Below are 57,671 nucleotides of genomic sequence, written 5' to 3'. Positions count from 1 at the left end.
CCGCGCTCGGCGTCGGGCCGCGCTTCCAATTTGACCGACCGGGTTTCAGTCTTGACGATGCGGCGTTTCGTGCCGACCGCATGTCGCTGACGCTGTCGGGGAATGATTCAGGTACTGTCCGCTTCGTGGCGGTCACGCGCTCCGGCGGCGAACTGGCCATCACGTACACGTTTCGCTCCAATCGCAGTGACTTTGACACCCGCCTCCAGATTGCCGCGCCGTGGCAGGACGGCATCGAGCGCGAGTTGCACTATGGCTGGCAGGGGGGCCTATGGCCGACCGAGCCCGATCCCGATGGCGACAATGGTGACTTTGCCGCCGTGGCCCTCATGGGCAAGGACTTGGAGAAGATCGGCAAGGTCGACCGCGACCAGCCGCTCACCAATCTGAGCGGGCTGACTCACTGGGCGGCGGTCCGCACCAAGTACTTCGTCTGCGCGACGATCCCGCGTACACCGGCCGAGGGGTTCCGCGTCGAAGCCCGCCAGCGGCCGTACACCCACGAGGCCGCCACGCTGGAGTTGAAGCAATTCTCGGCCTCGGTCCTCATGCCGCTGCGCACCGGGGAGCCGATCGACCTGGGCTTCACGGTCTATGCCGGTCCCATCGATTACGATGTCCTCAAGTCCTACCGCGTCGGCCTCGAAGAGATGGTCGATCTCGGCTGGCGCTGGATCGTCCGTCCCTTCGCCCTGGTGATCCTCTGGCTGTTCCAGAAGCTGTATGCGTTGATGCCCAACTACGGCGTCGTCATCATCGTTTTCTCGCTTCTGATCAAGGCCGCCTTCCATCCCCTCACCAAGAAGCAGGTGCGCTCGATGCGTCGGATGCAGTCCCTGCAGCCCAGGGTGGAGAAGCTGCGCGAGCGTCTCAAAGGCGATCCCCAGCGCCTCAATCAGGAAATGATGAAGCTCTACCGCGAGGCGGGGATCAATCCCGTGGCCGGATGTCTGCCGCTTCTGCCGCAGATGCCGATCTTCTATGCGCTGTTCCAGGTCTTCCGCACCACGATCGAGCTGCGCGGCGCCCACTTTGCCTTCTGGCTCACCGATTTGTCCCAGAAGGACCCCTACTACATCCTGCCGATCATCATGACCGTCAGCATGTTCCTGCAGCAGAAGCTCTCGACCAAAGATCCCAAGCAGAAGATGCTGACCTACCTGATGCCGCTGTTGTTCGGCTTCATGTTCCACAACTTTCCAGCCGGGCTGAACCTGTACTGGACGATGTACAACATCTTCTCGGTGATCGAGCAGGTCTGGCTGATCGGCCATCCCTCGGACGACGAGTCGCTCTCGACCGGCGAAGTCGGCTCGGGAAAGATTCTCAAGAGCCGGGCTGGTGCATGAAGAAGCCCGTTATCAGGACCGGGCAACGAATACACACGCACGCTTGTGCGACGACCCAGCGATCTATGCCGGTACGTGAGGTCTGGCAGAAGTTGATTGCCATCTGCGGCGTCTTGTTGTGCGCAGCGGTGGCCTCGGCATGTGCGGAATCTCCAACTGCACCCTCGAGCGAATCACCGGACCGCATCGTAGGCGGCGTGAACATGACACAGTTGTTCGCCCCGCCGCGCGACGACGAGATCCAGGCGGCATTATCGCTGTGGAACACCCGGGACACGCGGGCATCCGGCGTCGGCGAGATGGCCGCATCATTTCGCTCCATCGCGGCCAAGCCGTTCCTTGTCCACATTGTGTCGCACTCGGTCGCCGGGATCACGCACGTCGGCGCGATCTTGGTTCCATCGGGTGCGCTGCCCGGCACGCTACCTCTGCTTGTCCTCGCCCACGACGGTGACGACGGAATCGACATTGACCGGGATCTCTCGTCCCTGCTGCACGCGTTCGGGTCCAGCGTCGACCATTTCATCTACGTCATCCCCGCCTATCGCTCCGAAGCACTTGTTTCGGACGGTGTTGTTTATCAGTCTGGGGGTGCGCCGAGCCCCTGGGACTACGACGTCGACGATGCACTGGCGCTGTTGAATGCGGCGCTGACGACTACAGAGTCGGCGGATTCATCGTCCATTGGCGTCCTTGGCATTGGTCGTGGCGGGACCGTCGCCATGCTGATGGCAACACGCGATGCGCGCATCGATCGCGTGGTCGAGTTCTCGGGGCTCACCGATTTCTTCGGCCCATCCGTCCAGGGCATGGTCGAGGACTACCTCAACGGCCACCCCTCGGGCCGGCCGTGTTTCCAGTACATCGATTCCTCTCTCATCAGATCACTCCAAAAGGGCGTGATGTCGCTGGCAGATGTCCGTGCGGCTCTGGTGCAACGATCGCCCGTCTATTTCGCGAACCGACTCCGATCTCTCCAGATCCAACACGGCGTGGTCGATTCCATAACGTCGGTCGACGAAGCGGAACGGATGATCGAGGCGCTGGACAGACTGGGCAAGCGCGAACCGTTCTTCGAGCACTACTTCTACCCGAGTGTCGGACATGAGTTGCCCGAACTGCCTTTGGCTCAAGTCCGCGCGGTCGACTACCTGACGCCTCTCGTAAGACGCGACACCGACGTCGTCATTCAGAACGTCAACTTGACACGGTTGTTTGCCGCGCCGCGCCCGGCCGAAATCACGTCGGCCCTGATCCCATGGCGTGATCGCGATGTCACCCCGCAACAGATCCAGCACATCGCCAACGATGAGCAGACGGTCGGCGGCGTCTCGTTGACGGTCTCCATTGTGTCGTACTCGGTCGAAGGCGTGCGGCAGTACGGTGCCATCGTGTCACCGGCGGCAGCGCCGCCGCAGTCCTGTCCGGTCATTGTCTACTGCCATGAGTCCGACCGGGGAGTCGATGTCAAGGGGCTGCTGTCGTTGCTCCCTCCGGAGTTGACGTCGATCGTCGGCGATTTTGTATTCGTTGTCCCTTCGTTTCGTTCGGAGCGGCTGACGTATGGGGATACGACATACGTCTCAGAGGGAGCTCCCAGCCCATGGGATCGTGATGTCGACGATGCGCTGGCGCTCCTCAATGTCGCCTTGATCACGAACCCTTCGGTTGACTCGGGCAAGATCGGGGTGCTTGGCTTCAGCCGGGGTGCCACGGTCGGTATGCTGATGGCAGCCCGCGATCCCCGGATCGACTTGGTGGTTGAGTTCTTCGGCGTGACGGACTTCCTCGGGTCCTTTGTCAGGGGCGTAGCCACTGACGCGCTCAACGGTCACATGAGCTGGCTTCCGGGCTTCGACGATTTGTATGGGGCCTTGATACTGCCATTAGTGCTCGGTCAGCGTTCCTACGAAGACGTCCGCGCTGAGCTGATCCGGCGCTCGCCGGCCTACTTCGCGGACCGTCTCCCGGGGCTTCAGGGACACCATGGCCTGAGCGATCCCATCGTTCCCGTTAGTGAAGCGCAGCGCCTGATTCAGGTGATGTACGATCTCGGTCGCGGCGAGCCGGATGTTCAGTTCTTTCTGTATCCGCACGGCATTCACAGCCCGTACTCGCTCTCCGGGAGCTTCTCACGTGCCGTCGAGTTCTTGGAGCGCTTGCGTTCGCCGGTGTCCGGTACCGCCGGCTCACATGTGCTCTCGTTCAGATAGTGATTCCCCAGTTTGGCAGTGATTGTATAGCGTGTCTTCCGGACGCACCGTCCTCGGAGACGGTCGGGTGTGTAATCTCTGCACCTCGGATATCGCCTTTCGGGGACCAGGGGCTTTAGCCCCAAAGGGGCGCAAGATCAAAGTCCACGGCGTAAGGGCGTGTTGAGAAGGCCCTTGGTGGGGCAGACATTCCTGTCTGCCCATGATCATGCGCAGGCAGGAATGCCTGCGCCACCAACGCTGACAATGGTTGTTCTTAGCAGGATTCTCCACACTTCTGCCCCACGTACCGCGCAAGGGCTACTTTCTCAACTCCCCCGTGAGCCGTGGGACAATGTCAATGCGAAGCAAGACAGAACCCGCCCCGTCACTCGACGGGGCGGGTCGGGATTCGTGCGTGCATGCGGTGCCGCTACGGCCATGTCTGCTGTGAGACGATGTTCCCCTCTTCGTCATAGTAGGTCGATGAACCGCTGCAGTCGGAGTTCCAGATGATCTCCTGCTGTTTCCAGTAGGTCGATGTCGTCTCGTTGTACTCCCAGAACGTCATCGTCCCGGACCTGCCGTCGGCCGACTTGTGCAGCACCCACTTCGACTGCGGTGTCCCGGCGTCGAAATTCTCCCAGACCACGTCATAGGAGCCACCGGCGTTCTCCGTCCACGTCAGACGCACCTGCAGAGTCGTCGGCGATTCGATGCCGTCGTAGTACTCCCACCATCCCGACTTCCCGTCGGCCGCATCGCTCCACTTCCAGGTCGACTGCACAATCGTGGAGTTCAGCTCGTAAAAGATCATCGTGCCGGTGGCCCCGTCGCTGCTCGTCGTGCCTTGGAAGACCGTCCAATTGTTGTAGACCTGACCGAAGCAACTCCCGTCGACCGCATACGTCCAATGGTAGTCGTTCCCCTGCTCGCAGGCCTGGTACTGCCACGAACAACCGCCATAGGCGTAGGACCATGACCGGCACCCGCTCACCACATTGCCCCACTGCGCGGAATCCAACGCCGCGAAGTACGCCATGCCGAGAGCGGCATACCCCTTGGCGGCGGCGATGATTCCCTTGACCATCGTCTCCGCCTGCTGCGCATCAAGATCATCGCTGCAGAAGTCCACGGTGTCCGGGATTTGGAGTCCGCGCAGGTGCGGCGGTTGTGAGGTGCTCTTCTGCCATGTGTGTTGGTGTAGAATCTGGTTGTTGGCGTCATACTCGATCCAACTTCCAGAGGAATCGGCATCCCAGGTGATCCGGTTGCGCATGCGGTATTGTGCCGGCGATCCGGACCATGTGTAGGTCTTCATCCAACCCGAATCCGGATCGGGGGACAGGTGCAGTTCCCACTTGACCCGCTCCACGCCCGCGGCCAGGGAGCCGAACGCGTAATTCTCGCCGGTGTAGTCCCGCGACTGGTTGGCGTTGTAGGTGAACGTCCGCGTCGCCAGGAGGTTGGCCGGCACATCGTCGCCGGTATAGACCTGCAGGTTGCCGGACTGGTCGTTGGCCGCGACCGCGTATGTTAAGGTCCGGGAGATGGCGATCCCGCTGTCGACATAGAATGCAAAATTGCCGGTACGGCCGTCGGTACTCGTGACGCCGTGTGTCGCGACCCAGTTGCTGTATGGTTTCTGGCCGCCACAATTGCCGTCCAGCGTGGCTGTCCATTTGTACCCGGAGGTCGTGTCGCAGACGTCATAGTTCGAGGTGCATCCCGAGCCCGTGTTCGCCCCGTTCCAGCATCCGCCGGTCTTTGTGCCCCAGTCGGTGACGTCATTCGGCGAAAACCAGGACAAGTCGAGGTTCTCGAGCCCGGCGCCGAGATAGCTCTCGGCGAGATCTTTGGCCGCCTGCGCGTCGCTGTTGATCGGCGCAATGCCCACCTTGTCGGGGAAGTCGAACTCCGGCAACGCCGGCGGCTCGCCGTCGGAGGTCGTTCCGGTGCCTTTGTCGCTCCCTCCGCAGGACAGATTCAACAGCGCTCCCAGCAACACGATCGCCAGAAGCGGTCCCAACCAGTGCTTCCTCATGCCTGTTCCTTTCCAGGTTTGTGGATTCGTCGATTTGTCACACGTTGCTGAACAACTCAGGAAGAACGCGATTTGACCATCATTGTCATCCTGAGCGAACCCCGCCCGCCGCGGCGGGCGGGATGAAGCGAAGGATCTGCTTTCCATCCCCGATGAAGAAACAGCAGATTCTTCACCCCGCCGAAGAACGGCGCGGTTTAGAATGACAGTGTGGAACGATTCCTCAGCATCCTGCCAAGTCCGCTACAACTTCACCAACTCCACGCGCCGATTGTTCTGACGCCCCTCCGGCGTGTCGTTGGAACTGACCGGCTTGGTCTCGCCGTATCCCTTGGCCTGCAGCCGCGTTCCTTCAATCCCGTACTGACTGATGAGATTATCGCGCACCGCGTTGGCCCGTTTCTCACTCAAGGTCTGGTTTGCGGCGTCATCACCGACGTTGTCGGTGTGGCCTTCGATCAACAGCTTCAGATCGGGATGGTCCTTCAGCATCAGCCCTATCTCCTTCAAGGTCGGCGTCGACTCGGGACGGATCTTGTCCGAGCCGGAATCGAAGAAGATCCCCTGTGTCGCCACCCGGCCGTTGGCGGTCAGCGCGTCGTACATCTTCTTGTCGCTCGCCGCGATCCGGAAGTTGGCAAACATCGCCGGCCGTTCCTCCTCGGCGGAGACATAGAAGTACAGCCGGTCGGACCGCCCGAAATTCGTGTTCGGGAAATTCGCCACCCGGGTCTCATTGATGTAGACTTTCATGTATTTCCCGTCCGCCATCACCCGGCAGTGCATGATCTCATTGAGGACCGTGTCCGGAACCTTTCCCATTGCCAGCGCCTCTTTGCTCCTCCACACCTTCACACCTCCGCCTCTCTCCCATGGTGCAAAGCAGACCTCGGTGAGCTCCGCGTCCCCGGTGTCTTCGTCCTCCGACACGGTGGAGATGTCCACCGTGTTCCACTCCCAAGGGGCATAGAGGTCAAACTCGAAGGTGAAACGACTCGGCAGAACCTCCGGAAGGGGAATGACGAAATCGCAGTAGGTTGAGCCCCTCAGCCAGCGGATCCCCTTCCATTCCGCCACTTCCATGTTCCCTTTCAGCAATTCGAGCCGTTGCGGGAAGTTCCCCACTTCGTCGCGGGTGAAATCTTCGAAGAAGATGACCCGATCGCCGGGTACGAAGTCGTACTTTAGCCAGACTCCCCCGCCCGGCTTCTCCAAGGCGGCTTCGCCCGCCGTGCCTTCGGCCGCACCTTCCTCCCCTGGCTGTTCGGCGGCGTCGGTCTTCTCCTCATGCTCCTGATCGCTGGTGCCTTCGCCGGTCTGCTCGACTTTCTCCTTGGCCTTCTCTTCGACCTTCTTCTTGGCCGCCTTCTTCAGGCCGCCGAGCTGCGCCTGAGCGCTGAGGGGCAGACCGACCAGACCGAACGCGATGGCCAAAAGCAGCAGCGTGTGCTTGATGCGATGCATGGGGACTCCCTCCCCGGGCTCAGACCGGCCCGGACATCTGACGATTTCGACGATACCGGATCGCATCCCCAAGCCACCGGCAATCCCGGAGGATACCGCACCTGGAGCCGACCCGACAAGACAATTCCGGAGAAGATTTGCCCTGCTTGTCCCACCGCCCGCGCCAAGCATCGGGCTCCCATTCCCGCAGGCGGGAATCTATATTACGTAAGCAGGATTGTCATCTTGGACCTCCAAAGCAGGTGTTCCCTTGGCCGCTGATTACACGAAAGTCGATCTGACCCGCACGGTCTGCGCCATCGCCACCCCGCTCGGACGCGGCGCCTTGGGGATCGTCCGTCTCTCCGGTCCCGAGGCCATTGCCATCGTCGACCGGGTCTTTCGACCCAGCCATGTCGCGAATCTCGCCTCCCAGCCGGGGTATTCCATTCACCACGGATACATCGTCGAGACACCGTCCGACACGAGAATCGACGAGGTGATCGTATCGCTGTTCCGTGCGCCGAAGTCATTCACCGGTGAAGACTTGGTGGAGATCACCGGGCACGGCGGGCCCACCGTCATTCGACGCATCGCTGCCGTATTGGCATCTAATGGCGCCGAATTGGCGCTTCCGGGAGAATTCACCCTCAGAGCCTTCCTCAATGGCCGGATCGATCTCACTCAAGCCGAGGCAGTTGCGGAGATCACCAACGCCAAGACCGATGAAGCCGCCGGTGCCGCCCTGGCCCAATTGCAGGGGTCACTCAACAGCGCCATCGCCCGGCTCCGCGAGGAACTGATCGCAGCCATGGCCCGTCTCGAGATGGGGATCGACTTCACCGAGGAGGACTTAGACCCCCGCGAGCTCGCCGATGTCGGTCGACGCTTCCAAGCCGTTGCCACGCAGATCGATCAACTCCTGGCCGGCTACAACCGCGGCCGCATCCTGCGCGATGGCTTCGTTGTCGTCCTCGCCGGTCCGCCGAATGTCGGCAAGTCGACTCTGTTCAACCGGCTGGCGCAGGACGAACGCGCCATCGTCACCGAGATCCCCGGTACAACCCGCGACATCCTGCGCGAGTTCATTAATCTCGACGGCTACCCTGTCTGTCTGATCGACACCGCCGGGATACACGACGCCACCGACCTGGTGGAGAAGATCGGCGTCGAGCGTTCGCACGGCGCCGTTCGCTCCGCCGACGGAGCCATCTGGCTCATTGATGGAAGCATGGCGTGGCTCCCCCAGCGGCCGCCCGAGTCGTTCCGCGATCTTTCGATCCCGTGGCTGATTGCCGTGAACAAACTCGACCTGCTCGCCGACCCTGCCGCCGCTGTGCGCAACGTCGCCGCGCACAATCTCGCGACATTGTCATCGTCGTCTCCGGTCATCGGCATCTCCGCGCAAACCGGCGACGGCGTCGAAAACGTAATCGACAGGATCAGGCAATGGATTGCCGCCTGCGACACCGATCGTCAGTCGGCGCCGATTGTGATCAATGACCGCCATCGCGATGCCCTGCTGCGCGCGCAACAATCGATCGCTCAGGCCCGGGAATCGCTCAACGAAGGCCGCTCACCGGAGGTGGTCGCGTTCGATGCCAATTGCGCCGCCATTGCCGTGGGCGAAATCATCGGCACAACCACGACCGAGGACATTCTGTCTGACATCTTCTCAAGCTTTTGCATCGGCAAGTGATGTCTTGGTGCCCCACCGACAGGGCCTGTTGTTGGTGGGCGGAGCCCACCCTACGAAGACGAAGCTATTGAACAGCGTAGGGTGGGCTCCGCCCACCATTCTGTCGCCCTCCATCGCAGGGGCGTATGGCCATACGCCCCTGCGCCGCCCCGCTGCACCCGCTTGCCCCGAGTATCGTCGAGGGGCTTGCCCCGAGCATCGTCGAGGGGCTTGCCCTGAGCGAAGCCGAAGGGTAGGGGCGAACCCCCGTGTTCGCCCTCAAACCTCCCAACACGACACCACGCTGTCATCCCGAGCGAAGTTCTGTCCCACGGACAGAACGAAGCGAGGGATCTGCTGTCTCTTCACGCTACCGGGTGCCGGGTGCCACTCGTGGTGAACCATGCACGAGCATCCCTACGTGACAACGTCGGGATGCTTGTGCGTGCATCCCGTCCCCGATCAAGACACGCACAAACAAGTTTGTGCGTGGCACCAAGAGCATCTCCGGTGCCCCACCCGAAGGGTGGGATTCTTGGGTGCTATACCGGGTGCCCCACCGCTTGCGATGGGATGGCCCACCTTCGCCTATGGACATTCCCGCGGCAACGGCGGCGAAGTCAAGCACGGAGCGCAGAACTCCGTCGCCGGATCGGCCCCGCGGAACGCCACGTTCACCATCTTCACGACATCCTGGATTGTGCTGACACCATCGCAATTGACGTCGGTGCGCGATGCCGGGCAACCGACATCGCACATCGGTGGAGATCCACGGAAGGCGACGTTGATTGTCTCGACGACGTCCTGCACGTTGGTGACGCTGTCGCAGACGGGATCACCATGGCAGGGGCTGTTGCAGCAGAAGCAGTTGTCGACACGCGACGCTCCGTAGATTGCCCCGTTGTGGGCTCCAGTAGCATCGACAGCGACATCACCCGATGCCTCGTCGAAGTGCCACAAACCGATCGTGCTTCCATCCGGTGTGCACTCTCCCGTCATGCAGAACTCAGAGGGATCCCGCGCGATGTTGCTGATCCTCACCTCATCTATGCGCCCGGGGAAGTGGTCAGAAAGCAAAGGGTCTATCAATCCGTGGCTGTTTCGGCCGATAAGCAGCACGCGGTCGGAATTCATTGGGGCCGGGCCCGCGGCTACGGTGCCGTCCAAGACCCCGTCTATATACAGCCGGATGTTCGATCCGTCCGCGCTTGCAGCAACGTGATACGTCCGGCACGGACTCAATGTCTTGCCAGAAAAACAGTAGCCGCTTTCTGTGTGGAACACGAGTTTGAGGCTGTCCGGATGGGTCGAGCCCGCAACCCAGAAGTGGTAACTCCCGTTGGGGTTCCAAGAACTGCGCCACTTGGAGACTATGACGTATCCGTTTCTCTCGGGTAGAGAGTCCAGTACTATCCGTGCCTCGACAGTCAGTTGCGGCGACGGATTGAGAGCCGCAGAATGGGGGACCTCGACGTAATCATCGACACCGTCGAACTGCAGCGCCGGACCGAAGACTGTAGACGAGAGGCAGTCGTACTCAACGACAAACCCCATCACAGGGTGACAATCGACTCCGTCATTCCATCTCCCTTCCCAACCCGGTTGGGTCACGATCTGGAGACGGTTCTCGGGACCAGTGGCGTTATTGGGCTCTCCCGGTTGCCAGTTCGTATATGACCAGACTTCGCCCGTGTACCACAACCAGTCTCCGTCGTTGTTCGGTTCATATCCTCCAAGCCATGCGATGAAGTCACTGGGGAGTACTTCGGCAACTATGAAATCATTCTCCGCGCCGGACAGGACAGTAGACAGATAACCACCGCGCGCCGTGGCGGAATCGCGCGCCTGAGTCCAGCACGTGGTCGAGGGAATCAACTCATACCAGTGTCCCGTTCCCGGGAAATACGCCGGTGTCTGCGACTCCAATTGTCGGGTCTCGTAGCCAGTAGCCCCATGTCCACCCCCCCCCCCGCGGCTCCGGGGGCACACAGAAGTGTGATCACCGCCACCACGGTTCCGGTGAGAAGCAGTTCGCGGCTGCGCATGGCAGGCCTCCTTTAGATGATGAAGTTGTGTCGTTGTAGAGCCGTAGACCTTGCGGAGTCAATTTCCGCAGTCATGACTCAGAAATCCAGCGATTTCTTGGGCAGCGCTGCCCGCAGGATCTGCGCCACGCGAGGGCGCGTGGCGTGCACATGACATGAGGTCTCACATCAGCGGCTTGCTCAAACAGCTCACTCCGGCGTACGTTTCTGCGGTATGCGACCCTCCCCCCGCATCATTGTCATTGGTGGCGGACATGCCGGGATCGAGGCGGCGGCGGCGGTGGTTCGGCAAGATCGCTCACCACAAGCGGTTCGACATGGGCGCTCACCACAGGCCGAGGTCACTTTCATCACGCAGGACCCGAAGGCAATCGGGAGGATGTCGTGCAATCCGGCGATTGGGGGGATCGGCAAGGGGCAGATTGTGCGCGAGCTCGATGCCCTCGGCGGGCGGATGGGATACTCGGCCGATCGCGCCGGAATCCAGTTCAAGGTGCTGAATCGCCGCAAAGGCCCCGCCGTCCAATCGTCGCGCTGCCAGTGCGATCGGGCGCTATATCAATCTGTCGCACAAGAGGATATAAAGAATGAGCAGGGCGTCAAGATCGTTGCCGATGGCATCGAATCGATCTTGATTCGCAACGGGCGCGCGGTCGGAGTCGTTGGGACATCGGGTCGGCGGTATGACGCCGACGCCGTCGTTCTCTGCGCCGGGACATTCCTCGAAGCGGTTATCCACATCGGCGACGAGTCCCGTCCTGCGGGACGGATTGGCGAGCCGCCGGCGCTTGGTCTATCAGGTCAGTTGCGCGACCTCGGGTTCGAAGTCGGACGACTCAAGACCGGCACGCCGCCGCGTCTCGATGGCAGGACGATCGACTTATCCCTCTGCGACTTACAGCCCGGGGATGAACCTCCCAAGGGATTCTCGCGCCGTAAACCGATCCCGGTTGCGAACCGCGCGGTCTGCTGGTTGACCTACACAACAAGAGAGACCCACGAGCTCATCGCCGCGAACATCGGTCATTCGCCGCTCTACAATGGACGCATCAGCGGGATCGGCCCGCGCTATTGCCCCTCGGTCGAAGACAAAGTGATGAAGTTCGCTGAGAAGCCGCGTCATCAACTCTTCCTCGAACCGGAAGGACTCGACACCGACGAGATCTACATCAACGGTTTTTCGACTTCGCTCCCGGCCGAGATCCAACTGGCGGCGCTCCGGACGATTCCCGCTCTCAGGAACGTGGCGATGAATCGCCCTGGTTATGCGGTCGAATACGATTTCTTCCCGCCGACGCAACTGAAAGCGACGCTTGAGACTAAGCTCATCGATAGCCTCTTCTTTGCCGGGCAGATCAATGGGACCTCCGGGTATGAGGAAGCCGCCGGGCAAGGATTCGTCGCTGGCGTCAATGCGGTCCTGTCATGCCGTGGCGAGGAGCCATTCATCCTCGATCGCGCCGAGGCATACATCGGTGTCATGATCGATGACTTGGTGACGCTCGGTGTCGATGAGCCATACCGGATGTTCACGTCGCGGGCCGAGCACCGTTTGCACCTTCGTGAGGACAACGCCGAACGCCGTTTGGCGCAGCATGCGCTCCGTCTCGGCCTGATATCGCAGGAAGAGTATGACCGCCTGCAACAACAGTGGGATGAGGTCGACCGCCAAGTCGGTTCGTTTGAACGGACAACGGTTTCCGCTGAACGCATCCCCTTCAATGGGTTGAAACGGCAGGGTGGGGCGACAGTAGCCCAACTCTTACGTATTCCTGAGGTTACGGTTGACGAGCTCTATGGGCTCGATCCGGGATTGCCGCGCCTCGATCCAGCGGTGGCAGAAGCGGTGGAGATCGCGATCAAGTACGATGGATATATCGCCAGGCAGGACAAACAGATCGAGCAGTTTCGCCGTCTGGAGGACCTCCGTGTCCCGGAGTACATTGGCTATCGGGATCTGGGTGGTCTGCGCCGTGAGTCGATCGAGAAGCTCGAGCGAATCCGTCCGCGGACATTGGGCCAGGCCTCGCGCATCCCCGGGATCACGGCCTCCGATCTCAGTTTGCTTATGATCCATCTCAAGGCCGGGAATGGCTCATCTCGAGAAGCCACTCCACAGTAAGTCATCCTACAGCATCGTTCCGACCCTTGTCTCGACCGCTGTTTCACGTGAAACAGCGTCGCCGACCACGAAAGATGGTTGACAGGTGCTGGTCGACAGTCCTGATTCCGGCGTCGGGGGGGTGTTTCACGTGAAACTACCCGCAGATGCGATCGCGAAACTCGCTCATTTACAATCGATTGATGACAGCAAGATTGCCGCCTCCGAGCGGTATTGCGATCTGTTGATCGAAGCGAATCGTCGCATCAATCTGATCTCACGTGTCGGCTCGGTCGAGCGAGAGATCGAGCGGCAGTTCCTCCTTTCAATCGCCATCCTACCCTTCTTGCCCCTCAGTCGATTGCGCTGGATCGATGTCGGCTCCGGCGGTGGCTTCCCGGCCATTCCTTTGGCCATCCTTCGCCCGGGCGATCAGTTCGATCTGGTCGAATCCGTGGCCAAGAAGGCCTTTTTCCTCGAACGGACATGCGACGCGCTGGCCATCAGCAACGTGGCGGTCCGCAACTGCCGGATCGAAGATGCTATCAGTCGGGGCACTCTGGAGCTTCCCTATGATTGGATGACAGCCAAGGCGGTCACGGGATGGCAAGAGTGCTTGCGCTGGGCTGAGCACTTACTGGCGGCGGGTGGCCAACTGGCCACATACAAGCCCTCGTCGCCCAGCGAGAGCGAGTTGCTGATGGTGTGTAAGGCCGGCTTTGAACTTGTTGACGAACTGTCGATTAGGCATATTGTCCCCGATGTCGGCACGCGCATCATCATCATGAGAAAGGCATAGAGTGAGACTCGATTGCCCAACTTGGAGTTGCCATGACAGCGTCTGAGGGTACGACCGTGTTCCGGATTGAAGATGTCATTGCTCGATCGAGCGATCAGCCGCGACCCATACGACGAGTGATCGCGATTGCGAATCAGAAGGGCGGTGTCGGAAAGACCACGACCGCAGTCAATCTCTCAACCTGCATGGCGCTCGACGGCAAGCGGACACTATTGATCGACTTGGATCCGCAGGCGAACACGACATCGTTTCTCGGTATCAACAAATCCGAGGTCAAGGACTCCACCTATGAAGTTCTGGTGGCGGGGTTGCCGATCACGCAGGCGATCATCTCTCCTGGGATCGAACGCCTCGATCTGCTCCCTTCGGCGATCCGCCTGGTCGGCGCGGAGGTCGAACTGGTGGGGATGGAGAATCGCGAGAGCCGTTTGCGAGAGGCGCTCAACGACCCGCATCTCGATTACGACTATGTGGTCATCGATTGCCCGCCAGCCCTTAACATGTTGACCCTCAATGCGTTAGTTGCCGCCAATTCGGTCTTGATACCGGTGCAGACTGAGTACTTCGCGCTGGAGGGATTGGGGCTGCTTTTGGACACGATCAAGCGCGTCCAGAGCTCACTGAATCGGGAGTTGGTGCTGGAGGGGGTCGTTCTGACCATGTTTGATGGACGTTTGAATCTGTCGCGTCAGGTCGAGGCCGAGGCGCGTCGCGTCTTTGCGGGGAAGGTGTACCAGACGGTGATCCAGCGGAATGTGCGTCTGGCGGAGGCGCCGGGATTCGGCAAGCCGATCGTTGTGTATGATATGCTCTCCACGGGAGCAGATAACTATGTGTCGTTAGCCAAGGAGGTCATGGCGACATGAACCGTATCGCATTGGGGCGCGGGCTGGATGCATTGATTCCGACAGTGACGGCGGCGGGAGCATCCGCCGCGCAGATCGTGAATCTGCCTTTGGACAAGATCGTTCCGAATCCGAGTCAGCCGCGCACGCAAAGCAACCCGGCGGCGCTGCATCAGCTGGCGGCTTCGATTCGCTTGCATGGGGTTTTGCAGCCGATTTTGGTGACGATGTCCGGTGATCATTACCAGTTAATCGCGGGGGAGCGGCGTTGGCGTGCCGCGCGCGAGGCGGGACTAAACGAGATTCCGGCGATCGTCTCGAACAAGCACGGACGGGAGGCGGAGGTCGAGTGGGCCCTGATCGAGAATCTGCAGCGGGAGGATCTCAATCCGATCGACGAGGCCGAAGGGTACATGAAGTTGGCGCAGAAGTTCGGGTACACGCAGGAGGAAATGGCGACACGCGTCGGGAAGGACCGCTCGACCGTGTCGAACCTGCTGCGGCTGCTCGGGCTGCCCGAAAGCGTGCGGGAGAAGATCGCAGCGGGGAAACTCACCGCCGGGCATGCGCGGGCGCTATTGGCTCTCCCATCGGAACGGGAGCAGATCAGACTCGCGGGGCGCGTCGTTGCCGAGCAGTTGTCGGTCAGGCGATTGGAGGAGATCGTCTATGGTCGTCCCAAGCGGGTCTTGTCGCGCGCGAAGAAGCGCTCACCGGAGTTGGATGCGGTCGAGCGGCAGTTGCGTTTGAAGTTGGGCGCCACAGTGCACCTGACCGAGTCGGGGAAGCGCGGCCGGATCGTGATCGACTACTATGGTAACGATGATCTGAACCGGATTCTGGGGGTGTTGGGGGTGGGGTGAGGTCAGGGCCGTGGATCTCGCTATAATCAGAGAATTCATCCAAGCCCTCGACGAAGAGATCGCAGCGATCAAGAAGGGCCAGGGCGGTAGCTTCATCAGGATCTTCAACGGCCGATTCCTGCGTGAAGTGTCAGGGCTTTTCGTTTACGTCTTTCACTTGGAGAACTTCCTAGCGGTGCTCGACGAGGCACCTGCGGAGATCGAAATCCGCGGACATCGGTATCAAGCCCGTGTGCTGGTGGCACGTGGACTGGAAGTCGAGATCGGGATTGAGCAGAACTGCAGTCAGTTCATTCCCGAGGCAGTGCTGAATACGAATCTGTGGTATTTGCTCAAACTACTTCGAGACAAGTACGCCGAAGTGGTTAACGGAAATCTCAAATCCGATTTCCGTCTGGGAGAATTTCTGTTTTCCAGCAGGCGGGAATCGGAGCGGAGTGGAGAAGCGGGTGCTCGCGACCACGGCTCAAGGTCCCCTGCCATCGACCCGCAACAGAGAGCCGCCGAGTCGTCAGTTGGGTCAAAGTTGTGCATCATCTGGGGCCCCCCTGGCACAGGCAAGACGAGGACCATAGCCAAAGCCGTCGAGGCACACTTGCACCTCGGTCGACGGGTTCTCCTTGTTTCCCATGCAAACAACGCAGTTGATGAAGCCCTTTGCGATGTCGCTAAGCATCTTAACGGATCTGAGCTCTACGAAGAGGGGAAGCTCGTCCGATTGGGAACACCCGGAAGTAGCCTGTCAGAGAGATTCCCATTGGTTCGGCCAGAGAACATTGCGCGTCACCAAGGACAGCCGCTTATCGAAGAGCGAGCAGCGCTGCAGGAGGAGATGGTACGGATCGACGAGACCCTTCACGAGCTTGAACCTGTTATGGTAAGCTTCGGTGCGCGGCGGAACAGAGTCAAAGTCTTGAGCGTGCCCGATCTGAGCTGGCTTCGGCGATTGCGCAACAGGATATGATGAATGACAAGCTGAGGGAACTCGTTGCGCTTCGAGCGGGCATGGGCGCGCAGCTCGACAAAGCGGCGAGGGCGGGCGCTTTGCGCGCCTGGATCTTAGGACTCAACTTTAAACGGCTGTTGCGCGATGTCGAGCAGTTACGGGAGAGGATTGAGCATCAGGAAGATGAGCTGGAACGGCACAAGACCCACGTACATGAAGAAGGAAATCGCGTACAGTCAATGGAAGCTCAGACTGCGGAGGCGTGTGCTCAGGCGGGGAGACAACTCGCACACCTGGGCGTGTCAGCGCGTGAGGCAGAAGATCGGCATGCGTTTCTCAAGGAGAGAAAGAACTGGATTCCACTGAGAATCGAGGAGATCAACGCCAATCTCGAAGAGATAGAGAAACGTGTCCTCTTCGACGCAAGGCTTGTAGCCACGACGTTGACCAAGACATTTTCTGCCAGGCAGCTACCGGACGCTCCGTTTGACGTACTTGTCTTAGATGAAGCCAGCATGGCACCGCTCCCGCACTTGTTCTGGGCATCCGGGCGCTGTCGGGATTTCGTGACCGTCGTCGGGGATTTTCTGCAGCTACCCCCGATATGCATCTCACGTGAACCAATGGCACAGAAGTGGCTGGGAAGAAGCGTGTTCGAGGTACTGGGCGTCCATGACGTGAAGGGTGCCTCCAAGGACTCTCGTGTCCGACTCCTCGATACGCAATACCGGATGAATCCAGCCATTTCCGCCATTCCGAATCGTTTGTTTTACGGGGGCGTTCTCAAGGACGCGGAAGTCACCAGCGTGCCTTCGGTCAATGACGGCGTTTCAGGGTCGCCTCTCGTTCTGGTCGAGACAGGAGGTATCGGGGCGTGGTGCAGCAGGCTTACCGGTGGGAGTCGCTTCAACCTGTACCACGCGGTGCTTGCCGTGACTCTGGCCAGGAAGATGACAGCTGGATTGGCAAGGTTGAGGGAGAAGGAGGGAAACGGAGACGCCAGGATCGGCATTATCGCGCCGTACGGTGCACAGGCACGGCTCATAGACAAGATCGCTCAAGATTGGGACATGTCAGACCACGTCCGTGTCAGCACTGTTCACAGATTTCAGGGAGGGGAGGAGCCATTCATCGTTTTCGATTCCGTCGAGGGTCTTGGCACAAGAGTGGCTCCGATGTTGTCAGGTAGTCAGGCGGACTCTGACCCTACGAGGCTCTTGAACGTTGCAATCACGCGGAGCAGACAACGTTTCTACTTCATCGGGAATACGACCCATTTGATCTCGAGTCTGAAATCGGATGCCGTTTTGGCGAGAATCGTCGAGCATCTCCTGCAGGCTGCCCAAATCATCCCATCTGAGTCTCTCGTTGACCCCTACTTTTGTTCGGACTTTGAGAGGTGGGCTGACGCGCTGCTCGTTGATAGCGGCCCGATCCGGAAGCCAATCCCTGTCGACCAGTACACTGAAAGAGATTTCTGGCCCCAATTCATCGAGGATTTCCGTGCGGCTCAGAAGAGAGTCTTCATTTACAGTCCGTTCTTGACCGTGAAGAGAGTCGCGAAGTTCATGGATACTCTCCGATCAAAAGCCGCCAACGGGGTCGAGATACATGTGCACACATGGCCGAGCAATCGCCAACAGGGTGTCATGGCTGAACAGTCACGCATTGCTGTCGGGAGTCTGCGCGGCATAGGGGTCAGAGTCATCGAAGAGTACCACACGTCCAGGAGGCATTTCAAGACCGCCATCATTGACGACCGAATCCTCTGGGACGGGAGTCTCAACATACTCAGCCACAGCGGAACGGGCGAGCACATGTGGCGGGTCGAGGGCGAGTCTTCAGTGAAAGAAGTGTTGAAAAACTTGGAACTGGAAGATGAGTTGCCCAGCGGTTTCCAATCCCCCGAGATGTGTGTGAATCCAGATTGCGGTGGTTATCTGATCGTTCGCTCCAAGTTCGGCAGGAAGTTCTGGGGTTGCTCCAACTTCGCAACCAAGGGATGTCGTTTCACAAGACCGATCCAGGGCGGGTCGACGAGCAAACGGGGCGGAAAGAGGTAGCGACCTGCTGCGTTCTATCTCTAACAGCAGCTCCCTCGCTTCCCTCACCCCCTTCGACTACGCTCAGGACAAGTCGCTCGGGACAAGTCGTTCGGGATGAGAGCGCAATTGGGAGACGGTATGAACTGGATACTTCTCTTTGTGGGATTGGCAGCCGGGGCGGTGATTGCGTGGGCGGTCATGCGGGCGCAGAGTCGGGCGGCGTTGGAGGCGGTGCGCGCCGAGGTGACGGCGGCCAATCGGGATGCGCTGGGCATTGTCGGCAAGGAAATCGAGGACAAGAACACCGAGATCGGCAAGCTGCGCAGTCTGTATGATGGCGAGCGTGTCGCCCGCGCCGGGTTGGAAGCGACACTGCGCGAGACCGAACGAAGACTCGAGGAGCAGAGGCAGTTTGTCGAGAACAGCAAGAAACAATTGGAGGATACATTCAAGGCACTCTCGAAGGATGCGCTCGACAGCAATACGCGATCATTCTTGGAGCGCGCCGACGCGGCGGTCAAGCCGTTGGATGAGGCGCTCCATCGCTACGAGGAACAGACGCGACTACTTGAAGCCAGCCGACAACAGGCCTATGGCAGTCTCGAAGAACAACTGAAGACCGTTACCAAGGTTACACAGCAGGTACAGGTCGAGGCGGACAATCTCGTCAAGGCGCTCCGTAAACCCCAAGTACGGGGCCGATGGGGAGAGCTCACGCTCCGGAACGCCCTCGAACAGGCGGGGCTCTCCAAGTATTGCGATTTCCAGGAGCAGGTCTCGGTTGGCGATGGTAACACGATTCAACGACCCGACGTCGTGGTTCGCATGCCCGGGGGACGGGAAGTCGTGATCGACTCGAAGGTCCCGCTCGAAGCGTTCCTGGATGCCGTCGAAGCCTCCTCCGACGAAACGCGGGCCGAGGGATTCCGGCGACATGGAAAACAGGTACGGGAGCATCTCAGGAAGTTGAGCGGCAAGGAATACTGGAAGCAGTTTGCCCGAACCCCGGACTATGTCGTGATGTTCATTCCAGGTGAGTCCTTCTTTGTCGCCGCGGTCGAGGTTGAACCCGGATTGATCGACGAGGCCATCCGCAACAGAGTCGCGCTCACGTCGCCCGCGACCGTCGTCATGGCGCTGCGTACTCTGGCCATGGAATGGCGGGAGGCGCAGTTCGCCGAAAACGCCGAGCAAATCAGAAGACTCGGCCACGAGTTTCACGATCGTATTGCGACCTTTGTCAGCCACTTCGCGGGAGTCGGGCGGTCTCTGGATCAGGCGATGGCATCGTATGACAAGGCGGCCGGTTCGCTGGAGTCGCGGGTCTTGGTCACAGCACGGAAACTGAAGGAGCTCGGTGCCACGGCGCAGACGGACATTCCCGAAGTGCCCGCCATCGGACGTTTGAGCCGCGGTGTGCAGGCGGACCTTTTGACCGCTGATTCTGACGACGGGATCTGAGCCGTCTCGGAACCCCGACAGAATGAACGAACAAACAAACGAAGAACTCCCTCACCCCTTCGGCTTCGCTCAGGGCAAGCCGATCCGTCCTCCGGACGGATCGACCTCTCCCGGAGGGAGAGGTTATCACTCGCCCGCTTTCTCCGGTCGGGATGAGAGGTTTTGACACGCCAGACATCGTATCACCCGCCCCAGTCCTCCAATCGAATCGGCCACGTCTCTCTTTCTGATAGACGGACTTGGCTTCAGGCTCGCACGCAAAGGCCGATACAAGAGAATAACAAGCGCGGAGGAGCACTCTCCCTCCGTCCATGACGTTACACCCGGTTTCAGGGACCGAAACCATGTTCACCACACGTACCACTCGCATTCTGACCGTACTCGCGGCGGTCGTACTCGTTGCCATGGGCGCAATAGCACACGCGCAAGACGTCAATCCGCGGCGGATGACGCTCCCCGAAGAGAATCTGGCGAAGGAGGCGTATCTCACGGTGCCGTCGGGCGCGATGGTGGCGGCGCTGTCGTACGAGTATGAGATTCTCGAAGATGCCTACGCCAAACGGGAGATAGCCGCCAACACCGACAATTCGACCACGCTCAACAACACGGTGGCGCTCGATCTGACCTATGGGTTGTCGTCGGCGCTGACGGTCAACGCCATCGTGCCCTACAAGTATGTCTACAACACGCACCGGGTCGACTCGGGTCTGGCGACCGGGACGCCGGGGTTGTTCTTCGATTCGCGGCGCGGTACGCAGGGGCTGGGCGACGTGGTGGTGATGACCTATTGGAAGCTCCACTTTGGCTCCCTGTTGCGTTTCGGCAACGACTATGAACAGGACGGTCGGGACGGCTACGACGACTACATCGATGAAGGGAACAGCGTTTACGCCGGGCGTGAGCAGGGCGCGGTGGTGGCGCTGGCGCTGGGGGTGCGTCTTCCCACCGGGCGCACTGATGTGAAGGACAAGGACGGCGGCCGTCTGCCGGACGATCTGCAACTCGGCACCGGAACGATGGACCCGATTGTCGGGCTGCTTTATCATCATCGCTACTACCGACTGGGATGGGGTGCGTCGGCGTTAGGTCGTATTTCATCGCAGGAGAACATCAATCACTATCAATGGGGCAATGAGATCCTCGGCGCGGCGTATGTTTCCTACCGGCTCACGCGGGCATTGGAATGGGTCAATCAGGCCAACGGCAACTACATGGAACGCGACCGGCTCAATGGCGCTCCGGTGACCAGTCGCGGCGGGTCGATTGTGTACTACACGCCATCGTTGATCTATGTGGGCTCGCGCGCGGTGACATTCCAGGCCTCGGTTCAGATTCCGATCTATCGCAACTTCAACGAGTCGCAGTTGTCGTCCGACTATATCGCCAATGTGCGGACGACGTTTCTGATCGATTGAGGCACCTGCTGTCATCCGTGGCCGTATCGACGGAGCCCCGCTTCCTGCCCTGTCATCGAGTCCAGATGTTTCATCAGGGGGCTGAAAGCCCCCTGTCCTCTTCTGCAACTGGTTGCACAACCTCGTTCCTGTGCGGTCGGGTGCCCTTCAGGGTGAATCCTTCAGGATGAACCCACACCCGGCGCCACAACGTGTTTTGACCATGTATCTCGGTTGTGAAACCGATTCTGGCGTTGGGGTGTCAGTATGGATCACTGGAAAGTGATTGACCTGAACGAGGTGGGGTTTGAGGTTCCACGCGAGGTCTGACTGAATGGAGACGCTGCAACATGTATGATGGCGGTACCCAGAAGATCACTGTTCATCCGCTGACCATCGATCGCTGGGCGGATCTGGAGGCGCTGTTCGGGCCACGCGGTGCCTGTGGAGGATGCTGGTGCATGAGCTGGCGGCTGCCGCGGTCCCAGTTCGACAAGCAGAAGGGGTCGGGGAACAAGCGCGCGTTCAAGGCGATTGTGAAGTCCGGCACGCCGCCCGGTCTGCTCGCCTATGTCGGTGGGGAGCCGGTGGGATGGTGCGCTCTGGCCCCGAGGGAATGCTATCCGGCGCTTGGACGTTCACGGATATTGGCGCCGATCGATGATCAGCCGGTCTGGTCGATCACCTGCTTCTTCGTCGCCCGGCCGTATCGACGTCAGGGGATCAGCGTTCACCTGCTCGAAGCCGCCGTCAAGTTCGCCAAACGCCGGGGTGCGCGGATCGTCGAGGGATATCCGCAAGAGCCGGCCAGCGGTCCCTGGCCGGATGCGTTCGTCTGGACCGGAACGGCGGCTGCGTTTCGTCGCGCAGGATTTGTCGAGGTGGCCCGACGCTCTGCCGCCAGGCCGATCATGCGATATCGGCTGAAGTAGTCGCGAACTCAGTTCGACCCGCCGCGGCGGGCTCACCACAGGCAGGATTTCTGACCTACGCGCTCTATCACTATTCTGCCAGAAGGTCTTTCGCACCACAGTGTGAATGGGCAGACAAGGGGCTTAAGTCCCTTGTTTACCATCGTGTGTCACGTGACCGGCAATTCGCGGGGGCTTGCCCTCGATTCTATGGGGCACAGGGCGCGGGGCCATTGCGGAAGAGGTACTCGGCCAGATAGATGATGTCGGCGATTTCGGTCGTGCCATTGCCGTCGATGTCGGAGGGTTCATACGGCGGCAGCGGCGTGCCCCGGCGAAGCGTCATATTGATGAGACGGACGAGATAGACGACGTCGTAGCGGGGCGTGATCGCGACACCGGAATTCCACAGATCGCCAAGGAATCTGGGCCAAGGGCGGCCCCGGGTTCCTGCGGGAGTGCCCAACTCCCAAGCCGCGACGTTTTCGGAGGTCGATTGCACGGTGACCATGTCGGTGCGGCCATCACGGTCGATGTCGCCGACCAGTGGGGCCGGGATGATCGGGGAGGAGCCGTAGCCGAAGTTGATCGGATATCCCGGCACCAGGCGGCCGTCGGGTTTGAGCGCGACGATCTGATCGGGTCCGAAGAGGAGATCGCCGACGCGCAGGACGATTTCCGGGGCGTCGTCACCATCGATGTCGACCAACGCGACGGACGATAGTGAGCCGGAGAGATCGGCCAGTAGTCCATTGGTCGAGTCCGATCCGAGGGGCGCGCCATTCGCATGGAAGGCATAGAGGAGTCCGTCCCCCACGGAGTACGGGGCCGCGAACAGCTCCAATGTCCCATCACCATCGACGTCGCCCGCCGCCAGTGAATACAAGACGTACTTGTCCCAAGTCTGGGGGATCTGGCGCGGCCACCCCGGCAGACTGCGTCCGTGCACATCGACGATATTGATCAGATAACGGCCGCGCTCTGAACCGGTGGCGACGTAGGCGATGTCGCGCACGTTGTCGTCGTCGAAATCGCCGATGACCACGGCGTGGATGGAGTAGTGGCTGACGAGCAGCGAGGAATCGAGGCCGATCATCGGCAGCGCGGTTTGGCCATCAAAGATGTGGATTTCATCCCCGACGGCGATGAGCTCAGGTCGGCCATCGCGATTCAGATCGCAGATGGACGCCTGCGGGGGTGAGCTACTGGTCGGGCGGACGTACGGGATCATGCCGAACGAGCGGCCCCCGGCGGGGACGTAGCGCGTCCCATCCTCATTCCAGACGTGAATGGCACCGTTGCGGTCAATCGCCGCGACCTCCAGCGCGCCGCGACCGTCCATGTCGCCGACGCTCGGCAGACTGTTCCCGAAGATACCGTTCAGCCGGCCGTCAAACGGGCGCGGCCAGGAATAGTACTGCTCGCCGATGAAGGCGTAGGCGTACATGGCGTCGCGCCCGGCGACGATCACCTCGAAGCGGCCATCGAGGTCGAGATCGGCGATGGCGCAAGCCGTAGACAGATCGGCCTGGATGTCGCGCGGCCAACCGGGATAGGGTGTGCCATCGGCACGGAGAATGTGCAGTCCATGCGTGGTCGGACAAATGACTTCATCGCCGGCGGTCCCATCCAGGTTTACGGCGGTGACGGCGAAATGCGTCGGTGCCGGCAGCGTGACCGGCCATCCGGCCATAAACGCATCTTGGACCGTCACGCGAAGGGAATCTCTCATTCCGCCGCCGGGCGCATCGACCGACAGGATCAGGAAGTACTCACCTTCCAACAGAGAGTCTGTCCGCCAGACGGCCAGCGTATCCTCCCACACAGGACGGTTCGAAGTCCCAATCGCGTGCACGTCTCCATTGGGAAGCGGTCCGACGGCATCGAGGCGGTAGCCCCGGAAGCCGGGTGCCGCGGCGCTGCCGACGATAGTCCTGAGCAGTTGTATCGTATCGTGAGGAAGCGGTGACAGGAGGCGTGCGGTCGCCCGTTGTACAAGATAAACCGGGACATCGAGCCGCGCATCCGGCCCGGCATCGAGGCGGATTGTGTAGGGGCCTTCAGCAGTGTTCGTTGTCCAATGCGCCAGCAGGCCGGAGTCAACCGGAGTGGCGGCCGAAGTGATCGTGGTCCAAGTCAGATCCGCCGGCGGATGGCCGGCGGCGACTAGGACCAGGTAATGATCGAACGCCAGACCGGTCGCCGATCCGACGATCGCCATATCGCCGCCGATCCACTCATACGACTTGGGTGACTCGATCCGCACGAACAGACCCGGGAGAGCGGCGAGGGCCGTCTCGAGGTCGATCCGTCCGGCGAGGGGAGAACCGACGATCTCATGCACCGTCGCCCGCAGAATCTCCCGGATCCGCTCATTCGTCAATCCCGGCGCGAACGACAGCAGCACCGCTGCCGCTCCACTGACATGGGGTGCGGCCATCGATGTTCCCGAGGCAATCAGGTAGTCGTTGTCGATAATATGCACGCGCGGTTCGCCGACGTCGGCGTAGAGATCGGTGCCGGTGGCGCGGAGGGAGAGGATGTCGACTCCCGGCGCGAGGAGATCGATGAATTCGTTGTAGGTGGAGAATCCGGCCAGTTCATCGCGGGCGTTGGTGGCGCCGACGCCGATCGTTTGGGGATATGCCGAGGGATAGAAGATCTGATCATCGCCGGAGTTCCCCATGGAAGCCACCAACACGACGCCCCGGTCATGGGCGAAGGCGAGAGCATCTTCGAGCACGCGGGAGCGGAACTGGCCGCCCCAGCTCATGTTGATTACGCGGGCGCCGCGCGCGACGGCATAATAGACGGCCTGTGCCGAGACCGAGAAGAAGGGGTTGGGAAAGATCTTGACCGGCAGGATGCGCGCCGGCGCACAGATTCCCGCGATGCCGATGCCGTTGTCGACCGTGGCCGCGATCGTGCCGGCGACATGAGTGCCGTGTCCCATGTAGTCCGCGACGTCATTATCGCCGACAATGTCCACCGGCGTGGCGGCGGCATTACCGGAGAAATCCCAGCCGCAGACGTCGTCGACAAGACCGTTGTGGTCATCGTCGAGTCCATTCCCGGCGGTCTCGCGTGAGTTCCTCGCGAGGTTGTCCCTGAGCTCGACGTGCCCTGTGTCGACGCCGGTGTCGAGGACGCCGACGATCACATCCGCCCATGGACCAGGACGCGAGTAGGCCGCCGGAAAACGGATGTCGGCACCGATGCTGCCGTTGCGCTCGATCAAAGTGTCGTTTTCCTCACCGGGGACACTCAGGACGGACCAGTAGGGTGCACCGGTGTTCTCCAAATCCCATTGTCGGCTGTAGAGAGGATCACTGGGGCGTTGATGGAGCTCCCAGCGGCGGTCGATTTCGGCGTATTCGACCCAGGGAAGGTCGCGCAGACGATCGACAGCTTCTTGTGGTGTCGTCGTCGAATCAACCGCCAGCACGAAGGTACGCGCGCCCGGGTGGTCCTTCCCAGCCTCCGTCATCGGGATGCCGACGGCATTCGTCCACAGTGGCTTTGCACCGTGCACGCCCAAGGATGAGCACCAACGTTGGATCGTTCCTGCCGCGCCGGCAGCGGAGATGCGATCATGCGGATTGCGTGTCGCCGGGGGGAGTCCGGCAAACTCCGGCTTCACCTTCACGATGACGCTGTGGGATTCTGCCGCTGTGTCCGCCATCGTGGTTCGGGAGGACAATGGAATGGTCGCGGCAGATAGGACATGTGGGGATGCCGCCGTCGCGAGAGTCAGGAAGAGGGTCAGCACGACGGCAAGAGATCCCTCACCCGATCCGACCTTCGGTCGGATCGACCTCTCCCGGGGGGAGAGGTTACCTTGGCCACACGCTTTCCTGCCGGACATCGGCGTTGGCGCGTCGCCTTGCTCGCCCATTACTCGTCGTCTCCCGAGCATGTCGGACAATGCGGAATGCCGGGTCTATTTCATGAGCAAGAGCTTCTCCGTGCTCACGGTCGCTTTTGTCGCCAGTCGGGCGATGTACAGTCCCGAGGCCACGGGGCGGCCCTGCTGGTCATCTCCCATCCAGGTCACCTCATGCGAACCGGCATCCTGACGGCGGTCGATCAACGTCGTGATCCGCCGTCCGAGAACATCATACACATCCAGACGGACATTGCCGGGCTGCTCGATGGAATACGTGAGGGTCACGGCGGCGTTGAAGGGATTCGGATTCGCCCTGATGAGTTGGTGTGTTCCGCGCGGGCGCGGTACCACGGCGCCCGGTCCGATCGACAGAAGGAAGGTGATGCAATCGCGGCCCGCCAGGGGATGACCATCCCGGAAGCGACCGGTCACGACCAAAGCTTGAGTCTGATGGTCCACTGTCGGCTGGACAGCGGCGACGACGTCGGCGCCACGAAACCGGCAGACCAGATCGATAACTCCGTCCTTGCCGGTAGCAGCACAATCACAGGGAGATTCACGCCATTCCAGGGGTGCTGCCAGATCCTCGTAATCCCAGGAGACGGGCGCAACGCCTGCCATTCTCACCGTAGCAGGATCGACCGTAGACACGTCGAAGCTCGCGGTCCCCAGCAATGCCACAGGGAGATCGCCACCGGGCACCACGCCGGTGGCCCGCGGACGGTCGATGTCTCTGATCATGAAATCTGCGAGCGTGTTGGGGCACTGCTGGGGACGGATATCGATCGCGACGATCACCGGCGGATGGAGAAGACTGTCGTAGACCTGCCGGGCTCGAATTGCCGCCTCGCGCAAGGATGCGACGGATTCGAGCCGGTCGTTGCCTTGTCCGACCAGAACGGCGAGAGCGACGACTTGCGTGTCGCCCGGGGCCATCGTGAACGGCCCGGAGTTGACCATGAAGCGACGGTCCGACGGATTGTCATCGAGCCAGCCACTTCCGGCCACCGGATCGCCGGAGAGCATGTAGGCGGTGGGAAGTCCCGTGACCGGGTTGATGACGACTTCTCCATCCACCGACAGACCGTGCATGTAGTAGTACCCGGCCAACGCGAAGTTCGGATCGTCGCCGTTGGCGAAGCCGCTGAATGCGGTCATCGGCCTGGCCTGATCGACTGTGCCGCCACGCGGACCCTCCAAGAGGACATACCCCACGGCGGGCGGGGCGCTGCCATAGATGGCATCGGGGCCGCTGTTGTAGCAATAGCCGAGCGACAACGACGTATCGCACCCGACCAGGTCGTCACCGGCGCTGCCGAGATCGGCATCGCACCACAAGGAAACGTAAGGGTCACGGAAGATCGAATCGCCTTTGTTGATGATGGTGAAGCGCAGGAAGATCGTGCGATCCAGCGAACCGGGGATGTTATGGCCCCACACCAGCGTCTGTACTTCGATTCCGAGAGGCAAGGGACTACCGGGGTCGGCGTCGCGGGCGTATTGATTGGCATCGTTACAGACGGCCCAGAGGGTCTGATCGCCCAACAGCAACGGCAACGGTCGTCCTTCGGCGTCGAGTGAATCGTTGCCCCAGAAGTCCCTCGCGGCTGGCGCGCCGTCGTCGAAGGGCCAGTCGCGGTAGTCCGGATTGCTTGCGCGCGTGTCGCCGCGATTGATTTTGTAGACGTGGAAACGGGGTTGATCCGGTACATACGTGCTCTGCTGCATCGGGCCGGGAACGTAATCGAAAGCATACTCGGCCGTAGAAGCCCGCACGCCTTTGCCCAGCTTGGCGGCGACCCAGAGGCCGCCGGCGAAGATCGCCGTCTTGTCGGAATTCCCCGGGTAGTGCAAGCCGCCTTCGTTACTGAGCAGTCCCGTCACATCGAAGGCGAATGACCCCCGATTGGTCACGAACATGAGAAGCGAGTTGGCGTCGAAGTGGGCGGAGTAATCGGGCGTCTTGGCGTCGGTGTGTAGCGCCCGCTGCGGCGGCTGGGCTGCGACCGCAGGTCCGACGCCGCGGCCCAAGAACGAGAGAGAGAATAGCGCGATGCCGCACATCGCAAGTGCTGGGCGGTTGATTGTGGGCATGAACACTCCAACTCGGCAGGAACAGAAGGGGCAATCCAAATCACGCTCCGGGCGATCGGGGCTTCGATCGGCCGGTGCACGTTCTACAACAATATAATGTAACCGTTTGTTGCCGGTTGGCGGAAATCGGCATTGGGCTCCGGGCGCAGGATCGACATCAACAAGAAACAGCAGATCCCTCGCTTCCCTCACTCCGTTCGGGACAAGTCGCTCGGGATGACAGATTGAGAGCGCTATCCCTATTCGGCTCACAGGAACCGATCAGGGTATCTGTGGACATCCCGAGGGGTACGGGTTGCAGGCGCAGGGATTGCAGAATGTGTGAGGGGTGTCGCGGAAGGCCACATCGATGAAGAGGAGAACGTCGGTGACGTTGGTGACGCCGTCGCAATTCACGTCGGTCCTGCCCGCCGGCGCATGCGGGCAGGCGACATCGACCAGCGGCGCACCACTCCGGAAGGCAATGTCGACGGCGTGCACAACGTCGTACAGATTGACGGTTCCGTTCGGATCGGGATCGCCGTGGTGTAGGCAGCCGACCTGATCGGCATTTGGGAAGTACGGGCAGTTGTCGCAGGCGTCACCGACCCCGTCGCTGTCCGCGTCCTCCTGACCGGGATTGACGAACGTGGGGCAATTGTCGGCGACGTCGAAGACGCCATCGTGATCCGCATCGGCGGCCTCGGCGAACGTGATCGTTCCCGCGGACCAATTGCCCGTCGTGGCGCCGCCGTCGGTGACTTCGCCATAGACCCACCATGTCCCCGGAGGAATCGACGCGGAGTTCAGCACATGGAACCCGGTCGGGCCATCGGTGAACTCGGAGGCCTCCACCGGGATCTGGTTGCCGTCGAGCACCGGTTGCGCGTTCACGTACAACGTGACCCACGTCGGATCACTGTCCGGATCGGATGCCAGCCAGGTGACGGTGTAATTTTCGAACCCATGCACGCGCACGACATTCCCCGCTGGCGGATCGAGAATCGTCAGGGTCGGGGGATTGCTGGACGGGGGGTTGATCGTGAGCTCGTATATGGGATTGACGGCATTGTTGTAGCCGTACACGTGCACGTAGTACCATCCACCGCTGCGGCCGGCCAGTGAGATAGACTCACTGTCGACGATCGCATCGGAGCGAGCGACCTCAGATCCGGCGGCATCCAGCAGCCGCATGTCCAAGTCTCCGGCGCCGTGCAGGAAATCGATGCGCACGAAATCACCGGCCGCGCCCGGGTCACAGGCATAGAACTTGAAGTAGTCGCCGTTGGCGGCGGCGTGGATCGACAAGTTGGAGATCACTTTCAGCGGGTTGCAGGGGCCGAGATTTGGGCTGTTGGGTTGACCCACGGGACGGGAATCGACGGAGGCGCGATCGTCATTCGGCTCATAGGCGTCGGGAAGGAATCCGCCACTGCCGCCGATCGTGACTTTCACGCGCGCGGTGTTATTACCCTCGTTGGCTTCGAGGATCTTATTGTCCGGGTCGGCCTCGGCTTCGAGCCAGTAGACGCCGGGGGGGACATCCGTAATGTCGATGTTTTGTCCGGGCAGCCCCTTGGAGTAGAGATCGAGCCATCCGACCGAGATGCCCTGCTGTTCGCGCGAGCAGAAGAAGAACTCGCCGGCCCGATTGAAGTTCACCACGGAGCTGTCGTAGATCGCCAGGTCAACGATGCAGAAGCTGGTCTTCGCCCCTTGGGCGACCACGGGCCCGACGCCATCGGCGGGGAGAATCTCACGCAGTCGATACAGGCACCATCCTTCAAAATGAATGTGCTCGTGGGTCGGATGGTAGATGAATGTCCCCGCCTCCCGTTCCCAAGAAGTGCCGTCAGAGCGGAAGATCCGTTGGTCGACGACCTGCTGGGTGTCGTTGATCGGCGGCAGGATTCCGACCAGCTCGAGCTTGCCGGGTCCGACGTTGGGGGTGGCATTGGCGAACCGCAAGTGGACGTGCCCCGGTTCGATGGTCGTGACGATGTCGTTGTTATACAGGTCGGACTGCCGCACGATAATGTCGGGGAGCAGGTCCACGACTGTCGTTTCGACCGCTGGGGACGCCGGCGCACAGTCGGGAGCAGAAACCGCCAGCACCAACACCGACAGGGTCAGAGTGAATAATCCGGCCGGTGTTCGGCGGTCACCCATAGAAGCGCGCCGCGTGCGATATGCCCTCGAATGCACGCATTCAACATAGCATAATTCGGAGAAAAAGCAACCGCTATTGGACATGGCCGACCCGTCGTCGATGGCGGCGCAAAATCGCTGTCGGCAAAAGCCCAGGGCGGTAAATTGGCTGCGACGCCATGGATGATCCCGCGCCCGCCAGTATTCCCCCGTCCGCCGGAACGCCACGGCGATGGCTGATTCTGAGTGCGGCGGTGTTGCCTCTTGTGATTTACGTTGTTCTGGCAGCGCGGCTCTGGAGCTTCAGCATCGATGATGCGGCCATCTCCTTTCGCTATGCCCGACATCTGGCGGCGGGGCAGGGGCTGAGTTGGAATCCCGGCGGCGCACCGGTCGAGGGATACTCCAACTTCCTATGGGTGTTGATCCACGCCGCGTTCGGTCGGATCGGCTTCGGCATTGAGATTGCAGCGAAGATCACCGGTGTGGTCTGCGGCAGCGTGAGTCTGTTGCTGCTGTCCCTGCTGTGCCGCCGTCTTTGGTCATCCGTGCGATACTGGTGGCTGCCGGCCGTTCTTGTCTCCCTCACGTCGACATGGGTCGCCTGGAGCGTCAGCGGACTGGAAACACCGATGATGGGGATATTTCTGTTGGTCTCCGCCATGGCCCTCTCCGACCCATCGCGGAATCGTGCACTTCTTCTTTCACTGGGGCTTGGCGGCATGATCCTCACGCGACCGGAAGGACTCGTGTTCGCGGCGATCATCCTCCTCATCGCATTGGCGCGTGACCGAGTGCAGCCCTGGAAGAATCGAGTCGGTGCACTGCGATACCCACTTCTTGTCGTGCTGGGTGTGACGGGTGCTCTGACGGTTCTTCGATTACTCTACTACGGCACCCTGTTTCCCAACACCGTGACGGCGAAGTTCTCGTTCGCTCTGCCGGGGTGGTCGCACGCGGTGCAGTGGGTGTTGTTCGGAGTGCCATTCTGGGTGGTCTGGGTGCTCGCCGGCTCGGAACTGCGCCGCACGGCCCATTGGTTGCTGTTTGTCACGTCGGCGGCGCTGGTCGTGTGCCAGGTTCTCATCTCTACAACTGTCGTTCCGGTCATGAACTTCCTGCATCGCTATCAGGTCGCCTTGCTGCCGTTGGTTGTGTTGCCGGTTCCTTCCGCCCTCGATCGCCTCGATCGGTTGAGACCGCGGCTCGGGATTCTGTTCGCCGTGTTTCTGGTGCTCTGGTCGCTGCAAGATTGGCACGTGGTCCGGGAGCGCCAGGCGGCCGAAGACTACCTGCGTCGAGGTCGGCACTGCATCGCGGAGCATCTGGTCACGCTCCCCGATTGACCCACGGTGGCACTGGTCGATGCCGGGTGCATTCCCTATTGGACAGACTTGCCGACACTCGATGTCTGGGGACTGTGTGATCGCGAGTTCGCCCGCAGCGGGTTCTCCGCCGCCGCGGTAGTGGCGCGAAATCCGGAGGTCTATGTCATGTCAGTGGATATCACGGCGTCGGGTGATTTGCAGCCGCGGCTCGGGATGGATCGCGCCATGATGAATGATTCGTTGTTCCGGAAACGATACGGGCTCTGGAAATACTGTCTGGGCAGGACAACAACGGCGGTTTGGCGCTACGACTATGCGATCCTGCTCAATAAGGCGTGGGCGGAATCCCGGGGGATGAGCTTGCGGTCGGTGGATTGATGATCCAGCGTTGTCACATCTCTTTAAGGGCGTCTAACAGAATGAATGAACGACGAGCACCCTCACCCGATCCGGTCGCCCGCCGGATCGACCTCTCCCCCTCGACTTCGCTCAGGGCAAGCCGGAGGGAGAGGGTCGGGGTGAGGGAGCTTTTTCGTCCGTTCGCTCTGTCAACTGCCCTGAGGAGAGGAAGCCCCTTGCCCTGACTGTCCAGCGGGCGTATTGATCCGGCAGGCGGCCAGTGCCGCTCCGAATCCATTGTCGATGTTCACGACCGAGACGCCCGGTGCGCACCCCGCCAACATCGCCAGCAGCGCCGCCAAGCCGCCGAAGGCCACGCCATACCCCACCGACGTCGGCACGGCGATGACCGGACGCGGTATCAACCCCGCAATCACCGATGGCAGTGCCCCTTCCATCCCGGCGACAGCCACGACGCACCCGCAGCGGCTCAGTTCGTCACGGATCGCCGCGACACGATGCAGCCCGGCGATGCCAATGTCATAGCGCCGCAATGCCGAATGCCCGATCGTCTCGATCGTCAATGCCGCCTCCTCCGCCACGGGGAGATCGGATGTTCCGGCGGACACCACCGCGATCGGCGGCGCAGCGACACGGCGCTCCGGATCCAATCGCCGCAAGATCCCGGCCTCGGGATGATACTCCAGGTCGGGCAGCGCTTTTCGTGCCGCCTCGGAGTGGCTGCGATCCGCACGCGTCGCCAGAAGGACGCGGTGCGATTCGGCCTGACGTGAGAGAATGGCGGCGACTTGCTCCGGCGACTTGCCGGCACAGTAGACAACCTCGATGAATCCCGTGCGCGACTCGCGCTGCATGTCGAGCGTGGCGAAACCGAGCGCACTGACCGGCCAGTGCGCCAAAAGACGTCCGGCCTCGCGCGGATCGAGCCGACCGGCAGCGACATCGGCAAGGAGGGAGCGTATGTCCATCAGATCACATCGGGAAGCAATTGGTCGATTCCACACCCGCGAGGCCGCTGCACCAATGGGCAAACAAGGGGCTTAAGCCCCTTGTTCTCCAATACGATGGCCGACTCTGCCGCGCTTGGAGCCCCTGACACAAAGACGACCATGGCGTGGCGGTTGTGTGCAAGGGAGTGGCGATGCGGCTCTCACGCGGCAGAATCCCTCACCCTGACCCTCTCCCGGATGGAGAGGGAGAATGAAAACCTCTCCCGCCGGGAGAGGTCGAGCCGTCCGGAGGACGGATCGGGTGAGGGAGCTCTTTCGTCCGCTCATTCTATCCGATGGTCTTGCTGATTCAACCCCGCCGGACGGTACCCCTGCAGATCGACGGCCACATACTTGTATCCGGCTTCCTGCACGGCTGCGACGACTCGTTCCCGTACCGTCGCATCACCGATTCTGGCCCAACCCTCGGGCTGCAACTCGACACGCGCCAGATCGCCATGGTGGCGCACACGATGCCCTCGGAATCCCAGAGCCGTCAGCGCCGCCTCAGCGCCATCGACCTTTTGCAACTCCGCGCGCGTGATCGCCGTCCCGGTCGGAAAGCGCGACGCCAGACACGCCGTCTGCGGTTTGTCCCAGGTCGGCAGACCACGGGCTTGCGACAACGCCCGAATCTCGTTCTTGCTCATACCGACATCAACCAACGGCGCTTCCACCGCGAATTCCCTGGCCGCTCGCTGGCCGGGACGGACGTCGCCGGCATCGTCGGGAATGGCGCCATAGAGAAGATGCGCGATCCGCTCACGCCGCGCCAACTGACCGAGGACCGTGAACAACTCCGCCTTGCAGAAATAGCACCGCTGAGAATCGTTGCGCAACCAACGCGGGTCGTCGACCTCGGCGGTGTAGACGACTCGCCAGTTCCAGCCCCGCTCGACGGCCAGTGTCCGCGCGAACACAAACTCCGGACCGGCCATGGATGGTGACTGGGCGGTGACGATCAGGGCGCGCTCCCCCAGCACATCGTGGGCGACATCCGCCAGGTATGTGGAATCGACGCCGCCGGAATAGGCGACAATCACCGGGCCGAGCGAACGCAGTCGCCCGACCAGGACTGACTCCTTCTCACGCAGGGAGTCGGAGACCATTGTCTGATCACCGCAGGTGAATCCGGAGTTCATCGTCGTTGACCCGGCCGCCCCTGCGCCTGCGAGCGGCACTCTTGAACGCGCGCCGGGTTCCAAGTATTGGCGATCTCCTGTGTCACGGATTCGGCGGACAATCCGCGATCCGTCATCACGCGCGGACGAGCAGCACCGGAATTCTGGCCCGGTGATGGACATCGGAGGCGACGCTCCCCCGGATGAGGTCGCCGATGAACCGATGTCCATGCGTGGCCATGGCGATCAAGTCGCAATGCTCACTGTCGGCCGCCGCCAGTACCTCTTTGGCGGGATTGCCGCACACCAAGAGAGTGCGGACCTCGAACCCCTCGGCTTTCAACTCGCTTTCGCGGCGCGCCAGGTAGTCGCGGTCCCGGCGCATCTCCTCCGATTCGCCGAAGTACTTCTGATTGCGCGCCATGTAGCCATCGGCCACATGAATCAGCGTCAGCTTCGCCTTGGTGAAGCGCGCCAGCCCGCGGATATGGGCCAGAATCGCCTCGTCGGTCGGCGTGTTCTCCAGCGGTATCAAGATATGTCGGTACATGGGTCACCTCCACTGGAATCCCAATGCCGATCGATCTCCGAACGGCAGGAGTGTGCAGTCAGGTGCCCACACCTGACCGCGGCGCCGGGTGTGGGCACCCGGCGCCACGGGGGCATCATGTGTCGCCGGGATCATCGCCTCACTCAACCCACCCATTCGCGCACGGTCTGCGCCAACATGAATACGTTCAGCGTGATGATAACGAAAGTCACGATCCAGGCCACGATCACCAGCCAGCGTCGATTGGCGAATCGCCCCATCTTCTTCCTGTCGCTGGTGAATTGGACCAGCGGCACGACCGCGAACCCGAGCTGCAGCGAGAGTATCACCTGGCTCAAAATCAGGAGTTGGCCGACGCCGCGTTCGCCGGAAAAACCGGCGACGATCACCGCCGGAACGATCGCCACGAGCCGCGTCATCAATCGTCGCAGCCACGGACGGATGCGGATGTCGAGGAATCCCTCCATGACAATCTGGCCGGCCATGGTTCCGGTCAGCGTGGAGTTCTGACCCGAGGCCAGGAGCGCCACGGCAAAGAGCGTACTGGCAAAGGCGGCACCGAGGATCGGGGTGAGCAACTGATAAGCATCGGCAATGTCGGCGACCCCCTCGTGCGCGGAGCCATGGAACGCCGCGGCGCTCAGAATCAGGATCGCCGCATTGATGAAGAAGGCGAACAGCAGCGACACGGTCGAGTCGATCGTGGCGAAACGGATTGCCAGCGCCCGCCCGTTGTCGGTGCGCTCATAGGCGCGGGTCTGGACGATGCTGGAGTGCAGGTACAGATTGTGCGGCATCACCGTGGCGCCGAGAATGCCGATGGCGATGTAGAGCATCCCCGGATTGGTGATGATCTCCGGCCGAGGCACCAGACCACCCAGCATCGCCGACAAGGAGGGCTCAGCGACGATCAACTCGTAGGCAAAGCAGCCGCCGATCACGGCAATCAACCCGGCCACGAGTGATTCCACATAGCGAAACCCGCGATACTGCATGAACAGCACCAACAGGACGTCGGCGGCCGTGAGGACCACGCCGACGACCAGCGGAATGCCGAAGAGGAGATTGAGCGCAATCGCCGAGCCGATCACCTCGGCCAGATCGCAGGCCGCGATGGCGATCTCGCAAAGCACCCAGAGGACCATGGCGACCGGGCGCGAATAGTGATCGCGACAGGCCTGTGCCAGATCTCGCCCGGAGACAATCCCCAGCTTGAGCGCCAGATGCTGCAGGAGGATCGCCATCAGATTGGAGATCAGGATCACGCTCAGCAGGGCGTATCCGAATCGGGCACCCCCGGCCAGATCGGTCGCCCAGTTCCCCGGGTCCATGTACCCGACCGCGACCATCAGCCCCGGGCCGCTGAAGACCCACAGCTTCCGCCAGAAGCCGGCCCCGTCCGAAACCGGGATCGACGCGTGCACCTCCGGCATCGAGGGTGTGCTGACGTCGCGCCGCCAGCCGTCGGTCGGTTTAGCTGTGGAGGATGGAGATCGCGACCGTCGCTGCTTCATGAAGTAGTACCTGCCACAGAGCGTGGCGGTCGCGCCGTCTACTTCCTCAGCCCCAACGTCAGGTACACCCACGGGCGCAGCATCGACCACCAGCCGGTGAAGACGCGGATCTTGGAGTAGTTCTTCTTCGAGGCGGGGTAGCGCATCGCCACCGGCGCCTCGGTAATCCGGTATCCCAGCGTCACGGCATAGTAGTGTATGTAATATTCCATTTCATAGCGGTCCAGCCAGGATTGGTTGATGTCCAGCCGCGGGTCGCGGATCAACGCCAGCTTGTAGGCGCGGAAGCCACAGGTGATGTCGGTGCCGCCGCGATATCCGATCAGCAGCCCGATCAGGCGGGTGACGATCGGGATCGCCAGTTTCCGGAACTGCGGCAGATGCTCGTGGAAGCCGCCGGGCATGTAACGCGAGCCCTGCACGTAATCGTAACCGTCTTCGAGAATCGGCGCCAGCAGCGAGGGAATGTCCTCGGGGTGCATCTTGCCGTTCCCCGCCATGGGAATGAAGATGTCATACCCGCGTTCCAGCGCATAGGCGAAAGCGGTGCGAAAAGCGGCGCCGACGCCGCGGTTCGTGTCGTGACGCAGATGCACGAACGGGAAATGGTCGATGATCGCCCGCGCCTCGTCGGTCGAGCCGTCGTCCATCACGATGACATCGTAGTTGCGCCTCTCGGGAAAACGCGCCAGCGTCGCCTGCAGCTTCTCGCCCTCGTTGTAGACGAAGACGCAAGCGAGGATTTTCGGCGCGGGACTATTCACGGGCGCGACCGGATCGGGCGGCTGGGGCTGAGAATCATGGCGTGAGATCGTCTGACAGAATGGCCAAGGGCCTCTAACGAAATGAACGAGCGAAAGAACTCCCTCACCCGATCCGCCAGCGGCCGATCGACCTCTCCCGGAGGGAGAGGTTAGACTTCCCCTTTCCCCTCTGGGAAGAGGGTCGGCCTGCCCTGAGCGACTTGTCCCGAGCGGAGTCGAGGGAATCCGAAGGGGTGAGGGGTAATCGCGCTCAACACGGGAATCAAGGCTCTCGCAAGATGAACAGCACTACTCATCCTGTTGCGGCTCTTACCGTCGTGCCGCGCCGGCCAGGGTGCGGGCGCGCTGATCCTTGGGATAGTAGGTCAACCAACGCACCGCCGCACGTGCCGCCTCCGCGGTCTTGCCGCGTTGCGCCAGGAAGCCGACATAGTCGTTGTACACCATCCCGTCATTCGGATTCATCCAGAAGGCACGCGCCAGCGACCGCTCTGCCTCGGTGTCACGGCCTGCGTCCTCCTGCATTTTCCCCAACGAAAACCAGTACAGCCGGTTGTCGGGCATCTCGTCGACATACCGCTGAATCGTCGCAACGCCGTCTACCAGCGTTTGCTGCGCGGCCGCCGAGTCACCGGTGACATGCTGATATGCCGCCCACGTCTCATGCGTGCGATAGTATGCCGGAAACGTCTTGCGGGCCTTGTCCATCCAATCGATCCAGCGGGTCGTATCTCCGGCACGCCGATAGTAGTCGGACACGGCAATCATCCGCTCGGGAAACGCCAGCGACATGCCGACACCGTTGTCGTCCAATCCCACCTTCGGGTTGTCGTACCCGCGGTAGAGAAAGACCGAATCCATCAGCTTCGCCGTTGCCGGGTAATCGAACTCCATGGCGCGTTCTTCCGGGAGCACCTCGAATGCCTGGCCAACCATGCGCGTGCGTTTTTCCAGTCCCAACCGCGATTTGTCGGCCGGACCGGAGGAGAAGAAGATCGGGCGTTTCCAACCGTCCTTCGCGTTGTTGATCACGACGTGTTCGACGATCATCATGCTCACCGGCACGTAGCGGTCACCGTCACGGGTGGCGAACAGGTAGTGGCGATTGCCGGACACCGGGTCGCGATAGGGCTCCTTGGGGCGTTCGAGCAACCCGCCGGTGGTGTTGTCCGGAACCGTCCATAGAATCTGATCATCATCGAATGTCACCGGCAGACCCCATTGGTACTTCATCTGCATGATGTACCAGTCGGTCTGCGCCAATGACAGATTGACGATGGAGACGTCCTTGCGCACGCCGTACACGTCCTGGATGCACCACAAGGGGAAGGTGTCATTGTCGCCCGAGGTGAAGAGAATCGCATTCGGCGAGCACGACTGCAGCAGGTTCCAGGCGTAATCGTAGGGCGTGTAATTCTGCGAGCGGTCGGCGCCGCGCCAATTGGCCTGCAGTGTCCGCAGGGGCAAGAGCGCCGCGATAACCGCCACAGCCACCGCCGCCGTGCGGCCACGGCCACCCTTCTCTCCCAGCCGCGCGGCCAGCCCCGCCAACCCCAGACCCATCATCATGCCAAAGACAATGAACCCGGGCGTGAAGAAATAATCCCGGTTGCGCACTTCCATGTAGGCGTCGGGATTGAGACGATAGTACTGCGTCCCGTCGGCGAAGTTCATATACCAGATCAGCCCCACCGAGCCGACCAGAAACAGAGCGACGAGGAACACCCCCTGTGGCGGTGACCGACGGTAGAGCCAGTACGCTCCGAAAGACCCCACCAGGATCACGGGTAACATCGCCCAACCGTCAAAGCCGTATTGCACGCGCCAGTAGCGGTAAAACCCCATGTGGGCATGATCGCCGAACTGGTTGGCCAGCGTACCGCGACGGTCGAACGATCGTTTGATCATCCCGGTCTGGCCGTACTGCTTCCGCTCCAGAAAGCTGCGGAAGGCCTTGAAGGTCTCCGGGTTGTTTTCATCGATGTGCGGATTCTGCGCGGAACGAATCGGCAGGAACAGTTGCGACGAGTATCCCAGCCAGGCGGCGACCATGATCGCCGCGATCAGCCCCCATCCCAACGCCCGGCGACCGAGGGCCATGATCACGCTGATCGCCAGCCAGAAGGCCGATCCGAGCAGGAACCAGGTGAGGTCGACGGCAACGGTGAACAGAATCAATCCGGTCAGCCAGAAACGCCAATCCCGTCGCAACGCGGGGTCGACGATGATCACGAACAGAAAGACGACCGGCATCACGAGGTAGACCGTCATGTGGATGCCCACGGACAGCAAGGCCACGTACGAGATGGCGACCAGATACCGGTTGACCCGGAGTTCGGAGTGTTCGTCGGCCCAGTGCATTGCCATCCAGCCGAGCGCCAGTATAAGGAACATTGAGGCGCCGTAGACTTCCGCCTCCACGGCGTTATTCCAATGCGTGCTCGAAAACGCCAGGAACAGCGCCCCGCAAACTCCCCCACCGAGGACCACCATCGCCTGCCAGCGCTCCAAGGGGTGGAGGGTCATTCCCTGGAGACCGGCACGGACCAGCCGCGCCGTGACGAAAAAGGCGATGAATGCCGCCATGGCGCTGGTCACCACCGAGATGTAATTGACCCGAACCGCGTAGTCGGCGGAGATCGGCAACAGCGTGAAGACCCGCCCCAGCATCACAAACAGCGGTGTGCCCGGGGGATGGGGGATCCCCAGGATGTAGGAGCAGGCGATGAACTCGCCGCAGTCCCAATACGAGAACGTCGGCGCGACCGTCATCGCATAGACCATCAGCGTGAACAAGGCGGTGAGGCCGCCGACGACGTATTGCGTTCTGCGAAAACGGGATTCTTCCATGGTCTTGGGCTCGTCGAAAACGACACTTGGCGGGTTTCCGCCGGTTCAATTCAAGGGAATCAGAACTCTCCGTTCTGGTCGGTCTTGGGCCGTGGGCCCTGGCATCCTCTCAGCGTCGACTTCCCATGCTGGCCTTGGACTCCCTGCCCGATCTCAAGCTCCCCGACAAACGGTCGATAAATCAAAGGCCGGTAAGGTAATGTCCAATCGGCGCCGCGACAATCAAAAAGCCGGAGCCATCCGGCGGTGCCGTGAACCACCATACCCGGGAGGGTGAGATGTTGATCTGGTGCGGTGTCCTGTTCGCCATGGGGGTCATGGCGTTTCTGGACAGTCTGTTCAATTACGGCGAGATCTTCCGCCAAGTGAACTCGGTGCTGTTCATGCTGGTATCGCTCGGGCTCCTGGTCCGCACCACCACCAAGATGCGACTGCGGACCTTTGAGCAACAGACGGCACGCATCATGGCGCTCGAAGAGGAAGTCTTCGCGCTGAAGAAGAACGCGGGAATGGGAGTCCGTGAGCCGGTCCAGACGGCCGGTTTCGGGGTTTGAGTTCGCCCCAGACGGTCGGCAGTGAGCGGCACGCTGCCGCATATCCGAGATCCCGACCAAGACACACGGTGGCGCCGGGTGCCTACACCCGGCGTTGCGGCCAGGTGTGGACACCTGACCGCAGCGTTCTAGTTGAGCGTGTAACACAACGAGAAGTTCATGGCACGATGTGGCTTCGCGATGTGCAATGCGCTGGCAACAACCCCTCACCCCTTCGGCTTCCTTCGACTCCGCTCAGGACAAGTCGCTCAGGGCAGGCCTGCCCTCTCCCCAGAAGGGAGAGGGAATAAGTCACCTCTCCCTCCGGGAGAGGTCGATCCGTCCAGAGGACGGATCGAGTGAGGGAGCTCTCTCGCCCATTCATTCATTAGAGGCGCTTAGAGATTCACAAACCCATCCCGGGGCCGAGTCGCCTCACGGTGATGGGAGCGCCTGCAGACGCCGTCGTGCCTCCTCCACCAGAGGCGAATCTTGGAAGTCGGTTAGGACAGTCTGGTAGGCGGCCCGCGCCTGGGCGAGGTCGGCCAATGGTCCGGCATAGAGCTCTCCCAGACGGACCCACGCCCGGGGAACAAGGAAGCAGTCGGGATAGCGCGCGATCAGATTGCGGTATGCCGCCCCGGCATCCTGTGGGCGGCCGATCGCGGTGTAGAGCAGCCCCTCCTGGAAGATCGCCTCGTCCGCCAGCGAGTTGGCCGAATCCCCCGCCAGCGTCGCCAAATACGCCAGAGCCGAGTCGGTCTGGCCGCGACGCGCCGCCAGCATCCCCGCCGCGTAGCGATTCAACGACCAGTTCATGGCGTCCTTGTTCTCCTTGAGCATCAGACTCAGTTCCAGAGCGTCGTTCACAAACATCCCGCGGGGAAATCGCTTGACCAACTCTGTGAGATGCGCCGAGCACTCATCATAGGCGCCGGTGAAAAACAGCAGCTCCCCCCGACGGAAGGCAATCTCCTCCTCCAGCGGTGGCGTCGGATTCTCCCCCCCGGCCTGCTGGAAGATCGAATCGGCGCGCACCAGGCTGCCGTCGTGGATCGCGATTTCTCCCAAGCGAAGCAAAGCGACCGCCCGCTCCGGCACCCGTCCGGGGTGCTCGACCACGCGGCGGAAATAGACCTGTGCCGAATCCTGCCGGTCGGTGTGCAGCCGGTAGATCTCGCCGACCTCGTACGCGATCCGGGTACGCTCCGGCAAGTCGGGCATCTGCCCCATCAACTCTTTGAGCAGGTCGGCGGCGACGAATGGCTGCCCCAGCGCCAACTCCGCGCGTCCCCGCGCCAGCCAGACACGGATCCCATCCGGGTGGCCGGGGTAGTCTTGCAGAAACGCGATCGCCTCGTCACGCGCTTCGCGATAGTGCCTGGTTTCCAGGCAGCGTTCAATCCCTGCGCGCCGGTGCTTGCCGGGCTGCGACGCCAAAAGATCGGCACGCCGGTACTCGGCAAAGGCGCTGTCGAGCTGCCCCGACTCCGCCAACAGATCGCCGTACAGGGCATGGGCGAACTCGTTCTTCGGCGAGGCAATGACGATCTTCCGCAGCGCCGCGGTGACCTGGTCGGCCGCCTCCGAGATCTTGATCAGGGTCGTGACCTCCCGTTGCACCACGGCCCCCGCATCCGGTTGCGCACCCAGCCAACGGAAATACTCGCTGATGGCGCCGGTGTACTCCCGACGCGCCTCCAAGATGCGGGCCAGATTCTCGGCAAAGATCGCCGAATCGCCGATCCGTGCCCGACCGGCTCTGTAAGTCGCTACCCCGTCGTTGGTTCGGCCACTTCGCATGTACGACTCCGCAGCCAACTGGTAACGCGACGGATCCTCGGGAGACGCCGCGATCAATTGACGCAGGACCGCCGCCGCCGAATCCGCGGCATCGGCAGCGAAGTATGTATCCGCCAGCTCCGACAACAGCAGCGGGTCCCCCGGTTGAGCCGACAACTGCTTGTGTAGGACGCGGAACACACCGCCGTAGTCCTTGAGCCCACGATGGGCACGCTTGAGTGATGATGCCACCGGATCGTCGCGGGACGGCGATGGCGTGCTGTCCCAGATCGGCGTCAGGAGGTTGATCGCATCCTGGAACCGCTGCTGGTCCATCAACTGCTCGGCCTCCATCACCTCCGGGCGCAGGTGGCCAGACATGACCCGAACGCGCACCCCCCGACCGGGCACCAACTCGCCGCTGCGGAGAAGGGCGGTGTCCAGAATGGGCGGAATGAGACGGACCGTGTCGCGCGGAGCTCTGGCTCTGGTCTGGGCCTGCGGCGCCGCGCCGGAAGGAATCAAGACTGCCAGCGCAACGAGACCCGCCGCCGTCGCTGTCACCGCCTTACGGAGCATGGACGTGGATATCAACATCGTATGCCGGACGGATCTTCTGATCATCATTGGCAAAACCAATTGTAACCTCCAAGTCAGCGTCAGTTCCCCCTCCCCGGGAACACCAGCGGAAGATAACACCTTGATCCTCGCGCGGCGGAACCGCCGCGCGAAAAAACGGGAACAGCCAGGGGCGATAGCGCCCTGCGGGCGCTATAAGCCATTGACATAATCGACCGCTGTCCGGGTGGGGAATTGACCGGGGCTGCAACGGTCGATATAATGAAACGACCCCAAGGTGCAGCCAAACCACCGGCAACGCCGCAGGGTCCAAGCGACGCACGGAAGAAGCGGCCACAGACGCCGCATGATGGGAGAAGCGATGCGTAGACAGAGAGTTCCGGGCTGGGTACTGCGGCGCTGCCTGCCGGCCGTGACCGTGATGGTCGCGCTGACAGGCGCCCGCCCCGCGCTGGCACAGGTGCATGTCGGTACGGTCGACGTGGAGCGTGTGCGCAAGGACTCGCCCGCGTTCAAAAGCGCCCTGAAGGAAATCGATGACATGGTGGCCGACTTCGAGAAGCGTCGCGATCGCAAACGCGCCGAGCTCGATTCGCTGTCGCAGGAACTGCAGGAGGCGACGGACCGCAATCTGTCGGCCACGGTCGATCGATATAGGCGGGCCCTGACCGAGAAATCCCGGGAGTTCGGCACGTTCATGGATGAGACCTTCGGCACCAATGGGATCATCGAGACCCATTCATCCGAACTGATGACGCCCCTCTACCAGAAGCTGGCGGAGGCGGCCAAGGTCGTCGCCCAGGCGCAGAAACTCGATTTGATCCTGGATCTGGAGCAGATCAATCCGCTGTTCACATCGGACCAACTCGACGTTACCGATGCCGTGCTGGTGGAACTGGCCAAGCTGCGATAGCGCTGACTTTGGACTCACTCCTCCCCGCTAACTCCCCCCGTCAACGGGGGGAGGACTTCTTCCCCCTCCCCGTGGACGGGGAGGGCGGGGGTGGGGGTGGGAATCGTAGGAACATAACATGAACACCGCGCAAACTCTGACACGCTCCACCCTGGAGAACAAGCTCGCCGACCGCACCGCGACGGTCATCGTGATCGGCCTCGGCTATGTCGGCCTCCCGTTGGCGGTGGAAGTTGCCAAGGCCGGATTGAATGTGATCGGGTTGGAGATTCTACAGAAAAAGGTCGACACGATCAGCGCCGGACACTCCGACATCGATGACATCGATGATGCCACGCTCGCGCCACTCGTCAAAGCCGGCAAGCTGCGTGCTACGCTCGATCCGTGTGTCCTCGCCACCGCCGACTGCGTGGCGATCTGTGTGCCGACCCCGCTCTCGAAGACCAAGGACCCCGATGTCTCCTATATTCTGGCCGCGGTCGAAAGCGTCGTCACCCATCTGCACAAGGACATGCTGGTGGTGCTGGAATCGACCACCTATCCCGGCACAACCGAGGAACTGATCCGTCCCAAGTTGGAAGCGGGTGGCCTCAAAGTCGGTCGGGATTTCTATCTGGCCTTCTCGCCCGAGCGGGTCGATCCGGGGAATCCCCAGTACGGCACCAAGAACACCCCCCGCATCGTCGGCGGCACCACGCCCGCCTGCACCCGCGTCGCGCAGGTGTTCTACCGAATATTCCTCGATTCCGTCGTCCCTGTGTCGTCCACGCAGGCGGCCGAGACCGTGAAGTTGCTGGAAAACACCTTCCGTTCGGTGAACATCGGTTTGGTCAATGAAGTGGCGCTGATGTGCGACCGTCTCAACCTCGATGTCTGGGAGATCATCGAGGCGGCCGCGACAAAGCCGTTCGGCTTCATGCCGTTCTATCCCGGTCCGGGGCTGGGCGGACATTGCATTCCTATCGATCCTCACTATTGGTCGTGGAAACTCAAATCGCTGAATTACTATGCCCGCTTCATCGAGTTGGCCGGGGAGATCAACTCCCACATGCCGGAGTATGTCGTCGACCGCACAGCCCGCCTACTCAATGAAGATGGCAAGGCTTTGCGCGGCGCCCGCATTCTCATCCTGGGCGTCGCCTACAAACGCGACATCTCCGATGTCCGCGAATCGCCCTCGTTGGATGTGATCCGCCTATTGCACGTCCGCGGCGCGCAGGTCACCTATGCCGATCCCCATGTGCCGAGCGTCAAGATGGAGGATGGCTCCGACATGCGCGCCATCGACCTCACCGACACCGCGCTGGCCGCCGCCGACTGCGTCGTCATTCTCACCGACCATTCCGCCTTCGACTATCCGCACATCTGCGCCACCTCACGCTTGGTCTTCGACTGCCGCAACGCGACCAAGCACGTCCCGCCCGGCACCGGCCGGGTGCGGAAGTTGTGAGGGGTAGCAATGGACGACTTCTCCCTCACCGGATCCGGGCTAAAGCCCGGATCGACCTCTCCCGTAGGGAGAGGTTATCAATGAGCAAGGTATAGCTCTTAACCTCCCCCTCCGGGGGAGGTCGCCCGCCAAAGGCGGGCGGGTGAGCGATTCTTCCGTCGACTCACGACGCCAGATACGCCTACAGCCCCAACTCCCCGGCAATCCCCGCCATCGCATCGCGCACCATGGCGATGTGCGCATCCAGATCGACACCGAGTTGTTCCGCCCCGGCTGTGATCTCCTCCCGCGAGACCTGCGCGGCAAACGCCTTCTGTTTCATCTTCTTCCGGACCGAGGCCACTTCGACCGTCGCAATGCGTTTGTCCGGACGCACCAGCGCGCACGCCGTCAGAAAGCCGCACAGCTCATCCACCGCAAAGAGGACCTTCGCCACCTGAGTGTCGCGCGGCACGCCGGTGTATGGCGTGTGCGACAGGATGGTCCGAATCCAGTCCTCGCTCACGCCCAGCCCGCGCAGAACCTCGGCCCCGCGCGCGGGATGATCCTCACGCGTGGGGTAGCGCTCGTAATCGAAATCGTGCAGAAGACCGATGATCCCCCAGACAGTCTCATCTTCGCCGTACTGGCGGGCGTATGCCTTCATCGCCGCCTCGACCGCCAGCGCATGCTTGATCAATGCCGGGTTCTTGGTGTACTCGTTCAGTAACGCCCACGCCTGATCCCGATCCATATCCGCCTCCCGCAGCCGCTTCCTAACGCAAGGGTACACCACCCCCGCATCCCATTCAACCCCACGATCCAAGCGGCAACGCCTCCCTGCGAAGCCAAGCGCCAGGAGCCGCCTGACGTCCCCGGACGGCATTCATGGATTCCCCACCGGCCGCAGGGTGGAGTCCGCCGCGGCGGAGTAACTCGTTGGGCCTGGAGGCGGAAAGCCATGAACCCCTTGACTTGTGACGCGGCCCCGCGCTTTCTTTCCGGCTGGCCGCGGGGTGGAGCAGTCTGGTAGCTCGTCGGGCTCATAACCCGAAGGTCGGAGGTTCAAATCCTCCCCCCGCTACCAAGCTTAACTCCCTGAAGTGGAAACACTTCGGGGAGTTCGTGTTTTTGGGGAATGCCTTCAGATTCCGGATTTTCTAACAGTTTTCTAACAAAACCTCCGAAAACCGTTTGATCGAGGCGTTCTGCCGCTTCGACGTTCCGATCGGACATGAGGTGTCCGTACCGGTCGAGCGTCGTTGTCGCTGACGCGTGGCCGAGTTGGTGCTGGATGAACTTGATGTTTTCGCCCTGCGCGATCAGGAGTGAAGCGTAGGTATGCCTCAGATCATGGAAGCGTATCCGGTGTAAGCCAGCTCTGTCGAGTGCGGGAAAGAACTCCCGCTTGACGAGGTCGTCGGGATCGAGAGGTTTGCCGTTCTCGTTGCAGAAGATCAAGTCGTCCTCGGAGCGAATCGAAATCAGACGGTGTTGCTGGAGTGCTTCCTGTAGGGTCTTGGACATGACGATGCGTCTGCAAGAATACTTCGTCTTCGGTGATGTGAACTGTCCCTTGTACAGGGACCGTCGAACGATGATCTGCGACGAGCGCCAGTCAATGTCTCCCCATTGGAGGGCGAGAAGCTCTCCCCGGCGCATGCCCGTGAGCACTGCCGTCAGGAACAAGGCGTAGTGCTTGGCTCGCACGTGCTGCAGGAAGATCCGGACTTCCTCGGGGTTGAGGATGTCCATCTCCTGACGCTCAACGCGCGGCTTCTGCACGAGCGCGGCCGGGTTGCGTCTGAGGTAGCCCCAGAGAACGGCGTGCTGGAACATCCGTTTGAGAACAACAAGGACGTTGCCAACGGACTTCGGCGAGAGACCGTGATCGGAGATCTTCGTGGAGACAATCTCCTGAATGTGTCCGGCGGTAATCTTGTGGAGCCACCGGTCGCCAAGATACGGATTCAAATGCAGCTGAATGACGCCCACGTACGAGTGATACGTCGACGGCTTGGTGTTGACTTCGGCGTAGTCCTTGAGCCACTTCTCGGCGAATTCGCGGAAGCGAATCTGAGTCAGTTCCTGGTAGCCACCAGAATTGAGTTGATCCAGACGTTCCGCCAGGACCTTCTCGGCTGTTCGCTTCGACGTTCCGACCTTCTCCCACTTCTGTCTGCTGCCATCCCGATAGACCGCGTACCAGCTTCCAGAGCGCTTAATGACGCTTCCTTTTGCCACTGTGTCGTCATCACCTCCCTTCGGTGTGGCTTGCTTGAGAGTAGACGCAAATGCCCTGACGCTCATAAAGAGCACTGTCAGGGCGCGTGTCTGATTCCATGATCTGGTGTGGCGGGCAGTCATCGGAATAGAACCTACCCGCTCGGTCAGTCGCGGTCAATCAGCTAAATCGATTCCGCCTGCTGACTCTTGGCTTTGAGGTACTCTTCGATTTCCGCCTCCGAAAACCGGACGTATTTCCCGACCTTGTAGTGCGGCAGTTGCTCGGGTCCTCCCTGACGGGTTCGGTCGTAGATCCACGAGACGGGGACGCCCAGGACTTCCGCGAGTTCTTTGACGCTGAGAAACCGATTCATGTGCCCCCCATGGTTCGAGTGTCGACTGCAAGAAACACCGGGCGGAAAGGCGTGTCAAGATTCTTGACGTTCAGATTGTGTCATATAGACACATTGTGTTTATCCTTGACATATTTCTTGTGCGGGTTTTCCTTGACTGCGTGATGGAGCGGAGCGGATACTCTCACGTGTACCGGACGGTGGGCAAAGCGATCGCGGAAGCCCGTCGAAACGCTGCCAGGCGGTTGACTCAACAGCAACTGGCGGATCGGACGGGTGGAGAATTGACGCGTTCAGCCGTGGCAAACATTGAATCAGGGAGACAGCGACTCGCGGTTCACCATCTGTACTTGATAGCCCGGGGACTGGATGTTGACCCCGCGCGGTTGCTACCATCAGTTGAGGATATGTTTCCGTCTGGGGACGAAACGCTTCAGTCTGAACTGGCAAAGGACCCGAAGCTTGCGAAGTGGCTTTCGAAAGTGGTCAGGCGACCGATAACCGCGGAGCAGTAGTATGGCAAAAGCGACAATAGGACAGGAGCGGATCGAGAAGCGGGTCGCTAAGATTCTTGGCGACTTCGGAGTGGATTCTCCGCCAATTCCTGTAGAACGGATTGCGCGAAAGCTCGGTGCTGCCGTGCGCAAGGAACCGTATGAAGGTGACCTGTCTGGTGTTCTATACCGGCGTGCGGGCGAATGCGTGATCGGCGTGAACAATAATGACAATGGCTTGCGCCAGCGTTTCACCGTAGCCCATGAGATTGGCCATCTCGTGCTACACGATGGCAGCATTTACATTGACAGGAAGTATGCAGGCGAACTCGCCAAGCCTGCGGAGACGGAAAGCGGAAAGCGGTTCTTTAGGGACAAGGTCTCCTCGATGGCAACGGATCCACACGAGATTGAGGCAAACCGATTCGCGGCTGCTCTACTGATGCCACAGGACTTGCTCTTTGCAGATATAGAGAAGCGGAGTATTTCCGTTCCGATACGGAGTCTCACAGACATAAAGCCACTTGCTTCCCGGTATCGGGTGAGTTTGGAGGCGATGGTGTTTCGGCTGATCAATCTCGGCGTGCCAGTGGAGACCGCCTGAGTCGGTATAGGCGCTGGTTTGGAATGTGAAATCCATGTCGCTTCTTGCTGATAGGCTCAATCGGATAGGACTAGCCCGTGATTGAGCTAGCCACTCTTGATATGAAGGATTTCCAGTCGAGACCCACGCGATCGAACCATTGAACGACAAACGGGAGTTGGATGCCGAGACTTGAAACCCACGTGATTAGCCCCCCGGGATCTAGAAGAGATAGACGAGCACCAAGAAGCTGAGTTTGAAGTTTTCCAAGTTTGACCAATTCGTCAGTATCAGCCTCGGACAAATGAGAAGACATAATACGTTCAATTTGATCCTGGAGTTTGGTCAAGCTCGCATCCCGTTTCAGACGTACATGATGAGAGAAAACGACTCTCGGCAGAATCAATAGAAAAACGAGAAGCCCTACTCCAAAGAGTACCGGCCAGAGATAAACTGTGATGATCCGTACTAAGAGGCTGTGCGCAGACCATTCGAGAAATAGGATTGGCATACCAATAGCTACGACGCCAACGGAATAACACACAGCGAAGAGACGAACAAGGCTCTGGACTCGTTGCAGGCCAACTGTTGAGTGAGGCGACAAATTATCCAAGCGCAACGCGGGTAATCGGCCGAGCACGAGAATGAATCGAACCATTGACGTCACCAGCCAAAACCCCCACCCGCCGAAGAAACCCGCAACAAATACCCCAATGAGGCCACTGTAAAACGCAATTGTGCCTAGCTGTTGAAAGACGGTGGGAAGACCGACGAGTTCTCGTAGAACAATGAGTGAACCGACCATCAAGAGAGAAAAGAACCAACTAGAGACCATTTGAAGGCGTGCTCGAAACATATCGACGAGAACCTGGCGGACGCAATCTCGCTGCGGAACCTCCACGAGAAGGGATTCGATTGCAGACGCCTCCCTGAGGACTGCGAAGTAGCCTGCGGATGTGAGTCTTATAGTTGCAGCGATCAAGAAAGGCAGGTCTATTAGTGACCAAACATTCTGGAGGCCGGGGTCCAGCAGAGATAGCAACAACATCATGATGAATACAAAGGCTGCGAGAACTACCGATGCAAGCGTCGGACCGAGCCTGCCTCCAAAGCTGAATAGGGAGAGAATTGCGATATAAGGGGGTTGGGCTTTTTGAATCTCTTGACTTAGCATGGGTATTGGTCCCCACAGCTTATCGTTTCCTCAGAAACTACGGCTTGCGCGCAAGTATAATGCCGTAGCGCCAAGCGCCAGCCTCAAGCGCTTCGTGCTGAAGGATCGATGATCTCCAGTTTGCGTGGCTCATGTCCGTGTAGAACCAAGGACGCAATTTGTTCAGGAGGCGTGCGAAGGGCGCAAGGCGGCAACCCTTCTTATAGAGGAGGAGCGAGGAAAAGCGCACCCGATCAGTTATGTCCTCTGCATCGAGCGTTTCGAAGCCTGCTTGGACAAGATAGGTCGTATACTCCGGGATCGTGTCAAGTCCCGGTACGACCCACTGGTCAAGCCACACCCTGAGGAGTGAATCGGCTGGTTCATTGAGGTCACGAGCTGCACGGAAGTAGTCTGCAACTATCAACCGTCCCCCTCTTTTCAGCAAACGATGGGCTTCTCGTAGGACACGCGGCTTGTCGTCGCTATGGCAGAAACTCTCCAACGCCCACACAACGTCGAAGGCACCGTCACGGAACGGCGTGTCGTGGAAGTCAGCCCTTAGGAAATTGACGTACCGCGCGACTTTGGCATCTTCAGCTTTCTCCCAGCACTTTGCGACTTGCTCGCCCTCGAGAGTTATTCCGAGAGCATCACACTTTCGGTTTTGGTAGAGCCAGATTGTGGATCCTCCCCAGCCACATCCGGAGTCCAATACGGAATCGGTTGCGGAGATTCGTGCTCGTTCCGCCAGGACAGCGTTCATACGGTGGAGAGCATCCACGTGATCACGAGTAGTCTCATCCGAGTAGCCGTAATGGAGGGCAAGGCTGCGCTTGCCGGTCCACAGTCCACGGTACTGCCAGCGAGTTTCCCTATAATAGCGGGCAATTTGATCGTTGGAATAGTCAGTACGTCTCGGAAATGTACTTGAATCCAACGAGTCGATTTTCAGTGGCGGGTCTTGCACAGATTTGTCACTCCTTCGGGAACCCTCCGGCCAAGCGTTCACAACACGGCTTGACCGCAAGGGATGCCGCCGCTCTAGACAGAATACGGGATAATGCCTTACACGGCAAGAGATTGGGTGGGCAGATTTTCCGCGAGCAAAAAAGAACAAAAGGGCGGGATTAGAGCCCGCCCTTGAGAAGGAGTAGCAGTCCGAGCACGATTGCTACTCCGACGCCGAACTCCATGAACCCCTTGAGGATATAGCTCCAGAGGCTCGGTGAGTTGTACTGATTTCGCATACGTGATACCGTGTGAATGATTAGATTGGAGTGCAGGCGGATTGGCCGCCGCCTGCGCCGGCCAGTGCCCTACTGTTTGGACACCGTCACCTCCTCGGACGAGACTGGCTGGTCTTTCGGAGAGCGTGATCGCCGCCCCGAACCGGACTTGACCCCGTTCCAGAACGACTTCCGAATCTCTTCGGCGATGAACGCCTTGAGCCGGTCGCGAACGTCGCTCATCGGCTCACGAGGATCACCCGTGATCTCGTCGAGGCGCTTGTAAACACCGTCTATGTATGCCATGGACGTGTGGTCCTTTCTCCAGCGGAGAATGATTAGAGCGGAATGGCTGACGCTGGTTTGCCGTTCCTGCCCTCCTCCCATGGCATAGAGGGCTGGAGTAGCCGAAGAAGATTTCGCTCGGAGAGCGGAGTCTTTGCAGGCCAAGGCGTCCTGCTGTGGGTATCTCAGCAAGGGATATCCATCAGCCAAGGTCGGTGCTGTCCGTCAAGGTGGAGACGCGAAGCGTTCTTACCTTGGGCGGATACTGAGTCTCTATGACACCCTGCCAAGCCCTACGGCAAGACAGCGTCCCGGCTTGGTGTCCCGGAGTCTTTGCGAGCTGAAAATCAGGGTGGGGAATGAAACAACACACCGATGCGCGAACGCCAGCATCGGTGTAACCGCTTAGAACATCGTGCTCAATACTTTCTGACGAGCACGAAAAAAGCGGAGAGGGATGTACCCTCTCCGCTGCCCCCCTTTTTATTTCGCGGTCTCGGTTGAGACCTCAGCTGAGTCTTTAGGCGCTCTGGTCTTCGATTTGCCGCCCAGCATGAGCAACTGCGTCGCGAGAACTTCCGTGCACGTTCTCTTCTCACCTTTCTCGTTGCGGCACTGCTGTCTTTGCAGCCGACCTTCTATGTACACTCTGTCGCCCTTCTTCAAATACTTCTGGACGATCGTTCCGAGATTGCCGTAGGCGACAACCGGATGCACTTCGTAGAGGTGCTCGCGTCTCGCAGAGACGGCGTCGTCCCAGGAGTACGACGTGACCAGCGGGAAAGTTACGACGCTCTTTCCGGAGGCGTCCTTCGAAGTGGACGGATCGACAGAGAGCTATCCGATGAGACTGACCTTGTTCAGATTCATAGCGCTCGATTCCTTTCTCCAGCGCTTAAGGATGAATCTGGTGAGGCGTTCACTGGATTGCCTCTCCGCCCGTGGCAACCCAACATAGAGGGCTGGAGTAGCTGAGATAGTCGGAGAGCGAAAGAGGATGCTCTTTCAAACGGAGATTGTCGAGGCCAAGCCGGTGAAGGCTGTGGTCAGGTGCAAGCTGTCCACCAGCCGAAAAGAGCGCAGCCCGTCAAGGTGGAGACTTGTACTACCTTGGACGGGTGTTGAGACTCTATAACGCCCTGCCAACGGTGAGGCAAGACGGCGTACTTATTCAGTTTTATGCACACCACCAGCGCTGCTATTCCCAGCGCGGTGTTTCATCCTCGATTGCTTCGACAGCCTCGGGTAGTTTCAACCGTTCGTGCAGAATTGCATCCACCTTAGGCGGCGGGAGCGCAACTCTTTCGTTACTGCGATGAATGAGTTTCAGAACGTGTTTCTCCCGTATTCGGGTTGGGTGCACGAAGCTCAACACGACCGGTGCGCCCTTGCGATCCTTCAGCTTAATCTGGACGTGACGTTCCGGCTGGCACTGGAGAAACGCGATGAATTGCTCGGTCAACTCCTCGATCGTATAGAACGTGCGGCTGGTCAATTCCTGACGCAAGAGGTACTCATAAAAGGGAACTTCAGAAACGCTACTTCCGCGCGACACGGTATGTGCGCTCCCTTCCATGTGTTGTGAGCTACTCACATCCGATGATCCTCGCGCAGTAGACGTTCCACGCGTCTCGATATCGCTGCCTCCCCGGCTAACGATGGTTCCGTCAGGACTGAGGATTTCATTCGTACCATGCGCGTGAGAGCGCATGTCAACGTCAACCGTGTTACTCGATACTGCAGAACCTGTTGTGTCCGCCGATGACTGCGTCGCACTCTCATGCTCGGTCGTTCCGAACACCTTTCTGACCGATTCCACGGGAATCGGAGTCGTTCTCTTGATCTCGTCTTTCACGATGTCGCCGCGAAACTCTCCGGCGAACAATTCATGAACGAGAAGTTGGGCATCCTCATATGTCGTGTGAAACACGACTTTGAGATCCGCATTCGCCATGAAGGAATGGTACAGTTTCGAGGTTGTGTCGTGGGTGCGAAGCTGCTCAAGATATTGAATGCACCCCCAGACGAAAATGCGCCTCTTACGAAGTGCTTGCAGTGCGTACGACAGATCAGGACTCGCGAGCTCATCCAGTTCGTCGCACAATACATAGAGGGGCGAACTAAGAGGACGGGTTGAACGCGTTCCGAACCGAACCAGGTGGTCGAGAATCAGAATTCCCATGAGTTGCATGCATTCCCGGCTCACCTTCGTCGGTTGCAGATTCACGAGAACGATTTTCTTGTTTCGAACGACATCTTCCCAGTCGAGATTGCAGGATGGTGCTCCCAAGCAGCGTCTCACCGGCTCGTTGAGAATGATTTTCGCCGCACGGTTAAGACAGGATTCCAGCAGCTGTTCGCGTTCGGCCCGTCGTGATATGGAGTCGTACTCCGACCACTCGGACAACACGTACGGGTCCGTTACACGCTTGAGCACGTGTTGCCGGAATCGTGGGTCGCTGATCGACAGGAAGTGCAACATCTCGGCCATCGAGTAAGACGCTTCAATGAGTGCCATAAGCGTCGCACGCTCGCGGCGTTCAAGCCGTGGCTTCGACTGCGAGTCCTCTTCACCGAAGACCTTGGCGATGGCCCGCATAATGTGACTGGCATGCGTCGCTATGTCATCCGATGTACGCTGTAAAAAGTTGAGCGGATAGACCGCCTCATCCACGGCTTGGTTGGGGTCGATGCACACCACTCGGTTGTCCAAGTGTCGTTCGGTAGCGTGCTGTAAGATGTTCTTGACGGTGTCCCCGTGGGGGTCGAGGACGACGATGGGAGTTTCTGACTCGATGAAGTTTCTCGCAGCCAATTCCAGAAACTTACTTTTCCCTCGACCCGTGCCACCGACGATCATGGCATGGGTCTGAAGCTCGTCGCCCTTGACTGTGAAAGCGCTCCCTTTGAGAGCGTGCTTACCAAGTTTGAAGCGCTTTGTTTGTACCATGCTACTTGTCTCCACCTGTTAGGTCATCAAAGGTCCGTTCGAAGTCGGCCACCATGTCTTGGATTTCCTCTTCCGAGAATCCCGCTTCTCGCAACTCCCTCTTGAGCCCCGCCAAGAGCTCCGTCCTGTGTCTGGCGAATCGTGCCGCCCGCTTGTGAAGTGCCGTCCACACCGCCTCTTCGCGTTCGATCTTGCGGATGGGATCTTCCTTCTCTTGCGGTGGTTTTGTGTCCGCCGCGGTAGCCGCCATTTTGTAATGTTCGCGTTTGAGATCGGCGACCGAATTGTAAAACTGTGTTCCATTGAGCGTGCAGAGCTTGACAAACGTCGGGATGTCAACGGTATCCGCTCCTCCCGGAATCTCCCTGTCCAAGATGAAGCGGACGCGGTCGTATGTTTTGAACGCGGCAGTGCCGACCACCTTGACAAGCATCCCAAGCACTGTAGGTGAAGATTCCTCTTCGGGGGTTACATCGGGCCGAGCCTTTCCTGCTTCATCCGCGTCACACTTCATTAGATGAAGTTGCAGTACGAGCATGTTTCGCACTTCGTCCTTTTCCACAGTTTCCATGTGCCGTGCCAGGGCCACTCGTGCGGAATCAATTGCGCTGGCCGGAGTCTGATTCCGCACCTTCTCCCAATCTCGGACAAGAGAACCAACTTCGTCCGAGTGTGCCTGAGCGTCCTCTGGATCGTCAGGGGCTCCGTCAAGCATGTTTTCGAAGGCCCTCAGATAGGCCGCGGCGAGCGGCTGGGACTCCGAGTCCAGCTTGTTCGCTACCTCGCCCATGACAGCGGCGGTCGGCGCGACTACTTGTTGCTTTCTCTGGGAGCGGTCACCCAACTTCCGGTCGAAGATTCCAAAGAACTGCTTCACTGCAGGTTGAAGCATCGCTTTCAGCATCAATCCGAAATCGCCCTTTCCATCCTTCGAGATCGATGCATCTAAAAGCATCATTTGGATGTGATCACCGATGAGCTTCGCGACGAGTGGATCCTCGGTGTCCTTGTTGAGCTTCTCGAACAGCGCATGGACGCGGAGAATCGGTGCCTTATTGTTGTCCTTGCGCCTGCGGAACCATTCTTGCATGAACTCATCGGACTCTTGGTCGGTGGTGACTTTCGAATGGTCGGTCCAGTACCATTCGAAAGCCTTAACGTACTTGACTGCGTCGGCATCGCCAGCTCGCTCAAGATGTTCGCGAGCAGTACGAATGAACTTCAGAACGGGCGGCTTAAGTCTCGCCGTTCTGGTCTCTGGGTCTCCGTACTCTTTTGCGCGTTCTTCCTTGAACTCATCGGTGACTTTTCTGAAGAGCTGATCTAGCGACGAGTTGAGCTCCGACTGGTTCGCGTGTGTACTCATGGGCGTTCCCTCCGTGGGTTGACAGGTTTGCGAAAGTGTGCAATCATGGATTGTTGTATTGCGCCATCCTTGAGGGCCGATACAGGGGGAAAAGAGGCTCTTTCTAACCAGTCACCGGCTCTCAAGGAGGAACCGCCAGATGGCAAAGGCTTGCAGTGCGTCAAAGACGCTTCGAGGACAGGGAATACATGACGTGCCAATCGCCGCGTTTGAAGTGATGGAGAGACTACTGGACGCGTCGGAGGATATGGGTGACCGCACTCATCGGTTCTGTCTCGAACTGTACAGCGCGCACATGAAATTGTTGCGTGAATGCGGTCGAAAGAAGGACCTGATGGTGTGGCGCGCGAAACTCGCGGCACTGATTGACCGTATGGAGCTGGCGAGGTAACATCCATACCAGAGAACCCCGTTCACATGCGAGACCCGTCATTCGGCGGGTCTTTTTTCTTGTTCGCCCAGAAGCGCGAGCGAAACTCCTGAAGTGAGATTGTTAGAGGAAAACGTGTCATGCCCAACTCCCCGCCGACCTATCATGGCCCATCGACTCGGCCACAGGGCTAAGCCCAGGAAAGGCAAGAAATTTCGGGAGATTGCGGAATCAAGCAGAAAATCGGGCCGGAACGCGCACCGGATTCAGCAAGAATGAAAAGGGCCTGAAGTAATACTTTCAGGCCCCATAGGTGGTTTGAGCCACCCTTCGCTCCTCAGTACTCCTCGGGCAAGAGAATGGTCGTAAGCGACCGATCCCATTCGGTGATGACCCAAAACTTTGTGCCTTGTTCAGAGTGGTAGGCCGAAAACAATCGGCCTCCACTTTCCAAGGCGTGGTCATTGCTCCGAATGTCCTCGGCTTCGAGGTGGCCCCAGTCGCACCGAGCGTGACGTGAGAGTGCTGTTCGGACGTCTTCGTCCGTGAGAGCCACGTGCGCCCCGCACGTGATGACGATGCTTCCAAGCGAGAACGATCTTGCATTACTGCAAGCGTCCTGCGCTTTGGTCTGCTTCACGCAGTACCTCCTTTCGGTCTTTTGTTTGAAGGAAAGAACGATGTTCGCTGTGGATCAGACAGGCTTTGTCGCGTTCTCGAGATCGAGGCGCGTGTTGAAATCTTCCGGTCGGGCTTGTCGGCCGCCGAAGATGATCAGCCGTAAGACGATCAGCTCCGTCTTGGACTTGGGATTGCCGTCCTTGTCTTTCCAACGGCGAGTCTTGAGCCGTCCTTCGACGTAAACGCGGCTTCCCTTGTGGAGGTACTGTTGGACGATGTCGGCCAGTTTGCCTCTGGCCGCGACTGCGGTGTACTCAACGTGTTTTTGCTGTTCGTCCGTGTTGGGATCTCTCCATGTCCGATTGGTGGCAACCGAAAAGCGGACGACCACGTCTCCGTTCGGAAACGTCTTCGATTCGGGATCGGCAGTTAGATTGCCGATCAAACTGAGTTTGTTGAGGTCCATACGAGTGTTCCTTTCTGCAGCGCATGAATAGTTTTGTCGTCGCGATTTACGCTGACTCACCGCGTCGACGCTTTGGGACTTTGGTTTGGAAATCGAGGCGATTGCCGGCCCGGCAATTCCGCGCCGCGCGCGCACTCCCTGATGAGGTGTTGAGCCGCGCGGACCAAGACGTGGGCGTCACCTACCGCCTCGCCTTGCCCTCACTGGTCAGCTTGGACCAAGAATACGGAGTGGGCGGAATTCGCTCGGGCCGGTGTTAGCGCGGATCGTCTTCAATCAAGCTCTGAAGATTTCGTTGGGGATTGGCTGTAAACCAGAACCTGTCGAAGACGGATAGAGGATTTTCAAGGTCAATGGACTCGAACGGAGCGAACCAGAAAAGCTCAGAGGTGGCGAATCGCGTCCCGAATCTCGGCATTGCAGCGAGCATGTTGGCAAGCCTTCCTGCCGGGGAGCCGTTTTCGGTAAGAGAACCTGGCACAATGAAAAGGACCCTGAATCCCGCTATCTCTTTGATGTCCTGTTTCAGCTCCAGTCGGACAGATTTAGCATCTAAAAGTTGATGGTTTGCGTCGGTTCTCCGGGCCAGATTAGGGGACGGAGGACGGATGTATGGACGAGGATCATGGGACGCCGCTGA

At 60.2% G+C, this 57,671-nt stretch carries 42 protein-coding genes, 1 tRNA gene and 1 pseudogene (1 of these 44 running past the window's edge); 20 read left to right on the top strand and 24 right to left on the bottom strand.

The window, feature by feature from the left end:
* Both yidC and AB1792_05200 read left to right on the top strand, forming a co-directional pair.
* A protein-coding gene (gene yidC / locus AB1792_05205; protein MEW5701608.1) for a membrane protein insertase YidC crosses the window boundary here: on the top strand, positions 1–1,349 show its 3' portion. The gene continues 403 nt to the left of window position 1, outside the view; the window shows 1,349 of its 1,752 coding nt (coding positions 404–1,752); its start codon lies beyond the left edge, outside the window; its stop codon occupies positions 1,347–1,349.
* Positions 1,350–1,552: 203 nt separating this feature from the next.
* Positions 1,553–3,562 (top strand): dienelactone hydrolase family protein, encoded by a 2,010-nt coding sequence (locus AB1792_05200; protein ID MEW5701607.1) that lies wholly within the window; start codon positions 1,553–1,555, stop codon positions 3,560–3,562.
* A gap of 412 nt (positions 3,563–3,974) precedes the next feature.
* Here AB1792_05200 and AB1792_05195 read toward each other — a convergent pair whose 3' ends face one another.
* On the bottom strand, positions 3,975–5,585 hold the full coding sequence (locus AB1792_05195; GenBank protein ID MEW5701606.1) for a hypothetical protein: 1,611 nt from the start codon (positions 5,583–5,585) through the stop codon (positions 3,975–3,977).
* 243 nt (positions 5,586–5,828) lie between these two features.
* Positions 5,829–7,049 carry an OmpA family protein gene (locus AB1792_05190; GenBank protein ID MEW5701605.1) on the bottom strand — a complete coding sequence of 407 codons (1,221 nt, stop codon included), beginning with the start codon at positions 7,047–7,049 and terminating at the stop codon, positions 5,829–5,831.
* Between the two features lie 250 nt (positions 7,050–7,299).
* Between AB1792_05190 and mnmE the strand changes: the two genes are divergently transcribed.
* Positions 7,300–8,727 carry a tRNA uridine-5-carboxymethylaminomethyl(34) synthesis GTPase MnmE gene (gene mnmE, locus AB1792_05185; GenBank protein ID MEW5701604.1) on the top strand — a complete coding sequence of 476 codons (1,428 nt, stop codon included), beginning with the start codon at positions 7,300–7,302 and terminating at the stop codon, positions 8,725–8,727.
* 567 nt (positions 8,728–9,294) lie between these two features.
* On the opposite strand, the gene AB1792_05180 is transcribed toward mnmE, so the two are convergent.
* Positions 9,295–10,632, bottom strand: a complete 1,338-nt coding sequence (locus tag AB1792_05180) for a LamG-like jellyroll fold domain-containing protein (protein ID MEW5701603.1) — start codon at positions 10,630–10,632, stop codon at positions 9,295–9,297.
* Between the two features lie 333 nt (positions 10,633–10,965).
* Here AB1792_05180 and mnmG point away from each other — a divergent pair, with 333 nt between their 5' ends.
* From mnmG to AB1792_05135, 9 genes are all read left to right on the top strand, one after another.
* Positions 10,966–12,873 (top strand): tRNA uridine-5-carboxymethylaminomethyl(34) synthesis enzyme MnmG, encoded by a 1,908-nt coding sequence (gene mnmG / locus AB1792_05175; protein MEW5701602.1) that lies wholly within the window; start codon positions 10,966–10,968, stop codon positions 12,871–12,873.
* 130 nt (positions 12,874–13,003) lie between these two features.
* Positions 13,004–13,651 (top strand): 16S rRNA (guanine(527)-N(7))-methyltransferase RsmG, encoded by a 648-nt coding sequence (rsmG, locus tag AB1792_05170; protein ID MEW5701601.1) that lies wholly within the window; start codon positions 13,004–13,006, stop codon positions 13,649–13,651.
* 107 nt (positions 13,652–13,758) lie between these two features.
* The gene (locus tag AB1792_05165; protein ID MEW5701600.1) at positions 13,759–14,517 is read left to right on the top strand and encodes an AAA family ATPase; all 759 of its coding nucleotides are present in this window, start codon (positions 13,759–13,761) and stop codon (positions 14,515–14,517) included.
* Positions 14,514–15,359, top strand: coding sequence for a ParB/RepB/Spo0J family partition protein (locus AB1792_05160; protein ID MEW5701599.1), 846 nt, complete (start codon positions 14,514–14,516; stop codon positions 15,357–15,359). The genes AB1792_05165 and AB1792_05160 overlap by 4 nt, the downstream gene beginning before the upstream one ends.
* Positions 15,360–15,369: 10 nt before the next feature.
* Positions 15,370–16,323: an AAA domain-containing protein gene (locus AB1792_05155; GenBank protein ID MEW5701598.1), complete on the top strand. Its 954-nt coding sequence runs from the start codon at positions 15,370–15,372 to the stop codon at positions 16,321–16,323.
* Positions 16,323–18,368, top strand: a complete 2,046-nt coding sequence (locus tag AB1792_05150) for an AAA domain-containing protein (protein ID MEW5701597.1) — start codon at positions 16,323–16,325, stop codon at positions 18,366–18,368. Before AB1792_05155 ends, AB1792_05150 begins: the two co-directional genes overlap by 1 nt.
* Positions 18,369–18,488: 120 nt before the next feature.
* Positions 18,489–19,811, top strand: a complete 1,323-nt coding sequence (rmuC, locus tag AB1792_05145) for a DNA recombination protein RmuC (GenBank protein ID MEW5701596.1) — start codon at positions 18,489–18,491, stop codon at positions 19,809–19,811.
* 344 nt (positions 19,812–20,155) lie between these two features.
* Positions 20,156–21,226 carry a hypothetical protein gene (locus tag AB1792_05140; protein MEW5701595.1) on the top strand — a complete coding sequence of 357 codons (1,071 nt, stop codon included), beginning with the start codon at positions 20,156–20,158 and terminating at the stop codon, positions 21,224–21,226.
* Between the two features lie 329 nt (positions 21,227–21,555).
* Complete coding sequence (locus AB1792_05135) at positions 21,556–22,137, top strand: GNAT family N-acetyltransferase (GenBank protein ID MEW5701594.1); 582 nt, start codon at positions 21,556–21,558, stop codon at positions 22,135–22,137.
* A 187-nt stretch (positions 22,138–22,324) separates the two neighbouring features.
* On the opposite strand, the gene AB1792_05130 is transcribed toward AB1792_05135, so the two are convergent.
* The 3 genes from AB1792_05130 to AB1792_05120 all read right to left on the bottom strand — a co-directional run bounded on the left by AB1792_05130 (position 22,325) and on the right by AB1792_05120 (position 30,244).
* Entirely contained in the window at positions 22,325–25,798 is a 3,474-nt protein-coding gene (locus AB1792_05130; protein MEW5701593.1) for a S8 family serine peptidase, read from the bottom strand.
* Between the two features lie 258 nt (positions 25,799–26,056).
* Positions 26,057–28,096, bottom strand: coding sequence for a FlgD immunoglobulin-like domain containing protein (locus AB1792_05125; protein MEW5701592.1), 2,040 nt, complete (start codon positions 28,094–28,096; stop codon positions 26,057–26,059).
* Between the two features lie 261 nt (positions 28,097–28,357).
* Positions 28,358–30,244: a lysyl oxidase family protein gene (locus AB1792_05120; GenBank protein ID MEW5701591.1), complete on the bottom strand. Its 1,887-nt coding sequence runs from the start codon at positions 30,242–30,244 to the stop codon at positions 28,358–28,360.
* A 158-nt stretch (positions 30,245–30,402) separates the two neighbouring features.
* Here AB1792_05120 and AB1792_05115 point away from each other — a divergent pair, with 158 nt between their 5' ends.
* Together AB1792_05115 and AB1792_05110 are read left to right on the top strand one after the other, a co-directional pair.
* Complete coding sequence (locus AB1792_05115; GenBank protein ID MEW5701590.1) at positions 30,403–31,569, top strand: hypothetical protein; 1,167 nt, start codon at positions 30,403–30,405, stop codon at positions 31,567–31,569.
* 6 nt (positions 31,570–31,575) lie between these two features.
* Entirely contained in the window at positions 31,576–31,929 is a 354-nt protein-coding gene (locus AB1792_05110) for a hypothetical protein (protein MEW5701589.1), read from the top strand.
* A 170-nt stretch (positions 31,930–32,099) separates the two neighbouring features.
* Here the strand turns inward: AB1792_05110 and larB are convergent, their stop codons facing one another.
* The 6 genes from larB to AB1792_05080 form a co-directional block, all read right to left on the bottom strand.
* The gene (gene larB / locus AB1792_05105; GenBank protein MEW5701588.1) at positions 32,100–32,879 is read right to left on the bottom strand and encodes a nickel pincer cofactor biosynthesis protein LarB; all 780 of its coding nucleotides are present in this window, start codon (positions 32,877–32,879) and stop codon (positions 32,100–32,102) included.
* Between the two features lie 305 nt (positions 32,880–33,184).
* Positions 33,185–34,042 carry an ATP-dependent sacrificial sulfur transferase LarE gene (gene larE, locus AB1792_05100; GenBank protein MEW5701587.1) on the bottom strand — a complete coding sequence of 286 codons (858 nt, stop codon included), beginning with the start codon at positions 34,040–34,042 and terminating at the stop codon, positions 33,185–33,187.
* 115 nt (positions 34,043–34,157) lie between these two features.
* Positions 34,158–34,571, bottom strand: coding sequence for a universal stress protein (locus AB1792_05095; GenBank protein ID MEW5701586.1), 414 nt, complete (start codon positions 34,569–34,571; stop codon positions 34,158–34,160).
* A gap of 143 nt (positions 34,572–34,714) precedes the next feature.
* Positions 34,715–36,085, bottom strand: a complete 1,371-nt coding sequence (locus tag AB1792_05090; protein ID MEW5701585.1) for an Nramp family divalent metal transporter — start codon at positions 36,083–36,085, stop codon at positions 34,715–34,717.
* A gap of 38 nt (positions 36,086–36,123) precedes the next feature.
* Positions 36,124–36,849, bottom strand: coding sequence for a glycosyltransferase family 2 protein (locus AB1792_05085; protein ID MEW5701584.1), 726 nt, complete (start codon positions 36,847–36,849; stop codon positions 36,124–36,126).
* A 309-nt stretch (positions 36,850–37,158) separates the two neighbouring features.
* Positions 37,159–39,699, bottom strand: a complete 2,541-nt coding sequence (locus AB1792_05080; protein MEW5701583.1) for a DUF2723 domain-containing protein — start codon at positions 39,697–39,699, stop codon at positions 37,159–37,161.
* A gap of 251 nt (positions 39,700–39,950) precedes the next feature.
* On the opposite strand from AB1792_05080, the gene AB1792_05075 reads away from it, so the two are divergent.
* Positions 39,951–40,253 (top strand): hypothetical protein, encoded by a 303-nt coding sequence (locus tag AB1792_05075; GenBank protein ID MEW5701582.1) that lies wholly within the window; start codon positions 39,951–39,953, stop codon positions 40,251–40,253.
* A gap of 414 nt (positions 40,254–40,667) precedes the next feature.
* On the opposite strand, the gene AB1792_05070 is transcribed toward AB1792_05075, so the two are convergent.
* A complete protein-coding gene (locus AB1792_05070) occupies positions 40,668–42,641 on the bottom strand; it encodes a tetratricopeptide repeat protein (protein MEW5701581.1) in 1,974 nt (657 codons plus the stop codon).
* Between the two features lie 313 nt (positions 42,642–42,954).
* On the opposite strand from AB1792_05070, the gene AB1792_05065 reads away from it, so the two are divergent.
* Together AB1792_05065 and AB1792_05060 are read left to right on the top strand one after the other, a co-directional pair.
* Positions 42,955–43,506, top strand: a complete 552-nt coding sequence (locus AB1792_05065) for an OmpH family outer membrane protein (GenBank protein ID MEW5701580.1) — start codon at positions 42,955–42,957, stop codon at positions 43,504–43,506.
* A gap of 118 nt (positions 43,507–43,624) precedes the next feature.
* Positions 43,625–44,956: a nucleotide sugar dehydrogenase gene (locus AB1792_05060; protein ID MEW5701579.1), complete on the top strand. Its 1,332-nt coding sequence runs from the start codon at positions 43,625–43,627 to the stop codon at positions 44,954–44,956.
* Positions 44,957–45,137: 181 nt separating this feature from the next.
* Here the strand turns inward: AB1792_05060 and AB1792_05055 are convergent, their stop codons facing one another.
* Positions 45,138–45,689: an HDIG domain-containing metalloprotein gene (locus AB1792_05055; protein ID MEW5701578.1), complete on the bottom strand. Its 552-nt coding sequence runs from the start codon at positions 45,687–45,689 to the stop codon at positions 45,138–45,140.
* Between the two features lie 256 nt (positions 45,690–45,945).
* Here AB1792_05055 and AB1792_05050 point away from each other — a divergent pair.
* Positions 45,946–46,022, top strand: a tRNA-Met gene (locus AB1792_05050).
* Here the strand turns inward: AB1792_05050 and AB1792_05045 are convergent.
* Together AB1792_05045 and AB1792_05040 are read right to left on the bottom strand one after the other, a co-directional pair.
* Positions 46,001–47,179, bottom strand: coding sequence for a site-specific integrase (locus tag AB1792_05045; protein ID MEW5701577.1), 1,179 nt, complete (start codon positions 47,177–47,179; stop codon positions 46,001–46,003). The two genes, AB1792_05050 and AB1792_05045, sit on opposite strands and share 22 nt — an antisense overlap.
* 164 nt (positions 47,180–47,343) lie before the next feature.
* Positions 47,344–47,535, bottom strand: coding sequence for a helix-turn-helix domain-containing protein (locus AB1792_05040; GenBank protein MEW5701576.1), 192 nt, complete (start codon positions 47,533–47,535; stop codon positions 47,344–47,346).
* Between the two features lie 143 nt (positions 47,536–47,678).
* Between AB1792_05040 and AB1792_05035 the strand changes: the two genes are divergently transcribed.
* Both AB1792_05035 and AB1792_05030 read left to right on the top strand, forming a co-directional pair.
* Entirely contained in the window at positions 47,679–48,029 is a 351-nt protein-coding gene (locus tag AB1792_05035) for a helix-turn-helix transcriptional regulator (GenBank protein MEW5701575.1), read from the top strand.
* A gap of 1 nt (position 48,030) precedes the next feature.
* Entirely contained in the window at positions 48,031–48,612 is a 582-nt protein-coding gene (locus AB1792_05030) for an ImmA/IrrE family metallo-endopeptidase (GenBank protein MEW5701574.1), read from the top strand.
* Between the two features lie 70 nt (positions 48,613–48,682).
* On the opposite strand, the gene AB1792_05025 is transcribed toward AB1792_05030, so the two are convergent.
* The 8 genes and pseudogenes from AB1792_05025 to AB1792_04990 form a co-directional block, all read right to left on the bottom strand.
* On the bottom strand, positions 48,683–49,765 hold the full coding sequence (locus tag AB1792_05025) for a hypothetical protein (GenBank protein ID MEW5701573.1): 1,083 nt from the start codon (positions 49,763–49,765) through the stop codon (positions 48,683–48,685).
* 37 nt (positions 49,766–49,802) lie between these two features.
* On the bottom strand, positions 49,803–50,510 hold the full coding sequence (locus AB1792_05020) for a methyltransferase domain-containing protein (GenBank protein ID MEW5701572.1): 708 nt from the start codon (positions 50,508–50,510) through the stop codon (positions 49,803–49,805).
* 553 nt (positions 50,511–51,063) lie between these two features.
* On the bottom strand, positions 51,064–51,279 hold the full coding sequence (locus AB1792_05015) for a hypothetical protein (protein MEW5701571.1): 216 nt from the start codon (positions 51,277–51,279) through the stop codon (positions 51,064–51,066).
* A gap of 462 nt (positions 51,280–51,741) precedes the next feature.
* Positions 51,742–52,077: pseudogene (locus tag AB1792_05010) on the bottom strand (single-stranded DNA-binding protein).
* Between the two features lie 379 nt (positions 52,078–52,456).
* Entirely contained in the window at positions 52,457–54,208 is a 1,752-nt protein-coding gene (locus AB1792_05005) for a DUF87 domain-containing protein (protein ID MEW5701570.1), read from the bottom strand.
* A gap of 1 nt (position 54,209) precedes the next feature.
* On the bottom strand, positions 54,210–55,574 hold the full coding sequence (locus AB1792_05000; GenBank protein ID MEW5701569.1) for a hypothetical protein: 1,365 nt from the start codon (positions 55,572–55,574) through the stop codon (positions 54,210–54,212).
* Between the two features lie 1,064 nt (positions 55,575–56,638).
* The gene (ssb, locus tag AB1792_04995) at positions 56,639–57,031 is read right to left on the bottom strand and encodes a single-stranded DNA-binding protein (protein ID MEW5701568.1); all 393 of its coding nucleotides are present in this window, start codon (positions 57,029–57,031) and stop codon (positions 56,639–56,641) included.
* Positions 57,032–57,287: 256 nt separating this feature from the next.
* Positions 57,288–57,671: hypothetical protein (locus tag AB1792_04990; GenBank protein MEW5701567.1), on the bottom strand; the 384-nt coding region annotated here is incomplete at its 5' end.

Source organism: Candidatus Zixiibacteriota bacterium (assembly GCA_040752595.1).
Lineage (GTDB): Bacteria > Zixibacteria > MSB-5A5 > WJJR01 > WJJR01 > JACQFV01.
Note: the sequence above shows the minus strand (reverse complement) of the source record. Positions and strands in the feature narration are given on the sequence as shown.

What these genes read in the sequence shown, in the direction of transcription:
- AB1792_05135 (MEW5701594.1), top strand. Translation starts at nt 21,556, where the DNA reads ATGTATGATGGCGGTACCCAGAAGATCACTGTTCATCCGCTGACCATC.
- AB1792_05055 (MEW5701578.1), bottom strand. Translation starts at nt 45,689, where the DNA reads ATGGATCGGGATCAGGCGTGGGCGTTACTGAACGAGTACACCAAGAAC.
- mnmG (MEW5701602.1), top strand. Translation starts at nt 10,966, where the DNA reads ATGCGACCCTCCCCCCGCATCATTGTCATTGGTGGCGGACATGCCGGG.
- AB1792_05040 (MEW5701576.1), bottom strand. Translation starts at nt 47,535, where the DNA reads ATGAATCGGTTTCTCAGCGTCAAAGAACTCGCGGAAGTCCTGGGCGTC.
- AB1792_05065 (MEW5701580.1), top strand. Translation starts at nt 42,955, where the DNA reads ATGCGTAGACAGAGAGTTCCGGGCTGGGTACTGCGGCGCTGCCTGCCG.
- AB1792_05060 (MEW5701579.1), top strand. Translation starts at nt 43,625, where the DNA reads ATGAACACCGCGCAAACTCTGACACGCTCCACCCTGGAGAACAAGCTC.
- AB1792_05130 (MEW5701593.1), bottom strand. Translation starts at nt 25,798, where the DNA reads ATGGCGGACACAGCGGCAGAATCCCACAGCGTCATCGTGAAGGTGAAG.
- AB1792_05195 (MEW5701606.1), bottom strand. Translation starts at nt 5,585, where the DNA reads ATGAGGAAGCACTGGTTGGGACCGCTTCTGGCGATCGTGTTGCTGGGA.
- ssb (MEW5701568.1), bottom strand. Translation starts at nt 57,031, where the DNA reads ATGGACCTCAACAAACTCAGTTTGATCGGCAATCTAACTGCCGATCCC.
- AB1792_05080 (MEW5701583.1), bottom strand. Translation starts at nt 39,699, where the DNA reads ATGGAAGAATCCCGTTTTCGCAGAACGCAATACGTCGTCGGCGGCCTC.
- AB1792_05160 (MEW5701599.1), top strand. Translation starts at nt 14,514, where the DNA reads ATGAACCGTATCGCATTGGGGCGCGGGCTGGATGCATTGATTCCGACA.
- AB1792_05030 (MEW5701574.1), top strand. Translation starts at nt 48,031, where the DNA reads ATGGCAAAAGCGACAATAGGACAGGAGCGGATCGAGAAGCGGGTCGCT.
- AB1792_05090 (MEW5701585.1), bottom strand. Translation starts at nt 36,085, where the DNA reads ATGAAGCAGCGACGGTCGCGATCTCCATCCTCCACAGCTAAACCGACC.
- AB1792_05095 (MEW5701586.1), bottom strand. Translation starts at nt 34,571, where the DNA reads ATGTACCGACATATCTTGATACCGCTGGAGAACACGCCGACCGACGAG.
- AB1792_05000 (MEW5701569.1), bottom strand. Translation starts at nt 55,574, where the DNA reads ATGAGTACACACGCGAACCAGTCGGAGCTCAACTCGTCGCTAGATCAG.
- AB1792_05015 (MEW5701571.1), bottom strand. Translation starts at nt 51,279, where the DNA reads ATGGCATACATAGACGGTGTTTACAAGCGCCTCGACGAGATCACGGGT.
- AB1792_05025 (MEW5701573.1), bottom strand. Translation starts at nt 49,765, where the DNA reads ATGCTAAGTCAAGAGATTCAAAAAGCCCAACCCCCTTATATCGCAATT.
- AB1792_05005 (MEW5701570.1), bottom strand. Translation starts at nt 54,208, where the DNA reads ATGGTACAAACAAAGCGCTTCAAACTTGGTAAGCACGCTCTCAAAGGG.
- AB1792_05020 (MEW5701572.1), bottom strand. Translation starts at nt 50,510, where the DNA reads ATGAACGCTGTCCTGGCGGAACGAGCACGAATCTCCGCAACCGATTCC.
- AB1792_05120 (MEW5701591.1), bottom strand. Translation starts at nt 30,244, where the DNA reads ATGGGTGACCGCCGAACACCGGCCGGATTATTCACTCTGACCCTGTCG.
- AB1792_05200 (MEW5701607.1), top strand. Translation starts at nt 1,553, where the DNA reads ATGACACAGTTGTTCGCCCCGCCGCGCGACGACGAGATCCAGGCGGCA.
- AB1792_05035 (MEW5701575.1), top strand. Translation starts at nt 47,679, where the DNA reads ATGGAGCGGAGCGGATACTCTCACGTGTACCGGACGGTGGGCAAAGCG.
- larB (MEW5701588.1), bottom strand. Translation starts at nt 32,879, where the DNA reads ATGGACATACGCTCCCTCCTTGCCGATGTCGCTGCCGGTCGGCTCGAT.
- AB1792_05140 (MEW5701595.1), top strand. Translation starts at nt 20,156, where the DNA reads ATGTTCACCACACGTACCACTCGCATTCTGACCGTACTCGCGGCGGTC.
- AB1792_05070 (MEW5701581.1), bottom strand. Translation starts at nt 42,641, where the DNA reads ATGATGATCAGAAGATCCGTCCGGCATACGATGTTGATATCCACGTCC.
- AB1792_05115 (MEW5701590.1), top strand. Translation starts at nt 30,403, where the DNA reads ATGGATGATCCCGCGCCCGCCAGTATTCCCCCGTCCGCCGGAACGCCA.
- AB1792_05125 (MEW5701592.1), bottom strand. Translation starts at nt 28,096, where the DNA reads ATGCCCACAATCAACCGCCCAGCACTTGCGATGTGCGGCATCGCGCTA.
- AB1792_05190 (MEW5701605.1), bottom strand. Translation starts at nt 7,049, where the DNA reads ATGCATCGCATCAAGCACACGCTGCTGCTTTTGGCCATCGCGTTCGGT.
- rmuC (MEW5701596.1), top strand. Translation starts at nt 18,489, where the DNA reads ATGAACTGGATACTTCTCTTTGTGGGATTGGCAGCCGGGGCGGTGATT.
- larE (MEW5701587.1), bottom strand. Translation starts at nt 34,042, where the DNA reads ATGAACTCCGGATTCACCTGCGGTGATCAGACAATGGTCTCCGACTCC.
- AB1792_05150 (MEW5701597.1), top strand. Translation starts at nt 16,323, where the DNA reads ATGAATGACAAGCTGAGGGAACTCGTTGCGCTTCGAGCGGGCATGGGC.